The 54829-nt window shown below is 71.8% G+C and carries 56 protein-coding genes and 2 pseudogenes (1 of these 58 only partly in view); 38 read left to right on the top strand and 20 right to left on the bottom strand.

The features are described from left to right. The 6 genes from ACIRNI_RS09285 to ACIRNI_RS09310 form a co-directional block, all read left to right on the top strand. Nucleotides 1-970, top strand: the 3' portion of a protein-coding gene (locus tag ACIRNI_RS09285; protein WP_403549891.1) for a glycoside hydrolase family 20 protein. It extends 617 nt beyond the left edge of the window; only the last 970 of its 1587 coding nucleotides appear in the window; the start codon falls outside the window, past its left edge; the stop codon is at nt 968-970. A 127-nt stretch (nt 971-1097) separates the two neighbouring features. Further along, nucleotides 1098-1664, top strand: a complete 567-nt coding sequence (locus ACIRNI_RS09290) for a hypothetical protein (RefSeq protein WP_403549750.1) — start codon at nt 1098-1100, stop codon at nt 1662-1664. 133 nt (nt 1665-1797) lie between these two features. After that, on the top strand, nt 1798-2862 hold the full coding sequence (locus tag ACIRNI_RS09295) for a hypothetical protein (protein ID WP_403549751.1): 1065 nt from the start codon (nt 1798-1800) through the stop codon (nt 2860-2862). A 65-nt stretch (nt 2863-2927) separates the two neighbouring features. After that, on the top strand, nt 2928-3236 hold the full coding sequence (locus ACIRNI_RS09300; RefSeq protein ID WP_403549753.1) for a hypothetical protein: 309 nt from the start codon (nt 2928-2930) through the stop codon (nt 3234-3236). A gap of 111 nt (nt 3237-3347) precedes the next feature. After that, nucleotides 3348-4175 (top strand): Scr1 family TA system antitoxin-like transcriptional regulator, encoded by an 828-nt coding sequence (locus ACIRNI_RS09305; RefSeq protein WP_403549754.1) that lies wholly within the window; start codon nt 3348-3350, stop codon nt 4173-4175. Next, a complete protein-coding gene (locus ACIRNI_RS09310) occupies nt 4172-4417 on the top strand; it encodes a DUF397 domain-containing protein (RefSeq protein WP_403549756.1) in 246 nt (81 codons plus the stop codon). Before ACIRNI_RS09305 ends, ACIRNI_RS09310 begins: the two co-directional genes overlap by 4 nt. Nucleotides 4418-4440: 23 nt before the next feature. Here ACIRNI_RS09310 and ACIRNI_RS09315 read toward each other — a convergent pair whose 3' ends face one another. Next, nucleotides 4441-5556 carry an SMI1/KNR4 family protein gene (locus ACIRNI_RS09315; RefSeq protein ID WP_403549758.1) on the bottom strand — a complete coding sequence of 372 codons (1116 nt, stop codon included), beginning with the start codon at nt 5554-5556 and terminating at the stop codon, nt 4441-4443. A 112-nt stretch (nt 5557-5668) separates the two neighbouring features. On the opposite strand from ACIRNI_RS09315, the gene ACIRNI_RS09320 reads away from it, so the two are divergent. The 4 genes from ACIRNI_RS09320 to ACIRNI_RS09335 all read left to right on the top strand — a co-directional run bounded on the left by ACIRNI_RS09320 (nt 5669) and on the right by ACIRNI_RS09335 (nt 9046). Beyond that, complete coding sequence (locus tag ACIRNI_RS09320) at nt 5669-6238, top strand: RNA polymerase sigma factor (protein WP_403549760.1); 570 nt, start codon at nt 5669-5671, stop codon at nt 6236-6238. After that, nucleotides 6235-6948: a hypothetical protein gene (locus tag ACIRNI_RS09325; protein ID WP_403549762.1), complete on the top strand. Its 714-nt coding sequence runs from the start codon at nt 6235-6237 to the stop codon at nt 6946-6948. Before ACIRNI_RS09320 ends, ACIRNI_RS09325 begins: the two co-directional genes overlap by 4 nt. Before the next feature lie 284 nt (nt 6949-7232). Continuing rightward, nucleotides 7233-7889 carry an RNA polymerase sigma factor gene (locus ACIRNI_RS09330; RefSeq protein ID WP_403549893.1) on the top strand — a complete coding sequence of 219 codons (657 nt, stop codon included), beginning with the start codon at nt 7233-7235 and terminating at the stop codon, nt 7887-7889. Continuing rightward, nucleotides 7889-9046: a hypothetical protein gene (locus ACIRNI_RS09335; protein ID WP_403549764.1), complete on the top strand. Its 1158-nt coding sequence runs from the start codon at nt 7889-7891 to the stop codon at nt 9044-9046. The genes ACIRNI_RS09330 and ACIRNI_RS09335 overlap by 1 nt, the downstream gene beginning before the upstream one ends. A 211-nt stretch (nt 9047-9257) precedes the next feature. On the opposite strand, the gene ACIRNI_RS09340 is transcribed toward ACIRNI_RS09335, so the two are convergent. Continuing rightward, nucleotides 9258-10121, bottom strand: a complete 864-nt coding sequence (locus tag ACIRNI_RS09340) for a L,D-transpeptidase family protein (RefSeq protein ID WP_403549765.1) — start codon at nt 10119-10121, stop codon at nt 9258-9260. Nucleotides 10122-10305: 184 nt separating this feature from the next. On the opposite strand from ACIRNI_RS09340, the gene ACIRNI_RS09345 reads away from it, so the two are divergent. The 3 genes and pseudogenes from ACIRNI_RS09345 to ACIRNI_RS09355 all read left to right on the top strand — a co-directional run. Beyond that, entirely contained in the window at nt 10306-11886 is a 1581-nt protein-coding gene (locus ACIRNI_RS09345) for a methylmalonyl-CoA mutase (protein WP_403549767.1), read from the top strand. A 592-nt stretch (nt 11887-12478) separates the two neighbouring features. Further along, the gene (locus ACIRNI_RS09350; protein ID WP_403549769.1) at nt 12479-13219 is read left to right on the top strand and encodes a DUF2637 domain-containing protein; all 741 of its coding nucleotides are present in this window, start codon (nt 12479-12481) and stop codon (nt 13217-13219) included. Between the two features lie 69 nt (nt 13220-13288). Further along, a pseudogene (locus tag ACIRNI_RS09355) lies at nt 13289-13426 on the top strand (MerR family DNA-binding transcriptional regulator); the annotation flags it as partial. A gap of 100 nt (nt 13427-13526) precedes the next feature. On the opposite strand, the gene ACIRNI_RS09360 reads toward ACIRNI_RS09355, so the two are convergent. Then, complete coding sequence (locus ACIRNI_RS09360; protein WP_403549771.1) at nt 13527-14876, bottom strand: polysialyltransferase family glycosyltransferase; 1350 nt, start codon at nt 14874-14876, stop codon at nt 13527-13529. Then, entirely contained in the window at nt 14873-15853 is a 981-nt protein-coding gene (locus ACIRNI_RS09365; RefSeq protein WP_403549773.1) for a glycosyltransferase family 2 protein, read from the bottom strand. Before ACIRNI_RS09365 ends, ACIRNI_RS09360 begins: the two co-directional genes overlap by 4 nt. Before the next feature lie 177 nt (nt 15854-16030). On the opposite strand from ACIRNI_RS09365, the gene ACIRNI_RS09370 reads away from it, so the two are divergent. From ACIRNI_RS09370 to ACIRNI_RS09425, 12 genes and pseudogenes are all read left to right on the top strand, one after another. Then, complete coding sequence (locus tag ACIRNI_RS09370; RefSeq protein WP_403549774.1) at nt 16031-17326, top strand: DUF6716 putative glycosyltransferase; 1296 nt, start codon at nt 16031-16033, stop codon at nt 17324-17326. After that, nucleotides 17323-18540, top strand: coding sequence for a cytidylyltransferase domain-containing protein (locus ACIRNI_RS09375; RefSeq protein ID WP_403549776.1), 1218 nt, complete (start codon nt 17323-17325; stop codon nt 18538-18540). The genes ACIRNI_RS09370 and ACIRNI_RS09375 overlap by 4 nt, the downstream gene beginning before the upstream one ends. Nucleotides 18541-18542: 2 nt before the next feature. After that, nucleotides 18543-19445 (top strand): N-acetylneuraminate synthase family protein, encoded by a 903-nt coding sequence (locus tag ACIRNI_RS09380; protein WP_356646707.1) that lies wholly within the window; start codon nt 18543-18545, stop codon nt 19443-19445. After that, nucleotides 19442-20476: a hypothetical protein gene (locus tag ACIRNI_RS09385; RefSeq protein WP_403549779.1), complete on the top strand. Its 1035-nt coding sequence runs from the start codon at nt 19442-19444 to the stop codon at nt 20474-20476. The genes ACIRNI_RS09380 and ACIRNI_RS09385 overlap by 4 nt, the downstream gene beginning before the upstream one ends. Nucleotides 20477-20668: 192 nt before the next feature. Further along, nucleotides 20669-21892 carry an amidohydrolase gene (locus tag ACIRNI_RS09390; RefSeq protein WP_403549895.1) on the top strand — a complete coding sequence of 408 codons (1224 nt, stop codon included), beginning with the start codon at nt 20669-20671 and terminating at the stop codon, nt 21890-21892. A 321-nt stretch (nt 21893-22213) separates the two neighbouring features. After that, nucleotides 22214-23257, top strand: a complete 1044-nt coding sequence (locus ACIRNI_RS09395; protein ID WP_403549781.1) for a BMP family protein — start codon at nt 22214-22216, stop codon at nt 23255-23257. Between the two features lie 258 nt (nt 23258-23515). Then, entirely contained in the window at nt 23516-25066 is a 1551-nt protein-coding gene (locus ACIRNI_RS09400) for an ABC transporter ATP-binding protein (protein WP_403549897.1), read from the top strand. After that, complete coding sequence (locus ACIRNI_RS09405; protein WP_403549783.1) at nt 25063-26172, top strand: ABC transporter permease; 1110 nt, start codon at nt 25063-25065, stop codon at nt 26170-26172. The genes ACIRNI_RS09400 and ACIRNI_RS09405 overlap by 4 nt, the downstream gene beginning before the upstream one ends. Then, nucleotides 26169-27440 (top strand): ABC transporter permease, encoded by a 1272-nt coding sequence (locus ACIRNI_RS09410; protein ID WP_403549785.1) that lies wholly within the window; start codon nt 26169-26171, stop codon nt 27438-27440. Before ACIRNI_RS09405 ends, ACIRNI_RS09410 begins: the two co-directional genes overlap by 4 nt. Then, the gene (locus ACIRNI_RS09415) at nt 27437-27826 is read left to right on the top strand and encodes a cytidine deaminase (protein WP_403549788.1); all 390 of its coding nucleotides are present in this window, start codon (nt 27437-27439) and stop codon (nt 27824-27826) included. The genes ACIRNI_RS09410 and ACIRNI_RS09415 overlap by 4 nt, the downstream gene beginning before the upstream one ends. Nucleotides 27827-27855: 29 nt before the next feature. Beyond that, nucleotides 27856-29133, top strand: coding sequence for a thymidine phosphorylase (locus tag ACIRNI_RS09420; RefSeq protein WP_403549790.1), 1278 nt, complete (start codon nt 27856-27858; stop codon nt 29131-29133). 97 nt (nt 29134-29230) lie between these two features. After that, a pseudogene (locus tag ACIRNI_RS09425) lies at nt 29231-29470 on the top strand (Uma2 family endonuclease); the annotation flags it as partial. Nucleotides 29471-29572: 102 nt separating this feature from the next. Here the strand turns inward: ACIRNI_RS09425 and ACIRNI_RS09430 are convergent. Then, the gene (locus tag ACIRNI_RS09430) at nt 29573-30193 is read right to left on the bottom strand and encodes a 2'-5' RNA ligase family protein (protein WP_403549792.1); all 621 of its coding nucleotides are present in this window, start codon (nt 30191-30193) and stop codon (nt 29573-29575) included. 14 nt (nt 30194-30207) lie between these two features. Continuing rightward, nucleotides 30208-31668 (bottom strand): helix-turn-helix transcriptional regulator, encoded by a 1461-nt coding sequence (locus ACIRNI_RS09435; RefSeq protein ID WP_403549795.1) that lies wholly within the window; start codon nt 31666-31668, stop codon nt 30208-30210. Between the two features lie 294 nt (nt 31669-31962). On the opposite strand from ACIRNI_RS09435, the gene ACIRNI_RS09440 reads away from it, so the two are divergent. From ACIRNI_RS09440 to murF, 6 genes are all read left to right on the top strand, one after another. Further along, nucleotides 31963-32277, top strand: coding sequence for a hypothetical protein (locus ACIRNI_RS09440; RefSeq protein WP_403549796.1), 315 nt, complete (start codon nt 31963-31965; stop codon nt 32275-32277). After that, nucleotides 32274-32696 (top strand): hypothetical protein, encoded by a 423-nt coding sequence (locus ACIRNI_RS09445; protein WP_403549798.1) that lies wholly within the window; start codon nt 32274-32276, stop codon nt 32694-32696. Before ACIRNI_RS09440 ends, ACIRNI_RS09445 begins: the two co-directional genes overlap by 4 nt. A 348-nt stretch (nt 32697-33044) precedes the next feature. Further along, entirely contained in the window at nt 33045-33653 is a 609-nt protein-coding gene (locus tag ACIRNI_RS09450; RefSeq protein ID WP_403549800.1) for a hypothetical protein, read from the top strand. Further along, nucleotides 33587-34009 (top strand): hypothetical protein, encoded by a 423-nt coding sequence (locus ACIRNI_RS09455; RefSeq protein WP_403549802.1) that lies wholly within the window; start codon nt 33587-33589, stop codon nt 34007-34009. Before ACIRNI_RS09450 ends, ACIRNI_RS09455 begins: the two co-directional genes overlap by 67 nt. 14 nt (nt 34010-34023) lie before the next feature. Beyond that, on the top strand, nt 34024-34665 hold the full coding sequence (locus ACIRNI_RS09460) for a C39 family peptidase (RefSeq protein WP_403549804.1): 642 nt from the start codon (nt 34024-34026) through the stop codon (nt 34663-34665). Beyond that, a complete protein-coding gene (gene murF / locus ACIRNI_RS09465) occupies nt 34662-36059 on the top strand; it encodes a UDP-N-acetylmuramoyl-tripeptide--D-alanyl-D-alanine ligase (protein WP_403549806.1) in 1398 nt (465 codons plus the stop codon). Before ACIRNI_RS09460 ends, murF begins: the two co-directional genes overlap by 4 nt. Before the next feature lie 80 nt (nt 36060-36139). Here murF and ACIRNI_RS09470 read toward each other — a convergent pair whose 3' ends face one another. After that, nucleotides 36140-36799 (bottom strand): HAD family hydrolase, encoded by a 660-nt coding sequence (locus ACIRNI_RS09470; protein ID WP_403549808.1) that lies wholly within the window; start codon nt 36797-36799, stop codon nt 36140-36142. Nucleotides 36800-36890: 91 nt separating this feature from the next. Here ACIRNI_RS09470 and ACIRNI_RS09475 point away from each other — a divergent pair, with 91 nt between their 5' ends. Further along, the gene (locus ACIRNI_RS09475; RefSeq protein ID WP_403549810.1) at nt 36891-37247 is read left to right on the top strand and encodes an STAS domain-containing protein; all 357 of its coding nucleotides are present in this window, start codon (nt 36891-36893) and stop codon (nt 37245-37247) included. Here the strand turns inward: ACIRNI_RS09475 and ACIRNI_RS09480 are convergent. The 3 genes from ACIRNI_RS09480 to ACIRNI_RS09490 form a co-directional block, all read right to left on the bottom strand. Next, entirely contained in the window at nt 37180-38145 is a 966-nt protein-coding gene (locus tag ACIRNI_RS09480; protein ID WP_356647860.1) for a sigma-70 family RNA polymerase sigma factor, read from the bottom strand. The two genes, ACIRNI_RS09475 and ACIRNI_RS09480, sit on opposite strands and share 68 nt — an antisense overlap. Nucleotides 38146-38215: 70 nt before the next feature. Then, nucleotides 38216-38866: a L,D-transpeptidase family protein gene (locus ACIRNI_RS09485; RefSeq protein WP_355366835.1), complete on the bottom strand. Its 651-nt coding sequence runs from the start codon at nt 38864-38866 to the stop codon at nt 38216-38218. A gap of 86 nt (nt 38867-38952) precedes the next feature. Further along, the gene (locus ACIRNI_RS09490; protein ID WP_403549813.1) at nt 38953-40242 is read right to left on the bottom strand and encodes an MFS transporter; all 1290 of its coding nucleotides are present in this window, start codon (nt 40240-40242) and stop codon (nt 38953-38955) included. 62 nt (nt 40243-40304) lie between these two features. Between ACIRNI_RS09490 and ACIRNI_RS09495 the strand changes: the two genes are divergently transcribed. Beyond that, on the top strand, nt 40305-41264 hold the full coding sequence (locus tag ACIRNI_RS09495; protein WP_403549815.1) for a LysR family transcriptional regulator: 960 nt from the start codon (nt 40305-40307) through the stop codon (nt 41262-41264). A gap of 3 nt (nt 41265-41267) precedes the next feature. Here ACIRNI_RS09495 and ACIRNI_RS09500 read toward each other — a convergent pair whose 3' ends face one another. After that, complete coding sequence (locus ACIRNI_RS09500; RefSeq protein WP_403549817.1) at nt 41268-42050, bottom strand: alpha/beta hydrolase; 783 nt, start codon at nt 42048-42050, stop codon at nt 41268-41270. A gap of 110 nt (nt 42051-42160) precedes the next feature. Between ACIRNI_RS09500 and ACIRNI_RS09505 the strand changes: the two genes are divergently transcribed. Both ACIRNI_RS09505 and ACIRNI_RS09510 read left to right on the top strand, forming a co-directional pair. Then, nucleotides 42161-43306: an adenosine deaminase gene (locus tag ACIRNI_RS09505; protein ID WP_403549819.1), complete on the top strand. Its 1146-nt coding sequence runs from the start codon at nt 42161-42163 to the stop codon at nt 43304-43306. 146 nt (nt 43307-43452) lie between these two features. Continuing rightward, nucleotides 43453-43767 (top strand): hypothetical protein, encoded by a 315-nt coding sequence (locus tag ACIRNI_RS09510; RefSeq protein ID WP_403549821.1) that lies wholly within the window; start codon nt 43453-43455, stop codon nt 43765-43767. An 81-nt stretch (nt 43768-43848) separates the two neighbouring features. Here the strand turns inward: ACIRNI_RS09510 and ACIRNI_RS09515 are convergent, their stop codons facing one another. From ACIRNI_RS09515 to afsQ1, 5 genes are all read right to left on the bottom strand, one after another. Next, entirely contained in the window at nt 43849-44049 is a 201-nt protein-coding gene (locus tag ACIRNI_RS09515; protein WP_355366765.1) for a PspC domain-containing protein, read from the bottom strand. A gap of 77 nt (nt 44050-44126) precedes the next feature. Continuing rightward, nucleotides 44127-44684 carry a VanZ family protein gene (locus ACIRNI_RS09520; RefSeq protein ID WP_355366762.1) on the bottom strand — a complete coding sequence of 186 codons (558 nt, stop codon included), beginning with the start codon at nt 44682-44684 and terminating at the stop codon, nt 44127-44129. Nucleotides 44685-44755: 71 nt separating this feature from the next. Beyond that, the gene (locus ACIRNI_RS09525; RefSeq protein ID WP_403549824.1) at nt 44756-45409 is read right to left on the bottom strand and encodes a hypothetical protein; all 654 of its coding nucleotides are present in this window, start codon (nt 45407-45409) and stop codon (nt 44756-44758) included. Continuing rightward, entirely contained in the window at nt 45396-46874 is a 1479-nt protein-coding gene (locus ACIRNI_RS09530) for an ATP-binding protein (protein ID WP_403549900.1), read from the bottom strand. The genes ACIRNI_RS09525 and ACIRNI_RS09530 overlap by 14 nt, the downstream gene beginning before the upstream one ends. Nucleotides 46875-46906: 32 nt before the next feature. Then, nucleotides 46907-47584, bottom strand: a complete 678-nt coding sequence (gene afsQ1, locus ACIRNI_RS09535) for a two-component system response regulator AfsQ1 (protein ID WP_199819673.1) — start codon at nt 47582-47584, stop codon at nt 46907-46909. A 170-nt stretch (nt 47585-47754) separates the two neighbouring features. Here afsQ1 and ACIRNI_RS09540 point away from each other — a divergent pair, with 170 nt between their 5' ends. Beyond that, on the top strand, nt 47755-48483 hold the full coding sequence (locus tag ACIRNI_RS09540) for a SigE family RNA polymerase sigma factor (RefSeq protein WP_403549826.1): 729 nt from the start codon (nt 47755-47757) through the stop codon (nt 48481-48483). Between the two features lie 162 nt (nt 48484-48645). On the opposite strand, the gene ACIRNI_RS09545 is transcribed toward ACIRNI_RS09540, so the two are convergent. After that, nucleotides 48646-49344, bottom strand: coding sequence for a uridine kinase (locus tag ACIRNI_RS09545; RefSeq protein ID WP_403549828.1), 699 nt, complete (start codon nt 49342-49344; stop codon nt 48646-48648). A gap of 66 nt (nt 49345-49410) precedes the next feature. Between ACIRNI_RS09545 and ACIRNI_RS09550 the strand changes: the two genes are divergently transcribed. Then, a complete protein-coding gene (locus ACIRNI_RS09550) occupies nt 49411-49758 on the top strand; it encodes a hypothetical protein (RefSeq protein WP_403549830.1) in 348 nt (115 codons plus the stop codon). A 93-nt stretch (nt 49759-49851) separates the two neighbouring features. On the opposite strand, the gene ACIRNI_RS09555 is transcribed toward ACIRNI_RS09550, so the two are convergent. The 3 genes from ACIRNI_RS09555 to deoC are packed head-to-tail and all read right to left on the bottom strand — an operon-like array spanning nt 49852 to nt 53148. Next, complete coding sequence (locus tag ACIRNI_RS09555; RefSeq protein ID WP_403549832.1) at nt 49852-50766, bottom strand: aldehyde dehydrogenase family protein; 915 nt, start codon at nt 50764-50766, stop codon at nt 49852-49854. Continuing rightward, nucleotides 50759-52192, bottom strand: coding sequence for an aldehyde dehydrogenase family protein (locus ACIRNI_RS09560; RefSeq protein WP_403549834.1), 1434 nt, complete (start codon nt 52190-52192; stop codon nt 50759-50761). Before ACIRNI_RS09560 ends, ACIRNI_RS09555 begins: the two co-directional genes overlap by 8 nt. Nucleotides 52193-52197: 5 nt before the next feature. Next, nucleotides 52198-53148 carry a deoxyribose-phosphate aldolase gene (gene deoC, locus ACIRNI_RS09565; protein ID WP_403549902.1) on the bottom strand — a complete coding sequence of 317 codons (951 nt, stop codon included), beginning with the start codon at nt 53146-53148 and terminating at the stop codon, nt 52198-52200. Between the two features lie 260 nt (nt 53149-53408). Between deoC and ACIRNI_RS09570 the strand changes: the two genes are divergently transcribed. Then, on the top strand, nt 53409-54788 hold the full coding sequence (locus ACIRNI_RS09570; RefSeq protein ID WP_403549836.1) for a hypothetical protein: 1380 nt from the start codon (nt 53409-53411) through the stop codon (nt 54786-54788). Nucleotides 54789-54829 lie beyond the last annotated feature (41 nt).

Consider the following 54829-nt stretch of genomic DNA (forward strand, 5'->3'; position numbering starts at 1 on the left):
GATGGCCGACCTGAAGCTGAACCAGCTGGGCCTGCACTTCTCCGACGACCAGGCCTTCCGCATCGAGTCGTCCTCGCACCCCGAGGTGGTCGCCCGCGAGCACCTCACCAAGGCCGAGGTGCGGCGGATCGTTTCCCTCGCCCGGAGCCTGCACATCGAGGTCGTGCCCGAGATCGACTCGCCCGGCCACCTCGGCGCGGTCATCGCCGCGCACCCCTCGCTCCAGCTGCGCAGCGCGGCGGGCTCCGCGCCGCGCGGCGCGGTAGACATCGCCAACCCGGCCGCCGCCCGCATCGTCGACGAACTGCTGCGCGAGTACGCGGAGCTGTTCCCGGGCGCGTACTGGCACCTCGGCGCCGACGAGTACGTGGCGCTCATGGCCCGCGACCCCGAGGCGTCGTACCCGGGCCTCGCCGCCGAGGCCCGCCGCAAGTACGGCGCGAACGCCCGCGTGCAGGACCTCGCCACCGGCTGGCTCAACGACCGGGCGGCGGTGGTGCGGCCCACGGGCAAGCGGATGCGCGCGTGGAACGACGGGTTCTTCCGGGGCGGCGTGGTGACGCCCGCCAAAGACGTCGACGTCGCCTACTGGACGGGCAAGGAGATCGGCGCGCGGCCGCCGGTCGAGTACCTCCAGGAGGGCCGCCGGCTGATCAACTACAACGACGAGTACCTGTACTACGTCCTCGGCGAGCCGAACCAGTTCACGTACCCCACCGGCAGCCGCATCTACCAGGAGTGGACCCCGCTCGTCGTCCGCGGCACCAGCCCCGTCCCGGCGCGCTACTCGGGCCAGATCCTCGGCGGCAGCTTCGCCATCTGGTGCGACCTCGCGAACGCCCAGACCGCCGACCAGGTGGCGGCCGGCATCCGCATGCCGCTGCGCGCGACCGCCCAGAAGCTCTGGGACCCGGACAAGCCCCCGCTGACCTGGGAGGCGTTCAGGAACCTGGCGGGGAGGCTGGGCTGACGGAGCCTTGAGGGGCCGCGGTGCCGAGTGGTTGCGGAAACGATCTTGCCCGTGCACCGCGAGTGACGAATTCCGGACGGGCGGCGCAGATAGGGGAGTACCGCGAACGCGACGGGAGACGACCCCCATGACCCTGAGCCCGAGCCTGAGCCTGGTGGACCTGATATCGCGCGCCGACGAGCGCGGGCTCGCCGCGTCCGCGCTGGCCTGCCTCGACCGCTGCGTGCCCCTCCTCGACCCGCCGCCCGCCGCCGAGGTCCTCCGCTCGCTGTGGGCCGCGGTCGCGCGCGGGGAGGACGGCTGGGAGCGCCGGCTCGCCGAGGCCCGGCAGGCCGTGGCGGAGGACGGCGACCCGACGGACGCGACCGGCGCGGTCGTACGGACGATGCTCGACGAAGCGCCCTCCGCGTGGGCCCGGACGCCGCTCCACGCCTGGGCCGACGCCTGCTCCCGCACGGCGCTCGCCCTCCACCAGGACCTGGAGCCCACCTCCACCGGCGCGCCGGACCGCTACCGCGCGGGCGAGACCGGCGGCGCCGGACCCCTGGTCAGCGGCGAACTGCGCCGCCAGGCAAGAGTCCTGGAGCTCCTCGCGACCGCCGGCCCGGGCGGCCTGCGCCTAGCCCGGGACATCTCCGCCGAAGGGCAGCGCGTACTGCGCGCGGTCGTCTCCCGGCGCGCACGGACCGCGTAGAAATCCCTTGAGCCGGGCAACTCTTTGGCCGCATGGTGAGTCTTCTGGGTGATCACACGGTGATCGCACTGACGAGGAGATCATCATTACAGGCATACGCAAGACCCTGACCGCCACCGCCGTCGTCACCGCCGTGCTGGCGGGCGCGGCCGCCTGCGGAACGGTGGAGCAGCTCTCCGCCGGACAGAAGCTCGACAAGGCCTTCGAGAAGCTCGGCAAGGAGAAGTCCCTCTCCTTCGAGCTCGACCTGGACGCCGACGCCGCCACCCTGAAGGAGATGGACAAGTCCTCCGACCCCGAGCCCGGTGAGGAACTGCCCGACGAGGCGGCGAAGCTGTTCAGCGGCGCGAAGATCTCGGTGACCATCGAGTCGAAGAAGCCGCTGGCCGAGTCCGAGGACGAGAAGGACCTCGTCGGCATGGCCATGAAGGTCACCAACCCGGACGGCGACCTCGTCGAGTACCGGCTCGTCGGCGACTACATCTACCTCCGCAGCGACACGAAGGCCCTCGCGAAGGCCTTCGACGCGCCCCTGCCGAACGCCGACGAGCTGCCCCCGGAGGCCGGGGCGCTCAAGCAGGCGCTCGAGGGCAAGTGGGTGAAGATCAACAAGGCGGAGATGGAGAAGGCGCAGTCCGAGATGAACCCGGACACGGCCGGCAAGCCCTCCCCGCAGCCCTCCCTCGACGCCAAGACGCAGGAGAAGCTCCTCGACGCCCTGCGCAAGGTCTTCGCCCGCGACGTCGACTTCAAGGCCTCCGGCGAGAAGGACGGCACCGAGCACATCACCGCCGTCGCGCCCTTCCGCACGCTGGTCACCGACCTCGTCAACCAGGTCCGCAAGTTCGAGAAGGACCTGCCGCCGGGCATGCAGGAGATGCCGACGGACAAGGAGCTCAAGGAGATCCCGAACCAGCAGGTGTCGGCCGACTTCACGCTCAAGAACGGCGACCTGACCGAGGTGTACGTCGACCTCGCCAAGCTCGCGGAGAACGCCAAGGTCAAGAAGTTCGGCCTGGTGCTCAAGATGAGCTCGGGCGAGAAGCCGACCGCTCCCGCCGGAGCCACCGAGCTGAAGCTCGACGAGATGATGGGCGGCCTCCTCGGCGGCATGCAGGAGGACGAGGAGTTCCCGGGGGCGGAGTTCCCGGAGGAGGACGGCTTCGCGTCCGAGGAGCTTCCCGCGGACGCCGCGTAGTCCCTTCGATGAGGGGGACCCGTCGTACAGGAGAGGGCAGGCCCTGTACGGCGGGAGGTGCGCGGATGGCGCGGCATCGGCGACTGGATCCCGTGGAGATCGTCGTCCGGGTCGGTGACACCGACCCGGACACGGGCGGGAACGAAGAGGCGTACCAGGAGTGGGTGTACCGCGCCCGCGAGGCCGGCTGGGAGGTGACGGAGTCCACCGGCTTCCGCGAGCCGCGCGACGGCGGCACGGAGTGCGGCCTCGTCGACGTCGAGGGCCTCGCGTACCGCGTCCACTACGGGCTCAGGGTGCGCGTGGACCTCGGCGAGGGCGCGCCGGTGCTCGGGTACGCGGCGTGGGCGGAGCCCGTACCGGGCGACGACTGACCCGTACAGCGCGTAACTGTACGAGCGCGAAGAGTGGACGCCGGGCGACGCGGGCTGTGAGCATGGGGGACTCACACGGGGTGGAACCGCGAACGACCCGGGGGTCACCGGATGACAGAGAGCACCACCGAACCCGCCGAACGGTCCGAGAGTCTCAAGACCTTCGGCGCCGTACTCCAGGCCTTCCGCGAGAACAAGGGCTACACGCAGGAGTCGCTGGCGCCCCTGCTGGGCTACTCGGTGCACTACTTGGCCTCCGTCGAGCAGGGCAGACGCTTCCCGACCCGGCAGTTCGTGGAGAAGGTCGAGGAGGTCCTGGACGCCTTCGGCGCGCTGCGCAAGGCGTACCGGCACCTCACCCGGAAGCCGGGGCTCGCGGTCTGGTTCCACAAGTGGGCGCTGCTGGAGGCGTCGGCGCTGAGCCTGGACACGTACGAACCGAGGGTCGTGCCGGGTCTGTTGCAGACGGAGGCGTACGCGCGGGTGCTGTTCCAGGGGCAGCTGCCGCCGCTGAGCGACGAGCAGATCGAGGCGCAGCTCGAAGCGCGACAGGACCGTCAACGGCTGCTGCGGGAGCGGCCGAACACGGCGTACAGCTTCATCATCGAGGAGCATCTGTTCCGGCACGAGGTGGGCGGGGCGGAGGTGACGCGGGAGCTCCTGGACCACGTGCTGGAGGTCATGGAGCTGCGGAACGTGGACGTGCAGGTGCTGCCGCTGAATCGGGGCCACCATGCGGCGCTGCATGGGCCCATCCAGCTGGCGGAGACGCCGGAGCACCAGTGGCTCGCCTACCTGGAGGGCCACGAGCACGGGCAGTTCGTCTCCGAGACCAAAACGATCAGCGTGCTTCAGATGCGCTATGGGAAACTGCGGTCGCAGGCCCTCACGCCCGAGGACTCCAAGGGTCTGTTGTCGCGACTGCGAGGAGCGCTATGAGCACCACCGAACTGGTCTGGTTCAAGAGCAGCTACAGCACCGGGTCGGGCGACAGCTGCGTCGAAGTCGCCCTCTCCTGGCACAAGTCGAGCTACAGCGGCGGTGACGGCGACAGCTGCGTCGAGGTCGCCGCCTGCCCCTCCACCATCCACGTCCGTGACTCCAAGGTCCCCGCCGGGCCCCAGCTCGCGCTGACGCCCGGCGCGTGGTCCTCGTTCGTCTCATACGCCACGACCTGTTGACGTAACAGCGCGCCGCGAGCGGCTCAGTTCGTGGCGCGCGTACGGGGCTCGAAGCCGATGTAGTCCAGCGGGTCCTCGTCCGGTCGCCCGAGGCCGGGCAGGCCCTCCGTACGGAAGCGGCCGCGCAGCCACTCCAGCAGGACCCCGGTGAGCGTGCCGGGCAACGGCGGGCCCTGCCGGGCGTGGCGCGGGACGACGATCAGCGGCCAGTCGTCCGGCGAGGCGCCCTCGGTGAGCCAGCACAGCTGGTCGCCGTCGATGGAGTTCGCGAACGACAGGAAGCCGCCCGGCTCCGGCCAGACCCTCAGCGGGTTGAACTCCGGGTACCGCTCCCGGTGGCCCCGGTAGGTGTCGTGGTACCACTCCGCCCACGGCGCCAGGTCGTACTGGTCCGTCCCGAGCGGGACGCTGAAGCGGAGCCACTCCGTCCAGCAGCCGGCCCCGTACGTCTCCATGAGCTGCACGTACTCCGTGGGCAGCCGCGTCCCGAGGCGTTCGTACAGCCACTCCCAGGTGTGGTCACCGAGGAACGGCGTGGCCGGAGGCGGTACGAGGGCGGTCAGGGTCTCCAGGCCCGCGCCCTGCGCGAGCGCCGCGCGTTGCTCCGGCGTCGGCGTCGGCGCCGGGCGCGGGGGCGGCGGGGTCCACGGGGCGGGGTCGAGCTCCGTGAGGTAGGCCGTGCGCGCGAGCGACGGCCGCAGCCCCTCGGCGACGAGACGCTCCAGGGCGGGCAGCAGCGGCGTGTCGAACCGGACCCAGGAGCCCGCGTCCCGGCGCAGCACCACGACCGGCCACGCGTCGGGGTCGTCGGACGAGGTCGTGTCCCAGTACAGGACGTCCGAGGTCCGCGTCTCGGCGAAGGGCAGCACGCCCGGCGCTTCCCGGCGCTCCTCCTCCAGCCAGCGCCCGTAGTCGTACCAGGCCTGATCGCCCGTGGGAGCGCACGGCACGTGCAGCCACAGGTGCTCGCCGATGTCCAGCGGACCGTAGGCGGAGGCGATGGCCTTGTAGTCGGCGGGCAGGCGCAGCCCGAGCCAGGATTCGACCGCCGCCCAGGCGATGGCGACGGGGGTGCCGTCCTGCGGCGGAGGGCCGAAGAGACGGGCGAAGCGCGAGACGTGGGAGTCCGGTGACGTCATGGCTGCGCAGACTCCTCCCGCGCGCGAACGGTTGTACGTGGGGCCGCTGTGACACTTCCGGGCGCGCGCACGCAGAGCTAGGAGGGGGAACGGTCGGCACGAAGAGGGAAGTGTGGGGGCGTACGACGCGGACGACGCGGAGCTCGGCGCCGCAGTCGAGCGCGCCCAGCGCGGCGACGAGGACGCGTTCGCCCGGGCGTACCGGCTGGTCCACCCGGGCCTGCTCGGCTACGTGCGCGGGCTCGTCGGCGACGACGCCGAGGACGTTTCCGCCGAGGCCTGGCTGGAGATCGCCCGCGACCTGGGACGGTTCCGTGGTGACGGCGCCGGGTTCCGGGGCTGGACCGCGACGATCGCCCGCCACCGGGCGCTCGACCACCTGCGCAAGCAGCGGCGCAGCCCTCGCACGACGCTGATCGAGCAGGACGTACTGGACATGCCGGGCGGCCAGGACACGGCCGCCTCGGCGCTGGAGTCCCTGTCGACCGAGCAGGCGCTCGCGCTGATCCGCGGCTTGCCGCGCGAGCAGGCGGAAGCGGTGCTGCTGCGGGTCGTCGTGGGACTGGACGGGCCCGCGACCGCGCGGGTCCTGGGTAAACGCCCCGGAGCGGTGCGCACCGCCGCGTACCGAGGGCTGCGGAGACTCGCCGGGCGACTGGCGCAGGGCGGAGCAAGGGGATGAGACGGCAACCGGACGAGTCGCCGGAGGCGGCGGCAGCGCTGTGGGCGGCTGCCATGAGAGGTGACGACACCGTCGATCCGGTCCGGGAGGAGCAGGCGCTCGCGGCCTTCCGCGCGGCGCGTGACGCGGGCGGCCACGCCCACGCTCACGGCGTACGCCGGGCCCGGCGGCGTGACGACTGGCGGCCGGGCGGCGCCGAGCTGCGGCGCCGTCGTTCGCTGCGGGCGGCGGCCATGGGACTGGCGGCGACGGTGCTGCTGGGCGGGGTCGCGGTGGCCGCGCAGACCGGCGCGATCCCGACCCCCTTCGGCGGCGGCGGTGACGGCGACGGCGGCCGGGGCGGCTCCGTGCCCCGGCCCTCGACGGCGCCGACGGCCCCGCCCGATGTGCCCGCCTCGCCGGTCACGGAGCAGGAGTCCGGGCGGTCGGCCGCGTCGCCCACGCCTTCGGCGCGTACGCCGGAGGCGCCGAGCCCCGGCAGGACGGTCACGGACGCGGAGGGCGAGGAGCGGCCCGCGACGGGCGGCGACGAGCGGAAGGCGGGGCCGCCGAAGTCGGGGACCGGTGCCGGAGCCGGTACCGGGTCCGAGGCGAATCCGGCCAAGGGTGCCGCGAGCGGCGGTGGCGGGACCGGCGGTGAGACCGGCGGTGACAGCGGCGGCGAGGGCCGCGGCGGCGGAAAGCCGGCGGGCGGAGGGAAGCGGCCGTGACCGCGGGCAGGGCGCCGGGGGCGGCGGTGACGTCGGCTTCAGGAAAGCGACCGGGGCCGCCACCCCCCACAGGAGAGGCCCCGGTCGCCGTCCACGGGTCCGCAGTACGGCCCCGTACTCCTATCAGCGCCACGCGTGCGTTTTCTGTCACACCTCGGTCTGTCAGTGTGATGTTGCAGGCTGTACAAGACATGGACGTGAAGCCGCAGGACCACGTAGCGTGCTGCTGCGCGCTGGGCGGAGCGGCGGTGGTGGCCGGCCGCGAAGACGAACGGGTTGTGGGAGTGCTGGGGGACGACGCGGAGCTGACCGCCGCGGTGCTCGCGGCGCAGGACGGGGACGAGGACGCCTTCCGGACTGTGTACCGCGCCGTGCACCCGCGGCTGCTCGGCTATATACGCACGCTGGTGGGCGAGGCGGAGGCGGAGGACGTCGCCTCCGAGTCCTGGCTCCAGATCGCGCGCGACCTCGACCGGTTCAGCGGCGACGCCGACCGCTTCCGCGGCTGGGCGGCGCGCATCGCCCGCAACCGCGCGCTCGACCACCTGCGGATGCGGGGCCGGCGCCCCGCCGTCGGCGGTGACGAAACGGAACTCACCGACAAGCCGGCCGAGTCCGACACCGCGGACGAGGCCATGGAATCCCTCGCCACCGGCCACACCATGCACCTCATTTCCCAGCTCCCCCAGGACCAGGCCGAGGCCGTCATCCTGCGGGTCGTCGTCGGGCTGGACGCCAAGAGCGCCGCCAAGACCCTCGGCAAGCGCCCCGGCGCCGTCCGCACCGCCGCCCACCGCGGACTCAAGCGGCTGGCGGAGCTGATGGGCGCGGACGCGGCGGCGCCGCTGGGTGCCGTGCCGCCCCAACCGGGGCCGCACCGCGGGTCGGTGGCGCGTACGGGTGTGACGCAATGGCGCTCGCGGACGCAGAAGGACATGTGATGGCCGACGAGCGGGATGAGTGGCTCGATCAGGATGCGGCGGAGCGGCTGCTGCGTGGCGAACCGGTCGACCCTGTCGACGATCACGCGCGCGAGCAGGCCCGACGGCTGACCGCGGCGCTGGAGGCGATGCGGGCCGAGATGGCCGCCCCGGCGCCCCCGGCGGCGCTCCCCGGTGAGGAAGCGGCGCTCGCCGCGTTCCGCGAGGCCCGGGCGGCGAAGTCCGCCGGCGCGTCCGCCGCGCTGTCGTCCCCCTCCGCCAAGGGCGTAGGCGGCGACCTCGGGGCCGTACGGCTCAGGGCGGCGCCGCCGCGCGACCAGGTGCGGGGCCGCTGGACGCGGCCGCTGCGCTGGGGGCTGGCCGCGTCGGTGGCCGGGCTGGCCGTCGGCGGTGTGGCCGTCGCCGCGAGCACCGGCGTACTGCCCGTCCTGGGTGACGACCACGAGCCGCTGCCCGCCTCCTCGTCCGCCTCGGCCGCGGCGACGCCCGGACCGCTGGTCTCCTCCGACGCGTCGGAGGACGGCGGCGGTACGAGCGCGGGGGCGGGCTCGGGCGCGGCGACGCCGGGCACACCCGCCGATCCGAGCGGCACGCCGCCGTCCCCGGGCGAGACGCCCCCGCCGTCGCTGCCGGGGTCACCGGCCCCGGAAGGGCCCGGCACGGGCCGCGACAACGTTTCCGCGGGCAGCGGCGACGGGTCCGGGCCCGGCGGCGCCGAGCCGGGCACCGGAATTCCGGACGTCGGTGGTACGACCGGTACGGGCGGCGGGAGCGGCAGCTGGTACGCGCGCACCGCGCAGGCGTGCCACGACTACCGCCAGGGCCGCCTCGACAACGACAAGCGCCGGTACCTGGAGCTCGCGGCCAAGGGCGACACCGTCAAGAAGTTCTGCGACAAGGTGCTGGGCACCGACACGCGCAGCCGCGAGGGCGGGACGACCGGCGGCGACGCCGAGGACGGCGGCGACAGCGACCGCGGCGGCGGGTCCGGTGGGTCCGGCGGCGGTCAGGGCGGGAAGAACGGCGGCGGTACGGGCGGTGGCGCCGGTACCGGCGCTGGAGGCGGTGGCGGCGGCAAGGGCCGCGCGGCCGCACCCGGCACACCCTTCCCGGCGATCCCGTTGTTCCCCGTGACGGTGCCCGCTCCCGCCCTCTGACCGCCTCTGACCTGCGTTTTTAAAAAAGTTCGGCGTGGGTGTGACGTTTTCGCGCCGCCTGGCGCAGTACTAAGTGAGCCGACTGGTCATCGGCAGCGCTAAACGAGCCGGGGTTCCCCCCGTACCTACGGCTCAGCGCACATGGCGCGGGCGGGACACGTTCCCCCGGTCCCGCCCGCGCCCTCTCTCCCTCAGACCCTCCCGCTCCCGCTCACCAGTGGACGACGACCTTGTCGCCGACCTTCACCTGGTCGAAGAGCGCCGCGATCTTCCCCTTGTCCCGGACGTTGACGCAGCCGTGCGAGGCCCCGTTGTAGCCGCGCGCCGCGAAGTCCGAGGAGTAGTGCACCGCCTGGCCGCCGCTGAAGAACATCGCGTACGGCATCGGCGTGTGGTAGATCGTCGACTCCCAGTCCTTCGCCTTCCAGCCGACGCTGAACGTGCCCTCGCGGGTCGGCGTGTTCTCCGAGCCGAAGCGGACGTCCATCGCCGAGACCACCTTGCCGTCGATCATCCAGGCGAGGGTCCGGCTCTCCTTGCTGATGCACAGCACCCGGCCGGTCATGCAGCGGGCGTCCGGCGCGTCCAGCTCGTTCGTGGTCGGCGGGCGCAGCTCGGCGGCCGTCGGCTTGCGCGTCTGGGCGACGAGCCTGCTCCAGGTGGTCTCGTCGACCGAGCCGGTGGCGGGCAGGCCGGCCTTCCGCTGGAAGGACGAGACCGCCTTGGCGGTCATCGAGCCGTAGAAGGACGTGGGGCTCCGGTCGAAGTGCCCGGCCTGGCGCAGACGCGCCTGCAACTCCCGGACCTGCTCGTTCTCCGTGCCCTCCGCCATGAGCGCCTTGGGCTTCGGTGCCGCCGTCACCGGTGAGGCGGAGGGCGAGGGCGAAGACGGCGCGGAGGGAGACGCCGACGAAGGCGCGGCTGACGAAGGAGCCACCGGCGTCGACGGTGTCGCCGACGACGACGGCGCGGCCGCGCCCACGGCCTGGGCCGTACACCCGCCGGCGGCGAGAGCGACGGCGGTGACGGCTGCCAAGGACGGCAGGACTCTGCGTATGACGGACGTGCGGTGCATGGAAGCCCCCCGGAGATACGACGTGTACCTACTTGATGCTTCCCAGGCGTGCTTGGTTGTGCTCCGCGGCGCATGCTGTGAGCAAGGTCCCAGCGTGCGGCCCTCCACCGGCCGCACGCCCGCCGCTACAGTCCGTCGCGAGGGTCGGTTTACCTGCGAGTAGGTCTATCGGAAGGCACAGCACATGGCGCGCGAGTCGGAGTCGGGACTGCCCATCGAGCCGGTGTACGGGCCGGATGCGCTGGAGGGCTGGGACCCGGCGGAGAAGCTGGGGGACCCTGGTTCGTACCCGTTCACGCGCGGTGTGTATCCGACCATGTACACGGGCCGGCCCTGGACGATGCGGCAGTACGCGGGTTTCGGTACGGCGGTCGAGTCGAACGCCCGGTACAAGCAGCTGATCGCCAACGGCACCATGGGGCTGTCGGTGGCGTTCGACCTGCCGACGCAGATGGGGCACGACTCGGACGCGTCGATCGCGCACGGCGAGGTCGGCAAGGTGGGCGTGGCGATCGACTCGATCGACGACATGCGGGTGCTGTTCGGCGGGATCCCGCTGGACAAGGTGTCGACGTCGATGACGATCAACGCCCCGGCCGCCCTGCTGCTGCTCCTCTACCAACTCGTCGGTGAGGAGCAGGGCGTCCCGGCCGACAAGCTGACGGGCACGATCCAGAACGACGTGCTCAAGGAGTACATCGCGCGGGGCACGTACATCTTCCCGCCGAAGCCGTCGCTGCGGCTGATCGCGGATATCTTCAAGTACTGCAAGGCCGAGATCCCGAAGTGGAACACGATCTCGATCTCCGGCTACCACATGGCGGAGGCGGGTGCCTCGCCCGCGCAGGAGATCGCCTTCACCCTCGCCGACGGCATCGAGTACGTCCGCACCGCCGTGGCCGCGGGGATGGACGTGGACGACTTCGCTCCGCGTCTGTCGTTCTTCTTCGTCGCCCGCACGACCATCCTCGAAGAGGTGGCGAAGTTCCGTGCGGCCCGCCGGATCTGGGCGCGGGTGATGCGCGAGGAGTTCGGCGCGAAGAACCCCAAGTCGATGATGCTGCGCTTCCACACGCAGACGGCCGGGGTGCAGCTGACCGCGCAGCAGCCGGAGGTGAACCTGGTCCGCGTCGCCGTCCAGGGCCTGGCGGCGGTCCTCGGCGGTACGCAGTCGCTGCACACCAACTCCTTCGACGAGGCGATCGCCCTGCCGACGGACAAGTCGGCCCGCCTCGCGCTGCGCACGCAGCAGGTCCTGGCGTACGAGACGGACGTGACCGCCACCGTCGACCCCTTCGCCGGCTCGTACGTCATCGAGAAGATGACCGACGAGGTCGAGGCGGCGACGCTGGAGCTGATGCGGAAGGTCGAGGACCTCGGCGGCGCGGTCAGCGCCATCGAACACGGTTTCCAGAAGAACGAGATCGAGCGCTCGGCGTACCGCATCGCCCAGGAGACCGACTCCGGCGAGCGGGTCGTGGTCGGCGTCAACCGCTTCCAGCTCGACGAGGAGGAGCCGTACGAGCCGCTGCGCGTCGACCCGGCGATCGAGGCCCAGCAGGCCGAGCGGCTCGCCAAGCTCCGCGCCGAACGCGACCAGGCGGCCGTCGACACGGCGCTCGCCGAGCTGAAGAAGGCGGCGGAGGGCACGGACAACGTCCTCTACCCGATGAAGGACGCGCTCAAGGCGCGGGCGACGGTCGGCGAGGTCTGCAACGCGCTGCGCGAGGTGTGGGGGACGTACGTCCCGTCCGACGCGTTCTGAGCCCGTCCACCCGTCCACCCGTCCGCCCGTCCGCCGGACGCGGTGCCGCGCGGAAAGGGAATCCCAGAGGCCAGGCACCCGTGAAAGAAATGCTTTTCCTTCCGGATTCTTGGCGGATTCTTTCCTGATTCCCTTTCCGTGCTTTCCGTGCCAAGGTGTGCACGAGCGGGGGCGCTTTGGGTCACCCGCCTGTCCAACACGCGCCACTGGGGCGATAAAAGGCCCGGGAAAACACCCGATTGCCCTAGGGGTGTCACCCGGCTGCCGCGCACCTGGATCAAGATCCATGGCGTTAGGGCGAATATGACGACAACACATGTGTCAGCCTCGTTCTCCGGGGGCCGAGCCGTTCGGCCCACCCGTGCGGGCAAGTGGACGTACACGCCTCGCTTCGCCCCCTCCACCGGTCGCGAAAGCGCCACCTTGCACGACGGGAGCCGGTGCATCGACCTGCGGTACTCCTCCGGGGTGCTGGAGGAATTCCTGCAGACGATGAGCGGAATCCAGGCCGAGTTCGACCGCCTGGCGCGGGGCCGTGAGGAATGCGCGGTCCCCGCCCGTGAACGGAGCGAACGGACGGGGCAGGCTCTTCATGTATGAGCACTACGGCCGGGACGCGCGTCAGCCCCTGGCGCCGCTCGGTTCGCTCGACATGGCCGACCTGATGTGGGACCCGGCGGAGGAACTCGCCTGTCTCCTCCAGGAATCCGCCGCCCCGGGCAGGACTCCGGGCCGGGCCACGGATCGGCCTTCGGACCGGCCTTCGGACTGGGCGGCCGATGCCGGTACCGTCGCCCCCGACCGGCCCATGGAGCGACTGGAGCAGATCACCGCCGAGCTGCCGCCGGTGCGGCCTCCCCAGGCGAGCCACCGCCGCGTCCCCGCGAAGCGGAGCCCGGTCACCCTGCTGCGGACCGGCAGCGTCCTCATCGCCGCGCTGGCGGCCGTCATCGTGTCGATGGTCAGCGTCTACGGCGGCATGGTCGCCTACGACCCCCTGCGCCACATCGCCGAGTCCCACACCTCCCACGACGCCGTGCGGTGGTGGCCGCTGCTGGTCTACGGGCCCTGGATGGTCGGCTCCCTGTGCATCCTGCGCACCGCCCTCCACCGGCGCCGGGCGGCCCACTCCTGGTGCGTGGTCCTGCTCTTCTCGACCATCGCCATGCTGCTGTGCATCGCCCAGGCCCCCCGGACCGTGCCGGACATCGCGACGGCCGCCCTGCCCTCGGTCGCCGCCCTCGCCTGCTTCCAGCAGCTCGTCCGCCAGATCACCCTGACGCGGCCGCCCCGCCAACGGGCACCCCGGCACCGCAGCGCCGACACCGGTTGACCCGGGCTGCGGTTGAGCCGGGCTCCGGTTGACCCTGACACCGTGTGAGGCTGTCCCGTGGGAGGCGTCATGTTCACCATCGGAGACTTCGCCCGACACGGCCGGGTGTCGGTCCGCATGCTGCGCCACTACGACGCGATCGGACTGCTGCGCCCCGCCCATGTCGACCCGTACAGCGGCTACCGCTTCTACGAAGCGGCCCAGCTGACCGGCATCGGCTACCGGTCCGCCGGCTACGCGCGCGAGCTGTACCTGGAGACCCCCGAGGACCGTACGCAGTGGGTGACGGAGATCCAGGAGCCGGTCGTCAGGACGCCCTGACCAGCGCGCGCCGGAGGCGGCGCGCCCGACGGACCAGGCGGCGGGCCAGCGCGCCGCGCGGCACCCGCAGGCCGCCCGGCACGCCGCCGGGAAGGCCCAGCACGGTCAGGCGGCGCCGCTTGAAGTAGCGGCGGGTCCGGGCGTCCAGGTGCGCGGACAGGTACCGCTCCGCCACCGGGCGGAGGTCCGGCCGGACCTGGGGCCGCATCGCGAAACCGACGGCACCGATCAGCCCGGCGAGGTCCCCGACCTCGCCGACCTCGCCGGGCTCACCGGACTCACCGCTCTCCAGGTCGGGCAGCAGCGCGTCCGCGAGCGTCACCGGCACCCGGTTGCTGTTCTGGTACGGGGTGAGCCGGTCCAGCAGCGGGCCGGTGCCCAGGCGGGCGACCGTGATGCCGTAGAAGCGGTCCGCCGTGAACAGCCCGGTCGAGAAGCAGGCCACCACCAGCGCGGGCCGCAGCCGCCCGAACAGGACCTCCGCGAGGACCGGCCGGTCGTACACGGTCAGTTCGGCGCCCAGCGCCGCGGCCTCCCGCTCCAGCGCCCGCGACCAGGAGGCGGGCGCCACCGGGTGCGGCTTGAAGACGAGCCTGCGGTGCCCGCGCGCCACCGCGCCGCGCACCATCCGCAGGTGCAGGGCCTCCTCCTCGGCGGGGGAGAGGATCCCGAGCGCCGACAGGTACTGGCCGAGCAGCAGCGCCCCGCCCTCCGCGGCGGTCTCGTCACCGGCCCCGGGGGGCTCGTCCGCCGCCAGCTCGTCGACCACCTTCCGGAACGCCTCCGCCGGTACGACCTCGGGCGCGGACCCGAACTCCCCCAGCAGCAGCGGCCGCAGGCCCTCCACCAGCTCCAGGTGCAGCAGCCGCCGCACCCGCTCGCCGACCAGCGGGTCCAGCTTGACGCGGGTCGGGCCGTAGCTCATCAGCCCGTCCGCGTACACGTCGACGGGCGCGTCCGGGAACAGCCGCGCGAGCGTGAGCGCGGGCGCGACCTGGATCGACTCGACGGCCAGCTCCACCCGCTCGCCCTCACCGAGCCCCCACAGCAGCCGCAGATACCGCTCCCACAGGGGTACGTCGTCGGCGCGCGGCGACCAGTCGCCCGGGTGGAACGGCGCGATGGCCTCGTTCCACGACAGGACGGAGTCGAAGCGGGGGCGCAGCCGCTCGAAGCCGGGCATCCGGTCGAGCGGGACGGTCGTCTCGGGCGTGGCCGCGTTGTTGGCGACCACCAGCAGCCGCCGGTCCGTCGGCGCGAAGCAGCCGCTGTCGAGCGCGGCGGCGAGCGTGACGGCCCCGTACAGCGTCGACGCGAGGAAGATCCGCGTGGTCACGCGGCCACCTCCGTCCGCAGGGCCGGGCGCCGGCGGAGCCTGCGCAGCAGCGTCGCCCGCTCGTCGTCCATCGTGTCGAGGGCGGCGCTCAGCACGTCCTGCGGCAGGCGGCGCAGCGCCGCCGCGCTCCGGCTGCGCAGGGCGCGCGCGACCGGCGGTTCGAAGCGGTCGATCGATCCGACATGGTGCGCGATGATCGCGCAGTACGTGCGCACCGCTTTCGGCAAAAGGCGACCGGAATCCGGATCGGCGCTCGTTTCCTCGATGACACGGTCGAAAGCCCGGAGGAAATCCAGCTGGCGGGCGTCGCCGATCTGAGTGAGGGAAGTGGAGACCCCTCGCCGGTAGAAAATGCCGAGTGTGCTCACCGCCGCGAAGGATTCCGCCTCCCGGTGCAGCCGCCATATCCACGGCCGGTCCTCGGCGGTGCGCAGACCGTCCTCGAAATGCAGCAGCCCGCGGTCGACGAGCCGCCGGTGGTACATGCCGGCCCAGGCGTACGGATAGTCCACCGAGGTGGACCGCTCGGCGGGCAGGATCGCGTCACGCGGCCGCAGCACCTCCCCGCGCCGCCCCACCGGCACGCGGTGCACCGTCCGCGCCTTGCCGGTGCACCGCACATGGTCCGTACGGACGAAGTCGCACCCCAACTCCTCGATGGTGGCGAGGAGTCGGGCGAGATGCCCGGGTGCCAGCCAGTCGTCGCCGTCGAGGAAGGCGAGGTACTCGCCGCGCGCCGCGTCGATGCCGGTGTTGCGGGCGGTGGCGAGCCCGGCGTTGCGCTCGTGTCTCAGCAGCAGCGCTCCCGGGAGCTCGCGGGCCGCCCGCCGCAGGATGTCGTGCGTCGCGTCCGTCGAACAGTCGTCGACCAGCACGAATTCGAAGTCGCCACGGGCATTGGCCCGCAGACTTTCCAGGGTTTCCGGGGCATATGTCTGCACGTTGTAGAACGGCACGACGACGGAGAGCTTGACCACGTGCCCGACGCTAGGCGCGGCCCCCGGCATTCGCCCTGACGGGGAAAGGGATGCGCGGTGAACACTGAGCGGCGCGCTCCTTAACCGGATTGCCCATCGGTGGCCGCCAAGTGCTGTTCACCCTTTGTTGCGGCCCTGTTGGGCCGCGAAGCGGAATGCCTTCCTAACGTCCTCGGCGTGCCTTCCACACGTACCGGCAGCAGCAGCCCAGCGGTGCGGATCGCGGTCCTCGCGGATTCCGACACCCGATGGAAGTGGGGCGCGCTCACCGCGCGCCGCCTCACGCCGCCCGGCCCCGGAGCCGGTCCCGAGATCACCGGCTACGTGCTGCGCGGCCGGGCCACACCCACCGCCCGCCAGCTCGCCGAGGTCGGCGCCGGCGTCGGCGTACCCCGCGAGGTGACGGGCGCCGAGTTCCTCCGCGCGGTCCGGGAGGAGGCGTACGACGTCGTCGTCCTCGCGCTCGTCGGCGGCACGGTCCAGGCGATGCTGCACGGCCTCGCCGGGATGGCGCTGCCCCGCCGCCCGGTGCTCGTCACCGGCTACGTCGGCGTCGTGTACGAGAAGCTCGCCGACGGGCTGCTGCTGCGGCACGGCGCCGACGTCGTCCTCGCCAACTCGCGCCACGACGCGGAGCGCTTCCGGGCCGTGTACGAGGGCGTCGGCGCGGACGCGTCGGCGGTGGTGGAGGCCGCGCTGCCGTTCCTCGGCGGGGCGCCGTACGCGCCGGAGCCCGGCCGCGACACGGTCGTCTTCGCCGCGCAGCCGTCCGTGCCCGCGACCCGCGAGGAACGCGCCTACCTGCTGCGCCGGCTGGTCGAGCACGCCCGGCTGCACCCGGGCCGCGAGGTGCTGCTGAAGCTGCGCTCCAAGCCGGGCGAGCACACCACGCACCTCGAGGAGCACCCGTACCAGAGGCTGGCGCGCGGCCCGCTGCCGCCCAACCTCCGCCTGGTCCACGGCCACATGGGCGAGGTGCTCGACCGTACGGACCTGCTGGTCACGGTGTCGTCCACGGCCGCGCTGGAGGCCCTGCACCGGCGCATCCCGACCGCCGTCCTGACCGACCTGGGCGTGCGCGAGGTGCTCGGCAACCACCACTTCCTCGGCTCCGGCCTGCTCACCTCGTGGGACGCCCTCGACGCCGGGCACCGCCCCACGCCCGGCCCGGCATGGCTGGGGGCGCAAGGAGTCGCGCCGGACGGCTCGTACGCCACGGCCTTCGACGCCGTCCGCGCCCGCGTGCGGGAGCTGCTGGACCAACCGGTGCTGCCGCCCCTCGCGCCGTACTACACGCCCGCGACCGCCCCCGGGTACCTGCCCGGCGTCCTCGGCCGCCACCGCCTCGACACCGAGGCGGCGGCCCCCTCGGCGTCCGCCGCGCGGCGCGTGCTGCGGGAGGCGGCGCGCGGGCTGTACCGCCACGGGGTGCAGCGCGTGGCCCCGGTGATCCGCCGCCTGGGGGAGCTGTGACCGCGCGCCCGGCCACGGTGCTGGCCGTCATCCCCGCCCGCGGCGGCTCCAAGGGCGTCCCCGGCAAGAACCTGGCCCCGGTGGGCGGCCTCCCGCTGGTCGCCCGTGCGGTACGCGCCTGCCTCGGCGCCCGCCGCGTGACCGACGTCGTCGTCTCGACCGACGACCCCGCCATCGCCGCCGCGGCCCGCGCGGCCGGCGCCCAGGCCGTCGAGCGGCCACCCGCCCTCGCCACGGACACCGCCACCAGCGAGGAGGCCGTCCTCCACGCGCTGGACGCCTTCGAGGAGCGCCACGGCCGCCCCGTCGACGTGGTGCTCCTGGTCCAGTGCACGAGCCCCTTCCTCACGGCGGACGACGTCGACGGCGTGGCCGCCGAGCTCCAGGAGCGGGGCGCCGACACCGCCCTGACCGTCGCCCCGACGCACGGCTTCCTGTGGTGGGGGACCCCGGTGGGCGCGGTCGGCGTCAACCACGACAAGGCCCACCGCCCCCGGCGCCAGGACCGCGAGCCCGAGTACCTGGAGACGGGCGCCGCGTACGGCATGGACGCGCGCGGCTTCCGCACGCACCGGCACCGGTTCTTCGGGCGGACCGCGCTCGTCGTCACCGACCCCGCGCGGGTGCTGGAGATCGACGACCCGCACGACCTGGCCCGCGCCCGCGCCCTCGCACCGCTCCTCGACGAGACGGCGAGGCCCACCGCCGACGACGTCGACGCCGTCGTCCTCGACTTCGACGGCACGCAGACCGACGACCGCGTCCTCATCGACTCCGAGGGCCGCGAGTTCGTCGCCGTCCACCGGGGCGACGGGCTCGGCGTCGCCGCCCTGCGCCGCGCGGGCATCCGGCTGCTCGTCCTGTCCACCGAGCGCAACCCCGTCGTCGCCGCCCGCGCCCGCAAGCTCGGCGTCCCCGTCCTGCACGGCGTCGACCGCAAGGACCTCGCGCTGAAGCAGTGGTGCGACGACCACGCCCTCGACCCCCAGCGGGTGCTCTACGCCGGAAACGACGTCAACGACCTGCCCTGCTTCGGGCTCGTCGGCTGGCCCGTCGCCGTCGGCAGCGCCCACGACTCCGTACGGGCCGCCGCCCGGGCCGTCACCGAGACGCCCGGCGGCGCGGGCGCCGTCCGCGAGATCGCCGCCTGGCTCCTCGGCCCCACCCTGAACACCCTCCCCCGAACGCCCTCCCCGCCACGTAAGGACCCGTGAACGTGAACCCCCTGAGCACCAACCCCCGCCTGCGCACCATCGGCCGCACGACGGTCGGCCCCGACCAGCCCGTCTACGTCACCGGCGAGATCGGCATCAACCACAACGGCGACCTCGACAAGGCCCTCGCCCTCATCGACGCCGCCGCCGACGCGGGCTGCGACGCCGTGAAGTTCCAGAAGCGCACCCCCGAGATCTGCACCCCGCGCGACCAGTGGGACATCGAGCGCGACACGCCGTGGGGCCGCATGACGTACATCGACTACCGCCACCGCGTCGAGTTCGGCGAGGACGAGTACCGCGCCATCGACGAGCACTGCCGGGCGCGCGGCATCGACTGGTTCGCCTCCCCGTGGGACACCGAGGCCGTCGCGTTCCTGGAGAAGTTCGACCCGCCTGCCCACAAGGTCGCCTCCGCGTCCCTCACCGACGACGAGCTGCTGCGCGCCCTGCGCGCCACCGGCCGTACCGTCGTCCTCTCCACCGGCATGTCGACACCGCGCCAGATCCGCCACGCGGTGGAGGTGCTCGGCAGCGACACCACCCTGCTCTGCCACGCCACCTCCACCTACCCGGCGAAGGCCGAGGAGCTGAACCTCCGCGTGATCCGGTCCCTCATGCGGGACTACCCCAACATCCCCATCGGCTACAGCGGCCACGAGACCGGCCTCCAGACCACCCTCGCCGCCGTCGCCCTCGGCGCCTGCTTCGTCGAGCGCCACATCACCCTGGACCGCGCGATGTGGGGCTCCGACCAGGCCGCCTCCGTCGAGCCGGGCGGCCTCGCCCGCCTCGTCCGCGACATCCGCACCATCGAGGCCGCCCTCGGCGACGGGATCAAGAAGGTGTACGAGTCCGAGCTCGCCCCCATGAAGAAGCTCCGCCGCGTCCCGGCCACGGTATGACCGCGCCCCACCTGGCCTTCGTCGAGAGCCCCGTCCAGCTGCTGAACGTCCTGGAGTGGGCCCACCACTCGGGGCGGCCCGAGCTGACGGTGGTGGTGCTGCCGCCCACCGACCCCATGTCGCGGGGACAGCTGCGCCGCATGGCCGCCCTCGCCCGGGACGAGGGCGTCACCGTCCGCTGGCAGGAGGCCCGCCTCGGGCGGGGCGCCCTGCCGCGCACCCTGCGGGAGCTGGCGCCGCTGCTGCGCGGCGCGGAGCGGGTGCTCATAGGCGACCCGTTCTCGCGGTACGTGCAGCTGCTGCTGACGCTCTTCGGGCCGCGTGCCGTCACCGTCGTGGACGACGGCACGGCGACGATGGAGTTCGCGGAGCGGCTGGCGCGCGGCGAGCGGCTCGTGCGCTGGCACCGGCGGGGCCACGGCCTCGCCCCCCGCGAGCTGGCCCTCGCGCCGGTGACCGCCCTCGCCCGCCGCAGGCTCGCCCCCTCGCGCAGGCGCGCCGTGGAGGTCTTCACCGCCCTGCCGGTGGAGGCGCCGCCGGGCACCACCGTCGTCCCGAACCGCTTCGCCTGGGCCCGCGCGCGCTTCGGGCCGCCCCGCGTGAGCGACGGAGCGGACCTGGTCGGCACCTCGCTCGTCGAGACGGGCGTGGTGGAGCCGGAGCCGTACGTGGCGGCGGTCGCCGCGCTCGCGGCGGCGCACGGCGCGACCCGCTACTTCGCGCACCGCCGCGAGAGCGTGGAGAAGCTGCACCGCATCGCCACCGGGACCGGCCTGGAGATCGTGCGCCCGGAGCTGCCGCTGGAGCTGATCGCCCGGCGCGGCCCGATCGGCCGCACCGTGCTGAGCTTCCCCTCCACGGTCGTCCACACCCTCCCCCTGGCGCTGGCCGGCACCGGGGTCAGGATCGCGGTGTGCGAGGTGGCGCCGGAGTGGCTGCGCGCGAGCGCGTCGCCGCGGGCGCGGGGGTTCCTGGCGGCGGTGACGGAGTCGGCGCGCACGGCGCACGGACCGGGGCTCACGGTCGCGTGAGCGACCCCTCACGGCGATCGCACAGCGATCGAAAAAAGCCCGAAAAAAGGCCGAAAACGCGTGAGCTTACCCACTTCGCTCGCCGCTCAAGCCCGCCCAACCAGGTTTCTTTCCCCTAACGGGCTGAAGTTTTGTAGATCACACGTTAGTTGAGGGGGGAACGCGCCTACCCTTTCATGGGTGAACAAGTTGATGTCCCGCGACCTCGAAACCGACGTTCCCGGCGAAACGCCTCTGCTCGGTGTGCTGCCCGACGCGCTGCGCGCCGAGCTGATCGCCTTCCGCCGTGACGTGCACATGCACCCCGAGCTCGGTTTCCAGGAGTTCCGTACGACGGCCGCGCTCAAGACCCGCCTGGAGGCGGCCGGGCTGCGCCCGCGGGTGCTTCCCGGCGGTACGGGGCTGACGTGTGACATCGGCAGACAGGACGGCGCACGGCCCATGCTGGCCATCCGCGCGGACATCGACGCCCTGCCCATCCCCGACACCAAGACCGACGTGCCCTACCGGTCCACCGTGCCGGACCGCGCGCACGCCTGCGGCCACGACGTCCACACGACGGTGGTCCTGGGCACCGGGCTCGTCCTCGCGGACCTCGACCGGCAGGGGCTGCTGCCGCACCCCGTACGGCTGATCTTCCAGCCCGCCGAGGAGGTGCTGCCCGGCGGCGCCGTCGAGGCGATCGACGCCGGCGCGCTGGACGGCGTGGGCCGCATCATCGCGGTGCACTGCGACCCGCGCGTCGACGCCGGGCGCATCGGGCTGCGCACCGGGGCGATCACCTCGGCGTGCGACCGCCTGGAGGTCACCCTCGCGGGGCCCGGCGGCCACACCGCACGCCCCCACCTGACGACGGACCTCGTGACCGCGGCCGCCCGCGTGGCCACCGACGCGCCCGCCGTGCTGGCCCGCCGCATCGACGCCCGCGCCGGGCTCGCCCTCACCTGGGGCCGCATCGAGTGCGGCCACGCGCCGAACGTCATCCCGCAACACGCCGAGCTCGGCGGCACCGTGCGCTGCCTGGACCTGGCGGCGTGGCGCGACGCCCCGGACCAGGTGTACGCGGCGATCGACGAGGTGGCGACGCTGCACGGCGCGAAGTGCCAGATCGAGTACGTGCGCGGCGTCCCGCCGGTCGTCAACGACCCGGCCGTGGCGGGGCTGCTGCAGGACGCGATGACCCGGCGCTACGGCGCGTACGCCATCGAGGACACCGAGCAGAGCCTCGGCGGCGAGGACTTCTCCTGGTACCTCGAGCATGTCCCGGGCGCCATGGCCCGCCTGGGCGTCCGCCGCCCCGGCGACCCGGCCAAGCACGACCTGCACCGCGGGGACTTCGACGTGGACGAGTCCGCGATCAAGGTGGGTGTCGAGCTCTTCACGGCGGCGGCCCTGCTCGACGCCGGCAGGGCGTAACCCCCGGCACAGCCCCCGGCCTCAAGGGCGGGCCGAGTGGCTCGAACTCGCCCTTGTGCGCCTTGCGGCCGCGCCCGCCGGACCCGTCGGGCGCGGCTCCACGGCACATCCACGCACCGTGGCCCGGCGGTGACGTGCGGCTGTCGCGCCGGGGGCGGCCGCCGCCCCGCGCGCCCCGCCGTGCGGAGGCCGCACAGGCGGCTGTTCGCGACGAATCGATAACGGCTTCCGTACAGGGCTTTATCTGGCATCTACGCGCGTTACGATCGCCGCGAAACCAGCGCCGGAAGTGGCGCTTCGGTCAGGTCGAAGGAGCCCCCCTTGCGCCGGATCACTCGGATCGCAACAGTGAGCGTTGCCTCCGCGGCACTCGCGCTCAGCGCCACCGCGTGTGGCGGAAAGTCATCGGACACCGCTTCCGGTGGCGAGCCGAAGGCGGCCATCGCGTACGACATCGGCGGCCGCGGTGACCAGTCCTTCAACGACGCCGCCTTCGCCGGCCTGGAGAAGGCCGAGAAGGACCTGGGCGTCAAGGGCACCGAGGCGGAGCCCAGCGAGGGCGAGGGCGACCCGGACAAGGTCCAGCGCCTCACCGAGCTGGCCCGTGCCGGCAACAACCCGGTCATCGGCGTCGGCTTCGCGTACGCGCCGGCCATCGCCGAGGTGGCGCCGAAGTTCCCGAAGACCACCTTCGGCCTCATCGACGACACGTCCAAGAAGGGCGAGAACATCGCCAACCTGGTCTTCAACGAGGAGCAGGGTTCCTACCTGGCCGGTGTCGCCGCCGCCAAGGTGACCAAGTCCAAGACGGTGGGCTTCATCGGCGGTGTCGAGACCCCGCTGATCAAGAAGTTCGAGGCGGGCTTCGTCCAGGGCGTCAAGGACACCAACAAGGACGTCAACGTCAAGGTCCAGTACCTGACGCAGCCGCCGGACTTCGGTGGCTTCTCGAAGCCGGACCTCGGCAAGGCCGCCGCGCAGGGCCAGATCGACGCCGGCGCCGACGTGGTCTACGCCGCGGCCGGTCTCGCCGGTTCCGGCTCCATCGAGGCCGCCGCGAAGGCCAAGAAGTGGGCCATCGGTGTCGACTCCGACCAGTACAACCAGAAGGGCCTGGCTCCGTACAAGGAGTACATCCTCACCTCGGTGACCAAGGACGTCTCCGACTCGGTCTTCAACCTGATCAAGTCGGTCAAGGACGGCAAGCCGCAGTCCGGTGAGGTCCGCTACGGCCTCGACAAGGACGGCGTCGGCCTGTCGACCTCGAACCCGGCGTACACCAAGATGACCGACGTGACCGCCGCGGTCGAGAAGGCCAAGGCCGACATCACCGCCGGCAAGATCACGGTCAAGACCGCCCCGTAACCGCGCGGCCGGGACACCCAGGTTCCGCGGGTCCGGAGAGTGCGGCGTGAGCCGCCTCTCCGGACCCGGGCCATGTCCCGCCCCCGGGTTTTTTCCATTCGGGATTGCTACGCGCGTAGAGCCCCGCGTGTCGCGATAGCTTCAGGCCATCCCCCTGCCCTCCGCCCCTGCCCTCCGCTCCTTTCCCGCCAAGGAGAGTGCGTCATCAACGCGTCCAGTCCGTCATCGCCGCCGGCTGCGTCGGCCGCCGCCGTAGAGCTGCGCGGCATCACCAAGCGCTTCCCCGGCGTCGTGGCCAACCACGACATCGACATCACCATCCGCAAGGGCACCGTCCACGCCCTGATCGGTGAGAACGGGGCCGGCAAGTCGACCCTGATGAAGATCCTCTACGGCATGCAGAAGCCGGACGAGGGCACCATCACCATCGACGGCAAGCGGGTCTCCTTCTCCAGCCCCGCCGACGCCATCGCCATCGGCATCGGCATGGTCCACCAGCACTTCATGCTGGCCGACAACCTCACCGTGCTGGAGAACGTCGTCCTCGGCAGCGAGAAGCTGTACGGCATCGGGGGCAAGGCCCGTAAGAAGATCATGGAGATCTCGGACGCGTACGGGCTGAACATCCGTCCCGACGCGCTCGTCGAGCAGCTGGGCGTCGCCGACCGCCAACGCGTGGAGATCCTCAAGGTCCTCTACCGCGGCGCCCGCACCCTCATCCTCGACGAGCCGACCGCCGTGCTCGTCCCGCAGGAGGTCGACGCGCTCTTCGCGAACCTGCGGGAGCTCAAGGCGGAGGGCCTCACCGTCATCTTCATCTCGCACAAGCTGGGCGAGGTGCTCTCCGTCGCCGACGACATCACCGTCATCCGGCGCGGTACGACGGTCGGCACCGCCGACCCGCGCACGGCCACCACCAAGCAGCTCGCCGAGCTGATGGTCGGCGCCGAGCTGCCGTCGCCCGAGACGCGCGAGTCGACGGTGACGGACGTACCGATGCTGCGGGTGCAGGACCTGCGGCTGGCCGAGACCGACCCCGACGGCATTGTTCGCGAGGTCCTGGCGGGCATCGACTTCACCATCCACAAGGGCGAGGTCATGGGCATCGCCGGCGTCGAGGGCAACGGCCAGACCGAGCTCATCGAGGCCCTGATCGGCCTGCGCGACCCCGACGGCGGCGTCATCACGCTCGACGGCACCGACATCTCCCACGCGCCGACCCGCAAGCGCCGTGAGGGCGGCATCGGGTACATCCCCGAGGACCGCCACCGCCACGGCCTGCTGCTGGAGTCCCCGCTCTGGGAGAACCGCATCCTCGGCCACGTCACCGAGAAGCCCAACAGCAAGGGCGGCATCCTCGACCTCAAGGCCGCCCGCAAGGACACCGAGCGGATCGTGCGCGAGTACGACGTCCGCACCCCCGGCATCGAGGTCACCGCGGCCTCCCTCTCCGGCGGCAACCAGCAGAAGCTGATCGTCGGCCGCGAGATGAGCCACAACCCCAAGTTCCTCATCGCCGCCCACCCCACCCGGGGCGTGGACGTCGGCGCGCAGGCGCAGATCTGGGACCAGATCCGCGAGGCGCGCCGGGAGGGCCTGGCGGTGCTGCTGATCTCCGCCGACCTGGACGAGCTCATCGGGCTCTCCGACACCCTGCGGGTGATGTACCGCGGCCGGCTGGTCGCGGACGCCGACCCCGCCACGATCACCCCGGAGGAGCTGGGCTCGGCCATGACCGGCGCCGCGACCGGCCATCTGGAGCACCACGAGCGCCACGACGACAACGACAGCAGCGGTGAGGGCCGATGAAGAAGTTCGACAAGGACCGGCTGATCCTGGGCCTGGCCGGCCCGGCGCTCGCGCTGGTCGTGGCCTTCCTGCTCACCTCCGTGGTGCTGCTGGTCTCCGACCGCGACCCGATCGAGCCGTACCGGATCATGTTCCGGAGCCTGGAGTTCACCGACATCCAGGTCCTGATCCTCAACCAGACCGGCACGTACTACCTCGCCGCGCTGGCGGTCGCCATCGGCTTCCGCATGAACCTGTTCAACATCGGTGTCGACGGCCAGTACCGCCTCGCGGTGATGCTCGCCGCGGTCTTCGGTGCCGCCGTGGAGCTGCCCGGGCCGCTGCACGTGCTGATGATCGTGATCGTCGCCATGCTCGTCGGCGCGCTGTGGGCCGGCATCGCGGGCGTCCTGAAGACCACCCGCGGAGTCAGCGAGGTCGTCTCCACGATCATGCTGAACGCCATCGCCACCAGCCTCATCGCCTGGCTGATCCTGCCCTCCAACCTCGGTGTGCAGCCGCCCGGCTCCAACGACCTCACCACCGGTGAGATCGCCGAGTCCGGCTGGATGCCCGGCCTCGACGTGGACGGCGGCACGATCTACGGCTTCACCTTCGTCGCCTTCGCGCTGGGCGTCGTCTACTGGTTCGTCCTCAACCGCACCCGCTTCGGCTTCGACCTGCGCGCCACCGGAGCCAGCGGCTCCGCCGCCCAGGCGAGCGGCGTCGACGCCAAGCGGATGGTCCTCACCGCCATGCTGATCTCCGGCGCGGTCGCCGGCCTGGCCGGCATGCCGATGCTGCTCGGCCAGACCCACACGTACAGCCTGAGCTTCCCGGTCGGTGTCGGCTTCACGGGCATCACCATCGCGCTGCTGGGCCGCAACAGCCCCGTCGGCATCTTCTTCGCCGCCCTGCTCATCGCCTTCCTCGACAAGGCGTCGGCCTCCCTCGACCAGTACGGCTTCGAGAAGGAGATCGCCATGATCATGCAGGGCCTGATCGTGATCTCGGTCGTCGTCGCGTACGAACTGGTCCGCCAGTACGGCCTGCGCCGGCAGCAGCAGAAGGTGGGCGAGCAGCTCGCTGCCCAGGCCCGAAAGAAGAAGGAGGACGTGGCAGCATGAGCGAGTCCACGAGCACTGTTTCGGTCGCGGCGGTCGCGCCGAAGAAGGGCGGCGGGCGCAGCAAGCTGTCCCTTCCCGTCATCCTGCTGATCATCGCGGGCGGCCTCGCGCTGTTCTCGCTGGTCCGCGTCATCAGCGGCGCCGACGACCTCACCTCCGTGGGCCAGATCTCCGGCGCCCTCCAGCTGGCCATCCCGATCGGCCTCGCGGGCCTCGGCGGCCTGTGGTCCGAGCGGGCCGGCGTGGTCAACATCGGCCTCGAAGGCATGATGATCATGGGCACCTGGTTCGGTGCCTGGGCCGGCTACCAGTGGGGCCCGTGGACGGGTGTCGCCCTCGGCATCCTGGGCGGCGCCCTCGGCGGCGTCCTGCACGCGGTCATGACGGTCACCTTCAACGTCAACCACATCGTCTCCGGTGTGGCCATCACCATCCTGGCCACCGGCGCCACCCGCTACCTGTCGAACTTCACCTTCGCCGAGGCCCCGGGCGGCTCCTCCAAGCAGTCCCCGCGCATCGAACGCGTCACCGACATCACCATCCCGGGGTTGTCGGACGGGCTGGCCGAGCTCCAGGCCAAGCACTGGTTCTTCGTCTCCGACCTCGCGGGCCTGCTCGGCGGCCTGGTCACCAACCTGTCGCTGCTGACCGTCGTCGCGCTGCTGCTCGTCCCCGCCACCTGGTGGATCCTGTGGCGCACCGGCTTCGGCCTGCGGCTGCGCTCCTGCGGTGAGAACCCGGTGGCCGCCGAGTCCCTCGGCGTCAACGTCTACAAGTACAAGTACATCGCCGTGATCGTCTCCGGCGCCCTCGCGGGCCTCGGCGGCGCCTTCCTCGCCATCGTCTCCACCGGCATCTACCAGGAGGGCCAGACCGGCGGCCGCGGCTACATCGGCCTCGCCGCGATGATCTTCGGCAACTGGATGCCCGGCGGCCTCGCGCTCGGCGCCGGACTCTTCGGCTTCACCGACAGCCTCAAGCTGCGCGGCGGCGCCGAGAACGTCCACGCGATGCTCCTGCTGCTGGCGATCCTGCTCGTGGGCCTCGTCATCTGGCAGCTGTACAAGAAGAAGTACATCCCCGCCGCCATCTCGGCCGTCATCTGCGCGCTGCTCTTCGTCTGGTACGCGGGCACCGACAAGCTGCCCAGCCAGTTCGTGGACGCCGCGCCGTACGTCACCACCCTGCTGGTGCTGGCCCTGTCCGCGCAGCGGCTGCGCATGCCGAAGGCGGACGGCCTGCCGTACAAGAGGGGCCAGGGCAAGTGACGCCCGACCTGTGGGAGTCCCTGCGGGAAGCCGCGAGGGAGGCCATGGCGCACGCGTACGCCCCGTACTCGGGGTACGCGGTCGGCGCGGCCGCCCTCGCGGACGACGGCCGCACGGTCACCGGCTGCAACGTGGAGAACGCCTCGTACGGCATCGGCCTGTGCGCCGAGTGCGGGCTGGTCTCCCAGCTCCAGGCCACGGGCGGCGGCCGGCTCACGCACTTCGTGTGCGTGGACGGGCACGGTCAGGTGCTGGTGCCGTGCGGCCGGTGCCGTCAGCTGCTGTACGAGTTCGGCGGCGACCAGCTGCTGCTGGACACCCCCGCCGGGATCCTCACCCTCGCCGAGATGCTCCCGCAGGCCTTCGGCCCCCAGCACCTCGCCTAGACAAGCCACTGGAAGGAAACACCCACCCCATGGACGCGATTTCCGTCATCCGCACCAAGCGGGACGGGGGCGAGCTGAGCCCCGAGCAGATCGACTGGGTCATCGACGCGTACACGCGCGGCGTGGTCGCGGACGAGCAGATGTCGGCGCTGGCGATGGCCATCCTGCTCAACGGCATGAACCGCACGGAGATCGCCCGCTGGACCGCCGCGATGATCGCGAGCGGCGAGCGCATGGACTTCTCGTCCCTCTCCCGCCCGACCGCCGACAAGCACTCCACGGGCGGCGTCGGCGACAAGATCACGCTGCCGCTCGCCCCGCTGGTCGCCGCGTGCGGCGCGGCCGTGCCGCAGCTCTCCGGCCGGGGCCTCGGCCACACGGGCGGCACGCTCGACAAGCTGGAGTCCATCCCCGGCTGGCGGGCGCTGCTCTCCAACGAGGAGATGCTGCACGTCCTCGACACCACGGGCGCGGTCATCTGCGCGGCCGGCGACGGGCTCGCCCCCGCCGACAAGAAGCTGTACGCGCTGCGCGATGTGACCGGCACGGTCGAGGCCATCCCGCTGATCGCGTCGTCCATCATGTCCAAGAAGATCGCCGAGGGCACCGGCTCGCTGGTCCTGGACGTCAAGGTCGGCTCGGGCGCGTTCATGAAGAACATCGACGACGCCCGCGAACTGGCCTCCACCATGGTGGGCCTGGGCACCGACCACGGCGTGAAGACCGTCGCCCTCCTCACCGACATGTCGACCCCGCTCGGCCTGACCGCGGGCAATGCCCTGGAGGTCCGCGAGTCCGTCGAGGTCCTCGCCGGCGGCGGCCCCGCCGACGTCGTCGAGCTCACCATCGCGCTCGCCCGCGAGATGCTCGACGCGGCCGGCATCAAGGACGCCGACCCGGCGAAGGCCCTCGCGGACGGCTCCGCGATGGACGTCTGGCGCCGCATGATCGCCGCCCAGGGCGGCGACCCGGACGCCGCGCTGCCGGTCGCCCGCGAACAGCACGTCGTCACGGCCCCCGCCTCGGGCGTCCTCACCCGCCTCGACGCGTACGGCGTCGGCGTCGCCGCCTGGCGCCTCGGCGCGGGCCGCGCCCGCAAGGAGGACCCGGTCCAGGCGGGCGCGGGCGTCGAACTCCACGCCAAGCCGGGCGACACCGTCACGGCGGGCCAGCCCCTGCTGACCCTCCACACGGACACCCCGGAGAAGTTCGACTACGCCCTGCGGTCCCTGGAGGGCACGTACGACATCGCCCCGGCCGGCACGGCGTACGAGCCGAGCCCGGTGGTGCTGGAACGTATCGCCTGACCAGCCGTGCCCTCGTACGGGTGAACGGGGCCGGTGGACCTCCACCGGCCCCGTTCGGCATGCCGGGATCCCCTCCATGAGCGAACGTCGGGCTGCTCTCACATCAAGGTTCGACGCCAACCACGACCGGGTCGAGAAGCTGCACGGCTATGCGGCGGGAGTGCCGCTGTACCTCCTGCTGGACAGCTGACACTCCGGCCGCCCTGCAGCCGCGCTCTACGGAGAGCCCCAAAGTGGGATGTACCGCGTGCTTGGCATCGTGGAGTACGGCGCCCCGATCCACCTTCCCGCCCCCTTCGACCTCACCATCGACACGGGAGAGTTCCCCGTCAGTTGACCGCCCCGGCGCCCTTCGCCAGCCACACCTCGTCCAGCCGGAACTCCACCCGGAAGCCGAGGGCCGCTGGCGTCGGCCGTCGGAGAAGGCGACCGCGAGGCGTTAGCCGAGGGGTACCTGCGCGAGCGACTCCCACTCGTACATACGGTTGTCTCGGTTGATGATGATCAACTCGGCGTGAGTGATGTGGGCGTGGGCGGGCGCGACCTCTGCTGCGGCGATGGCGGCCACAAACGGGGCGGCCGGGCCCGTCCCGTTGCTGTAGCCGACCGACACGTGTGGCCTGAAGCCCTCGGCTCGCTCTGGAACTTCCGGAAGAACGTCGCCGATCGAAGCCCGGATGGCGTCACGGACCGCTCGCACCGGAGCATCCGGCTGCACCGGAGCGAGGATCGCCTCGGGGTCCACCACAGGGGTTGTGAGAACAACGTCGAATGGCGGCACGTTCGCCAGTCGGCGTTTGGCCGCTTCAGCAATCGACAGCACCTCCTGCTCGGCTACTTCGCCCACGAATCCGATGCCCTGCATGGTCAGATGCAGCCACCGGTCAGGGATCAGGTCGAGCCCACCAACCGGAGCAAGCACTGCACGGTACTGTTCGGCGAACCTATGGACTTCAGGCTGCCTGTCGAACGTCAGGTGCCAGGTGTAGAAGCGTCGACCTTCGCTCCAGCCGGGTCGCCACCACCAGTGATCGCGCATGTACTCAGTTCCTGTCGTCATGCCCCGAGATCCAATCAGGCCGTACCTTCTCCTGGCGAGAGCGCAAGGCGCCGCGGCGCTGAGTCCGAGCACCATGCCTCCAGGGCCTGTCGTGCCGTGATGGTGACAGAACCAGAGGCGGCTCGGCTGCTGCCCATGAGCTGTCCGAGCTCCTGAACTCGCCGTGTGATGGGCTCAAGGCGTTGCTCCGGCGGCATGGCGAGGACTGGAGCGAGTGCCTCCATGACACCGTCGGGCTCGTCGGTGCCGACGAGAGCAGCGGCACGGCTGATGTGAATCTGTGCCTCGGTTCCGTAGGCACGAATAGGTTGCGCCCTGAGGTGGTCGAGCGCGCAGTCCGCCTCGGCCAGCGCATCACGGTACGCGCCGATTCGCAGGTGTGCCCCGGCCGCGTAGTTCTCCTGACGGGCTGGGGAACAGGCAAAGATGCCGCCGACGTCGTCTGTGCCGACAAGGTTGTCCCTCGCTGCGGCAGCACGGCGCAGCGCGGCCTGTGTCTCATCAGCCGCGCCCAGCCTGGACCATGCGTCGGCTTCCTGGCAGGCCAGCAGTGCGCCGACGCTTCCCTGCGGGTGGTAGTCGGCGCCGCGTCGGGCATGGTTGATGGCATCCCGCAGGCGACCGTCCCAGAACGCAATTTTGCTGCGGGTCGAGGCGACCCATGCGCGTAGCTCAGTGTGCCCGGCCATTTCGGCGCATAGCCAGGCCGTGCGCGCTTGAGTATCTGCTGCGCGAAGGTTTCCCAGGTCGCTGGAGATCCAGGCCAGGAGGCCGCACAGGTAGCCGGACGAGACGTACAGGTCCACGGAGTGCTGCGGTGGCTGGTGCCCCTCGATGAGGCCAAAGACACGATCACGCAGTTGGCGCGTGCGGCCGAACAGCTGGATGGCGTTGCCCGTCAGGTAGTCGCCTGCCAGTGTCTGCACGTCGGCCGTGATCTGCTGCAGGGCGACCTCCCCGACGTTGGTGGACTCCGCCCACTGTGCCCACGTGGCAGACTCGTTGGCGGCAGCGAGGACGTCGTCAGTGCCTGGCACCGCAACGGCTGGCGAGTGTATGGGTTCGACGGGCTGCGGAGCTTCGGGCTGACGGTGGCGGAGGAGGCGCAGGTCGCTTTCGGGTAGAGCCCGGTAGTCCTCCAGGTCGAGGAGATCCTCCACGCTGCATCCGAGCACAGCCGCGGTGGCAACGAAAACCGACAGGCTGGGACGGCGCGTGCTCGGACCCGGCCACTTCTCCCACTTGCTGACGAGGGATGCATCGGCGGCGATGGCCTGCCCTGGGCATGCGCTGATGCGTTCTGCGGTCTCTTGCAGCGTCCAGCCATGGGCGTGACGCCACGCTTCACGCGGGCGTATCCGGAAGCGGGTGCGCATCTCCACCGCGATGTCCGCGACGCTGCATCCCGCAGCGGTCATCTCGCGGCGCAAGGCATCGCGTTCGCCCTTGGTGCCTGAGCTGGACTGTGACGTCATCAACTCTCCTACGTGCAGGGTCGATGAGCTCAAGGTAGCCACCAGACCACCCATGAGGGAGTCGCTTCGCGGCCAGCACGGAGCAGACCCGTCCACCCCGCCGCTCACAGGCACACGTTTTGGCAGGTCAACGTCTCGTGGGCCCGCCAAAAAAGTTGGACAGCGGCGACCGTGACGATAGCGGCACAGGTTGCGACTGTTGAGGCACCCACCAACCGAGTGCTGGTGGCCCTGCACGAGACCCCGGCGACCGCATAACGGCCCCGGGGCATGGCCGACTGATCGGGAGTCGACATGCACTATGTATCAGAAGCCCTCGAATGGGTGAGAGCAGTCCTGTTCGGGCGTACGCCGAGCAGGCACAGCCGCCGCTACGTTCCGTCGGCGGCGAACCAGTTCCGACCGGTGCTCATGCCGTCGCCGGAGGGCTGGGCCGCCGTACTCGCGCGGGCCCGCAAGCGCCGCGCCTTCAACGCCGCACTCCCCGCCTTCCCTTCCGTACGCCTCTACGTGCTCTGCCCGGAGGAACGCGAACGTGCCCTTATTGCGAGGGCCAGGTTTTCGCCGGGCCTCCTCGCGAACCTGGACAGCGTGGAGGCGGGCCGATGATGCCGAGCCGTGTGGAGCCATGGACTCCGCCGCAAGGCCCCGACGTCACGCTGCTCCCGGCCGGACGCTGGTGGGACGCCGTGAGGGTGCCCTCCTCCCTTGGGTCCCGCGTCCTTGCGCGGCTGGGCGAGAACAGTGGTGCCGTCATCGAGGACGGGTTCGGAGCCATCCTCTACTGGCTCGTGTGGCCCGGCGCGGCGGATGAGTGGGTGCTGCTGCAGCCCTCCGTGAGTATCTGCGGCGCGACAACGTACGTCGCCGTGCCGCCCGTGACCTACACGGAAGGTCCCGGACTGCGCTGGGCCACGCCGCTCAGCCCGACCCGATACCTCACCGACCCGGAGTTGTTGCGCGCCGCTCTCGCAACGGAGATCGATGCCGTGATGGGCCGGCGAGCGGGTCAGGGGCGTGCGCAGTGACCGACCGGCCGAACGAGCCCCGTCTTTTCGTGCTGGGGACCCTTCTGCTGCCGTGCGAGCCGTGCTGCGGTGCCCGGATCTTCGGCGGACGCCATGACTGCACGGGCACGTCCTCCATGGGGCTTACTGGCCGGGAGATCATGCCGGTCCAGCCGGCGCCCTGCCCCTGCGACCACCAGCCGCTTCGCCTGGGCCACGAACAGCGGAAGTGACACACCCCAACGCCGAGCGGCGTGCACTGAGCGCCCCGAAGCAGAACGGCCCGCTGGCCTGGACAGCGAACGCGGGCACGTCTCTCGCCTCGGGACGCCTTCGACTGGAGTAACTCCAACCTCCTTGGGAGCGTATATGCCCGAAAACCGTGACCACTCCGACCTGCGCATCGGCGTTCTGTTCGGCGGCGAATCGCCTGAGCGGCCCGGCTCGATCGCCTCCGCCGAGGCTGCCTGCAAGGCCCTGACCATGCAAGGGCTCACCGCGGAACTGATCGACCTTGCCGGGTTGGACCTGACCGGCCTCAAGGGCCGCATCGACGTGGCGCTGCTCGCCTCTCACGGCCTGGGCGGCGAGGACGGCAAGATCCAGGGCACTCTCGACACGCTCGGCATTCCCTACAGCGGCTCGGGCGTGAAAGCGTCCGCGGTCGGCATGCACAAGCCGACCTTCAAGGCCGCTATCGCTGCTGCGGTGATCGACACGCCCCGCTGGCTGGAGGTCCATTCCACGCACTCCACCGCCACCACGGTGTCGTCCGTCAGCTACAGCCTTGGGTTCCCGGCCTTCCTCAAGCCCGCCTCCGGCGGCGGAAGTCTCGAAGCCGGCATTGCCCGCAACGGGCGGAACTGGCCGCCCTGCTGGAGAAGAACCGGAAGCAGCCTTACACCGAGTACATGGTGGAGGAGTTCGTCCCCGGAATCCCCGCCACCGTCGGCGTCCTGGAGGTCAATGGTGAGCTGACGACGCTGCCAGTCCACACCGTGGAGACCGACCGCGAGTTCTACGACTACGAGGCCAAGCACGACCTGTCCCTGCGGCGGGAGACCTGCCCGGCCGACCTGCCGGACCTGGTCGTGACGCGGATGAGCCAGGTCGCGCTGCGGGTGCACCGGCTCGTCGGCGCACACGGCGTCTCCCGTGTCGACTTCCTCATCGCGCCCAGCGGCCGGACTCCGGTGTTGGAGATCAACACCGTGCCGGGACTGTCCGAGCTGGGCAACCTTGCCACCATGGCCAAGGCGGCTGACATGCCCTACGAGGAGCTGATCGTGCACGTGTTGGACACCGCGTTCACCAAGCCCGCGTACGTGCCGTAGCAGACTCTGGGGTCATGACTGGCTCCACGATCGTCCACCGTGTCCCGTACTACTCGCAGTGGGAGTCCGCCGACCTGGTGCCGGAATTCATCACCGGCGCCCGGTCGGCGGCCGACGATCCGCTCTGGCAGAAATCCGGTGCCGACAGCCGTGAGGAGTACGCCTTCTGGGCACCGCGTATGTGCGGCATGGCGTGCCTGCGGATGGCCCTGGATTTCTGGGGGCACTCCGTTCCCCCCTCCATGCCGCTGCTGCACGATGCCCTCGATGCCGGCGCCTATGCGCGAACCGGGGAGACGACGGTCAAGGGACTGATTTACGCCCCGTTCGCCGACTGGGTCCGTCGCCGCTGGGGCCTTTACGCCCAGGCCAGGCCCGAGCTTCCGCTTGAGGAAGTCGACGGTGAGGTATCCCGGGGCCGTCTGGTGCTGCTGTCGGTGCACAAGACGATCCGAACCCTCGCCCCGCGCCCGTCTGGGCGCGGCGGGCACCTGGTGCTCGCCGTCGGCTCCGGCCCCGGCGGAGTCGTGCTGCACAACCCGTCCGGACTGCCCGGGCGGTCCCAGCAGTTCCACACCGTGCCCTGGGCCGACCTCGACCGCTTCTACGCAGGCCGCGGAGTCGTCCTGGGCCGCGCCCACCAAGGAGCCTCATGATCCATCTGTCCCTCGACGACATCGCCCAGGTCACCCGCGGCACCCTGCACAACACCCCCGACCCTGCCAAGCAGGTCACCGGCCCGCTGTCGTTCGACTCCCGCACCGTGCACGCGGGCAGCCTTTTCGCGTGCCTGAAGGGCCGCACCCTCGACGGCCACGACTTTGCCGCGCAGGCCGTCGCCGACGGAGCCATCGCCGTCCTCGCCGACCGACCCGTCAACGCCCCGGCGATCGTCGTCCCCGACGTTCTGGAGGCGATGCGCCAGATCGCGCACGCCATCGCGGCCGAGTACACCGGCACCGTCATCGCCATCACGGGCTCGGCCGGCAAGACCTCCACCAAGGACATCCTGCAGACGGTGCTCGCCCTCGATGGACCTACCGTCGCCAACACCCGCTCGTTCAACAACGAGATCGGTTTCCCCGTCACCGTGTCCCGCGTCGAGCAGACCAGCCGCTATCTGCTGCTGGAGATGGGCGCCCGCGGCAAGGGGCACATCTCGGCCCTGTGCGACACCGTCCGCCCCCGCATCGCCACGGTCCTCGGCGTCGGCTCCGCGCACATCGGCGAGTTCGGCAGCCGGCAGGCCATCGCCGCCGCGAAGGCAGAGATCGTCTGCAACCTGCCCGAGTACGGTGTCGCCGTCCTCAATGCCGACGACCCGCTCGTGGCGCCGATGGCCCGTGAGACCACCGCCCGCGTGCTCACCTTCGGCACCGGCGACGCCTGCGACGTACGAGCCGTAGACATCAGCACGACCGCCCATGGGCACCCCACCTTTGTCCTCCAGCACGCCGGCCGGACGGCCTCCGTGGAGCTCGCACACATCTACGGCCGCCACAACGTCACCAACGCCGTCGCCGCTGCAGCCACCGCCATCGCCGCAGGCATCCCCCTCGATCGCATCGTCCGCGGCCTGGAACACGCCACCCTTGCATCCGGCGGTCGCATGGAAGTCACCACACGCCCCCACGACGGAGTTACCGTCATCAACGACGCCTTCAACGCCAGCCCGGAATCCGTCCTCGCGGCGCTCGACGCGCTCGCCGACATCGCCGGTCCCACCCGGCGCCGCATTGCCGTCCTCGGCGAGATGGCCGAGCTGGGCGACGAGGCTGCTCTGTGGCATGACAAGGTTGCGCGCGCTGTGATCAGTCACCGTGTCCACCACACCATTGGCATTGGCGGCCCCCACACACAGCAGCTGATCATCACTATCCGCGACAGTGGTCTCGACGCCACGGGCGTCGATCCCGCCAACGACCTCGCACGCCAGATCGACACCCATCTCCGGCCGGGCGACGTCGTCCTCGTCAAGGGGGCCAACGCCCTCGGGCTCGAAACCGTCGCCCGTGAACTCGCTGCCATGAGGGTCCAGCGCGACGCCTGACGGAAACTGGAGGGAGGGCGGCCATCACCGCCTCCCCGTCCTCTTCACCTCACCATCGACATGAGTGCGTTTCCCACCGCCTAGCGCCCCAGCAATCCCACCAGCTCCCGCATGTCGTCGAAAACCACCACCCCGTCGCCCGCCAGCCGGTCCGCCCGCGTCAGGCCGCCGCAGTAGCCGAAGGCGCGCATGCCCGCCGCGCGGGCGGCGGCGACGCCGTACGGGCTGTCCTCGACGACCGCGCAGCGGGAGGGTGGGACGCCCATCGTGGCCGCCGCGTGGAGGAAGAGGTCCGGGGCGGGCTTGCCGCGCGGGACGTCGGCCGCGCTGAAGATGCGGCCCTCGAAGCGGGGCAGCAGGCCCGTGGTGGTGAGGTTGCGGCGGATGGAGGCGTGGCCGCCGTTGGAGGCCAGGCAGTACGGCACCGACAAGGCGTCCAGGGCGTCCGTTATCCCGTCGACCACGGTCAGCTCCGCGTCCAGCGCCTCCTCGTAGAGGTGCTTGTACGCGTCGAACCAGCCCCGCTCCAGCGGCCTGCCCAGCCGCTCCTCCACGATCGCCCGGTACGTCTCCGACGACGAGCCCACGAAGTGCTCGACGATCTCCTCCTCCGTGAAGGAGACGCCCAGGCCGGCGAAGATCTCCGCGTCGACGCGCACGCAGATCCGCTCGCTGTCCACCAGGACGCCGTCGCAGTCGAAGATCACCAGTTCGACGGGGTGTACGTGATCATGAGTCATGGGCCGCAGCGTACGGGCAGGACGGGCACCCGTGAGCGGCACCGGTGAGGGGCACCGATGAGTTCACCGCGCGGAACGGGTCTCCCTCCGTGTGGACACCACCGACCCCCTCGTCTTCCGCCTCGCCGGCCCCCTCGGCCCCGACGACGTGCCCCGGCTCTGCGCCGAGCTCGCCGAGCTGCTCGACGGCGCGGCGGCCGGGACGCCCGTCGACTGCGACGTCGGCGGCGTGACCGGCCCCGGCCTCGTCACCGTCGAGGCCCTCGCACGGCTGCGGCTCACCGCGCAGCGGCTCGGGCACCCCCTGGCCGTACGCGGGGCAGCGCCCGGGCTGCGGGCGCTGCTCCGGCTCGTCGGGCTGGAGGGGCTCCTCGGCGAGGTCACGCCTCCAGGCGGTCCGGAAGGTCGAACAACGGGAACCAGCGCTTCACGTCCAGGAACGACGTGATGCCCGAGACCTTGCCGTCCACGATCTCGATGACCATGAGCGCCCACGGGCTGAAGCCGCCCTCCGGGTCGGGGTGGTAGTGCGCGAACGCGGGCGTGCCGTTCGCCACGACCGGGACCAGGCGGGAGCCGCGGCAGACCTCGCCGACGCCGAGCATCCAGCCCACGATGTCGTCGTGGCCCTGCAGCCACAGGTCGTAGGGCGGCATGGAGAGCGTCGCGTCCTCGTGGAGGAGGGCGGTCAGGGCCTCCATGTCGTACCCCTCGAAGGCCGCGACGTAGCGCTCGAGGAGCTGCTTCTGCTCCTCGTCGAGCGGATCGGCCACGGCCGTGTCGGCCGGAGCCGACTCCGCGAGCGTCGCCCGCGCACGCTGGAGCGCGCTGTTGACCGACGCGACCGACGTACCGAGGAGCTCCGCCACCTCGCTCGCCTTCCACGCCAGCACCTCGCGCAGGATCAGCACCGCCCGCTGCTTGGGCGGCAGGTGCTGGAGCGCGGCCATGAACGCCAGCCGCACGGTCTCGCGCGACACCGCCGTCTCCGCCGGGTCCGCGACCGACGGCAGCACCCGCCCGTCCGGCACCGGCTCCAGCCAGGTGAGCTCCGGACGGGCGTTGAGCCGCGCCTGCGCCACCGGCGTCGGGGCCGTCAGGTCCATGGGGCGGGCCCGGCGGTTCCCGGCGTTCAGCGCGTCCAGGCACACGTTCGTCGCGATGCGGTAGAGCCACGACCGCAGGGAGGACCGGCCCTCGAAGGAGTCGATGCTCCGCCACGCCCGGACCATCGTGTCCTGCACCGCGTCCTCGGCCTCGAAGGCCGATCCCAGCATGCGGTAGCAGTACCCGGTCAGCTCGGTCCGGTACTCCTCCAGCCGGTCCTGCACGGCCACATCGCTCATGATGTCCACCCCTGTCGCGCTTCCCCTTGCCTCACCAACGGAAGCTACAGCAGGGCACTGACACCCGGGGTCAGGTTCCCGGCTTGCGCCCGTAGACGTACACGTCGTCCCCGTTGCGCAGCAGGTTCCAGTACGCCTTCGCGTCCGCCGGCCGCAGGTTGACGCAGCCGCCCGAACCCGGCGGGTTGTACATGGACTTGGTGACCGAGTGGAACGCCTGCCCGCCGTCGAAGAACTGCGCGTACGGCATCCACACCTTGTAGATGGTCGACCAGTGCTTGACGTTGCGGTGGTAGACCCGCTTCGCGCCGGTCCGCGTCTCCGCGCCGTCCCGCCCCGTGCGCACCGGCACCGGACCGTACGTCAGCTTCGCGCCGTCCTGGATCCAGCTCAGCTGCCGCGTGAGGTCCACGCACGCGATCCGGCCCTTGTTGGTCGGGCACAGGCCCGCCTTGTTGGGCGTCTTGCCGGCCGCCCGCTGCGCCAGCATCGTGTTCATCGTCTGCCACGTCAGGGGCCCGGCGTACCCCATCGACGGCGTGATCCCGTGCGCCTTCTGGAACGACTGGATGGCCTTGCAGTCGGCCGGCGACTGCTTGCCGTCCACCGGCCTTCCGAGGAACCTCTCCACCCGCGTCTGGTACGGCCCCGTCTGCGTCGTACAGGACGCGGCCGCCTGGGCGGGAGCGGCGCCCAGTGCGACCGTCAACGGCACGACCAGTCCCGTGAGTCCGAGAGCGACCCCCGCCCCTCTGCGTATGCGTGTCCCACCCACGTACACCAACCCCCTCCGGTTCGGTGCGGTTGTTATGCCCGTAGGACGCTCCGGGAAGCCGCGTGGTTGTACGTACGCCGCGATTCGCGCTCCTGTACGCGTGCGCTGTGCGTGCCGTACAGGGTGATGGACACGACACCGAGGACGGCGACCAGTCCCAGCAGGACCGTGCCCGCCCAGCCGCCCGAGTGGAAGGCGACCGCGCCGAGCGTGCCGCCCGCGCTGCTGCCCAGGTAGTACGCCGACTGGTAGAGCGCCGACGCCTGCGCGCGGCCCGTCTTCGCCGTACGGCTCACGGAGGAGGAGGCGACCGCGTGGCCCGCGAAGAAGCCCGCCGTGATCAGGACCAGTCCGGCCAGGACGGCGGCCAGCGCGTCCGACAGGGACAGCAGCAGGCCCGCCGCGGTCGTGGTCACCGCCAGGTACAGCGCCCCGCGCCGCCCCAGCCGTCCCACGAGCTTGCCGGCCGCGGCCGACGAGACCGTACCGACCAGGTAGACGAGGAAGATCGAGCCGATCACGCCCTGCGGGAGCGAGAACGGCGCCTCGACCAGCCGGTAGCCGATCACCGTGTACACCGCGCCGAAGACCGTCATGAACAGGGCGCCGATCGCGTACAGGCGCATCAGCAGCGGGTCCGACAGATGGGTGCGCACGGCTGCGGCCAGCGCGCGCGGGCGCAGCGACCCCGGCGCGAAGTGGCGCGCCTTCGGCAGCATCAGCCGGAACACCACCGCGCACACCAGCGCCATCACGCCGACCGCGCCGAGCGCGGCACGCCAGCCCCACAGCTGGGCCGCCCAGCCGGTGACGATCCGGCCGCTCATGCCGCCGATGGAGTTGCCCGCCACGAACAGGCCGATCGCGGCGACCAGCGCCTTGGGCCGCACCTCCTCCGCCAGGTACGCCATCGCCGACGCGGGCAGCCCCGCGAGCGCGGCGCCCTGCACGGCGCGCAGCGCCACCAGCCAGGACAGGTCCGGCGCGAACGGTACGAGGAGGCCGACGGCGACCGCGACCGCGAGGGAGGCCGTCATCAGGCTGCGGCGCCCGAACCGCTCCGACAGGGCGCTCAGCGGCAGCACGCACAGCGCGAGCGCGCCGGTCGCGGCGGAGACGGTCCAGCTGGCCGCCGAGGCGCTCACGCCGAAGTCGGCGGAGACGGCCGGCAGCAGGGCCTGGGTCGAGTAGAGGAGGGCGAAGGCGGCGACTCCGGCGGCGAAGAGCGCGAAGCTCATCCGGCGGTAACCGGGGCGGCCGGGGGCAAGGCGAGTGTCGGCGACCGCGTCGGTGGCGGCCGCCTTGGTACTGGCGGAAGGCATACGTCGACGGTAGGCACACCTGTTTCATGCGTCCAATGCATGGAACGGCTTTAATCGTTCCCATGGCGCATCAATACAGCTCACGGGAGTGGCTGTCACCGAACAGTAACGAAGAAGACATGGGGCTGCTGCTCGCGCCGCGCCTCGCGTACTTCGCGGCGGTCGCCCGCCACGAGCACGTGACGCGCGCCGCGCACGAACTCGGCGTCCCGCAGTCGACGTTGTCCCGGGCCGTGGTCCGCCTCGAAGAGGACCTGGGCGTGGCCCTGTTCGCCCGCAAGGGCCGCACCGTCTCGCTGACCCCCGCCGGGCGGACCTTCCTCGCCTCCGCCGAGCGCGCGCTGGCCGAGGTGGAGCGCGCCGCCGACGCCGTACGCGCCGACGCGGACCCTTCCGCCGGGCGGGTCGCCTTCGGGTTCCTGCACACCATGGGCTCGGAGACCGTGCCCGAGCTGATCCGCGCCTTCCGCGTGGACCACCCCAAGGTGCGGTTCACGCTCGTCCAGAACTACGGCGAGGCGATGATCGAGCGCCTGCGCTCCGGGGAGTTGGACCTGTGCCTGACCTCCCCGGTCCCCGACGCCCCGGACCTGGTCGCCCGCCGCCTCGACGAGCAGCGCCTGCGGCTCGTCGTCCCCGACGACCACCGCCTGGCCGCCCGCAAGCGCGTCCGGCTCGCCGAGGCCGCCGACGAAACCTTCGTCACCCTGGAGCCCGGCTACGGCCTGCGCCGCATCACCGACGCGCTCTGCACCGAAGCGGGCTTCACCCCGCGCGTCGCGTTCGAGGGCGAGGAGGCCGAGACCCTGCGCGGCCTGGTCGCGGCCGGTCTCGGCGTCGCCCTCCTCCCGCCCCCGGCGGTCCCGCGCCCCGGCGTCGTCGAACTGACGGTGACGGCCCCGCGCGCGGCCCGCGAGATCGGCGTCGCCTGGCTCGACGGCCACCCGGACACCCCGCCGGTGGCGGCCTTCAAACGCTTCCTGCTCTCGCGGCGCGGCCGGCTCCTCAACGAACCTGGCTGACCCCTAGGGGGCGTCTCGCCGCAGCAGCGCCCGCCCGAAGCCGGACGCCAGCGGCATCCGCAGCCCCAGCGGCGGCGGGGCCGCCAGCGCGTCGGCGACCGGGCGGGAGTACGGACGCGAGAACAGTGCCCCCAGGACGAAGTCCGCCGCGAGCGCGAGGACTTCGCCGCGGTGCTCCCGCAGGGCGTGGCCGTCCGAGTGGACCTCGAAGCGGCACGTGTCGCGGTTGGCCTTCTTCGCGCGCTCCGCGAGGCGGTACGACAACTCGGGGTCGGTGCGCGCGTCGTTCGTGCCGTGCACGATCACCACGTGCCGGCCCGCGAGCTGCTTCACCGGCTCGGGGCTGGCCGCCACGTCCTCCTCCGGGAGCCACGGCGCCAGCGCCAGCACGGAGTTGACGGCCGCGTGCCCCGCCGCACGCAGCGCCGCCCGGCCGCCCATGCCGTGCCCGGCCAGACAGACCGGCACGTCGCCGTACCGCCGCACCACCTCCGACACCGCCCACGAGGCATCCGCCGCGAGCCGCGCGTCGGCACCGTTCCACCCGCGCCCCCGGTAGCGCACCACGTGCGCCACCAGCCCCTCCGCGCGCCCCTCGCGCACCAGCCGCCGTGCCAGCGGCAGACACGCCGCGTGCGCCAGCGCCGAGGGCCCGCGCCCGGACGCGGGCGCGCCGTCCGGCAGGAGCAGCACCACGCCCCCCACCGCCGGAGCCCCGACCCCGACGGCCCGGCCCAGCCGGGGAGCCCGCGCGCCGCCTGTTCCTACGAGTGCGTGGTTCACCATGGCGGAACAGTCTCAGAAGTCGAGATGTACTCCATCCGTCCGTGGGGTCACTGTTGGGTATCGACGCGAAACAACCCGCTCTCTACGCGCGTAGGGGCTAGAGTTCGAAAATGACGAGCTCCATCCCCAACCTCCCGACCACCGACCAGATCCGTCGCGCGCCCAAGGTGCTGCTCCACGACCACCTCGACGGTGGACTGAGGCCCGGCACCGTCGTCGAACTGGCCCGGGACGCCGGGTACGGCGCGCTTCCCGAGACCGACGCCGACAGGCTCGGCGTCTGGTTCCGCGAAGCCGCCGACTCCGGCTCCCTGGAGCGCTACCTGGAGACCTTCGCGCACACGTGCGCCGTCATGCAGACCCGCGAGGCACTCGTCCGCGTCGCCGCCGAGTGCGCCGAGGACCTCGCCGCGGACGGCGTCGTCTACGCCGAGGTGCGGTACGCGCCCGAGCAGCACCTGGAGAAGGGCCTGACCCTCGAACAGGTCGTCGAGGCCGTCAACGAGGGCTTCCGCCTCGGCGAGCAGCGCGCCCGCGCGGCCGGGCACCGCATCCGCGTCGGCGCCCTGCTGACCGCGATGCGGCACGCCGCCCGCGCCCTGGAGATCGCCGAGCTGGCCAACCGCTACCGCGACCGCGGCGTCGTCGGCTTCGACATCGCGGGCGCCGAGGCGGGCTACCCGCCCACCCGCCACCTCGACGCCTTCGAGTACCTCAAGCGCGAGAACAACCACTTCACCATCCACGCCGGCGAGGCGTTCGGCCTGCCGTCCATCTGGCAGGCGCTCCAGTGGTGCGGCGCCGACCGCCTCGGCCACGGTGTGCGGATCATCGACGACATCGAGGTCGCCGACGACGGCACCGTGGTGCTGGGCCGGCTCGCCGCGTACGTACGCGACAAGCGCATCCCGCTGGAGATGTGCCCGACGTCCAACCTCCAGACGGGCGCCGCCGCCTCGTACGCCGAGCACCCCATCGGGCTGCTGCGCCGGCTGCACTTCCGGGTGACCGTCAACACCGACAACCGCCTGATGTCGGGCACCAGCATGAGCCGGGAATTCGAGCGGCTGGTCGAGACGTTCGGCTACACGCTCGACGACATGCAGTGGTTCACAGTCAATGCGATGAAATCAGCATTCATTCCTTTCGACGAACGCCTGGCCATGATCAACGATGTGATCAAGCCCGGTTATGCCGAGCTCAAGTCCGAATGGCTGTTCACGCAGACCGCCGCGACCAGCGGTTCCATGCCCTGAGCGGCCTCTTGAGCGGTGCCGGAAGCGGTCGGGGTGCGGTCGGGAAACGGGCGACCCGGCCGTTTCCGGTGTTTGCGGAGATCGCCGTTGCCTGACTAGCTTGCAGAGCCGCTCATCCTCCCCCGAATTCCCGAGGACATTTTTCGATGAAGCACTCCGCCGCCAAGACCCTCGGTGTCGCCGCTCTCGGTGCCGCTTTCGCCGCTACCGCCGCCGGAAGCGCCTCCGCGGTCGTCAGCCCCGCCACCGCCGGCCTCGAAGCCACGAACAGGGTGCTGCCGGTCGCCATGCCTCTCGCGGGTGCCGCCATCGAGCAGCTCCCCGGCCAGACCACCGAGGCGCTCGGCACCGCGCAGGGCCTCACCCACGCCGTCCAGGGCCTGCCCGTCGACCCGGCCGTGGTCACCAGCCTCCTCCACAGCCTGCCCGTCGGCGGCAGCCTGCCGGCCGCCGGTCTCTGAGAGGCCGCGTACGGCAAAGGGGGCGCGCAACCGTGTGGTTGCGCGCCCCCTTTTCCACGCCTGCGGCATGCCGGGACCGGATCACCAGGCCGGCTTGGCGGCCTTCTCCGACGGCAGCAGTATCCACAGCGCCAGGTACAGCAGGAACTGCGGCCCGGGCAGCAGGCACGACACGACGAAGATCACGCGCATCGTCGTCGCGGACATGCCGAAGCGCCGGGCCAGCGCTGCGCACACTCCGCCGATCATGCGGCCGTGGCGGGGGCGGACAAGTGCGGCCATGGTGGGCTCCTTGGTGACGGGGTGAGTCATCGTCCTTGCCTCCATCCTCACCCGCCCAAGGGGGGCAAAACGTCGGACTACGGGGCGATCCCGACCCTGGGAATCGTCGGGGTCGCACCCTGAGAGGTCTCCTCCCGGCGGACCGGCCGCCGCCCCCGGCGCGCCCCCCGCCGCAGCCGCGCCCGCGCGGCCGGCACCACGGCCAGATGCGCGAGCGCCACCCCCGCGGTGTTCAGCAGCAGCGCGTCCACGTCCACCACGCGCCCCGGCACCACGGTCTGCAGCAGCTCGATGGCGAGCGACACCAGCGCGCCCGCCGCGACCGTACGGGCCAGCGAGGCCCACGGCGAGACGTCCAGCCGCCCGCCCGCCACCGGCAGCAGCACCCCCAGCGGCGCGAGGAGCAGCAGCCCCTCGGCGATCCGGCGCGCGGCCTCGGCGGGCCCCAGCGCCAGGTCCGCCTTGATGCCCGCGAGCGGTTCGAGGTTGTCGGCGTTCACCCACATCACGTCCAGCGGCCGGAGCGTCAGCCATCCCACCAGCACCAGATGCGCGAGAAGCAGGACGAACCCCGCCGCGCGGAAGCCGATGCGGAACCGGATGGCGGCACTGCCGCCCGAACCTTGACGCTGCACGCCCCCCAAGACGCGCTCACCGGCAGGATCGGTTCCGCACACCCCGGACCCGGACGAGGCCGGGAACGGGATCAGGAGGCCTCCGCCGTCGGCGCCACCGACTCCGGGCGCTCCTTGACCGCCTCCGTACAGGCGTACCGCCGCGCCGGACGGTCCCCGGGGCCGCCCAGTACGACACTCCCGCCCCCGGCGGTCGTCGCGGCGTTCCCCGCGTACGTGCACACCAGCTGCGACAGCGCCGCCGGCGGCAGGTCGTCGGGCTGCCGGCTCAGCCGCAGCGCTCGCGCCGGATCGCCCTCGCGGCCCGCCGAGACGCTCAGCGGCGGCTCCACGTACGTGACGAAGCCCGCCTGGCGCTCGCTCGCCGGCGGCTCCACCGACAACTGGCCCAGCAGGGCGCCGGCCACCGCCACGCGGCTGTCGCGGCCCTTCACGACGGGCGCCTCCTCGATCGTGCGCCGCACCGGCTCCAGGCCGGACGCGCACACCAGGTACACCGTCACGGGCAGGCCCTGCCGACCCTGGGCCGCGCCGCCGGCCCCCGCCTCGGTCCGGTCCTCGTCCGAAAGGGTGCACGGCATCCGCGACGGCGCGGCGCCCGCGTCGACCGGGACCGTCGGCCGGATCCCGCAGCCGGCGGCGAGGGCGGCGACCGCGGCGACACCCGCGAGCGCGCCCGCGCCCCGCCGCCACCGCCGCGTACGCGTCGTCCTACGCGTCCCCATGCCCGCCGCCATGCCCGTCGCCCTTCTGCTGTTCGTCCTCGCCGGTGAGGGTCCGCGACGCGCCGCGCGGCAGCCGCAGCACGAACACCGCGCCGTCGCCGTCGGGAGAGTTCGCCGCCGTGATGTCCCCGCCGTGGATCAGCGCGTTCTCCATCGCGATCGACAGGCCGAGGCCGCTGCCCTCGGAGCGCGGCCGGGAGGCGCTCGCCTTGTAGAACCGGTCGAAGACGTGCGGCAGGACGTCCTCGGGGATGCCGGGGCCGTGGTCGCGCACCTCGATGAGCAGGTCGTCGCCCTCCGTCCGCACCGCCACCCGCACCGGCGAGCCGCCGTGCTTGAGGGCGTTGCCGATGAGGTTCGCGAGGATCACGTCCAGGCGGCGCGGGTCGAGCCGCGCCATGAGGCCGCGCTCGGCGTCCAGCTCGACCGCGTCCAGCCACGCGCGCGTGTCGATGCAGGCGGTGACCTGGTCGGCCACGTCCACGTCGTCGAGCACGAGCCGGGCCGTACCGGCGTCGAAGCGGGTGACCTCCATCAGGTTCTCGACCAGCGTGTTGAGCCGCCGCGTCTCGCTGACCACCAGGGCCACGGCCGGCGCGATCATCGGGTCGAGGCTCTCCTGCTCCTCCTCCAGGACCTCGGTCACGGCGGTCAGCGCGGTCATCGGCGTCCGCAGCTCGTGCGACATGTCCGCGACGAAGCGGCGGCTCGACTCCTCCCGCGCGCTCATGTCCGCGACCTTCTTCTGGAGGCTTTCGGCGGCCGCGTTGAACGTCCGCGACAGCTCCGCCAGTTCGTCCGTGCCCGACACCCGCAGCCGCGTGTCCAGCTTGCCCTCGCCGAGCCGCCGAGCCGCCTCCCCGAGCCGGTGCACCGGCTTCAGCACGGTCGTGGCGGCGGCCTGCGCCAGCAGCGCCGAACCCAGCAGCGCCAGCAGCGTGGCGATGCCCAGCGACCAGGCCAGCGAGTTGAGGTCCTGCCGCTCCGGGTCGAGGGACTTGAACATGTACCCGGTCGGCCCGCCGCCCACGATCCGCGTACCGCCCACCAGGTAGGGCGTCTGGCCGCGCGTCGTGCGCTGCCAGAACAGGTGGTACGCGTACGGGTTGCCGTCGTTGACCTCGTGCTGCTCGTCCACCGCCGCCCGCAGCGCCTGAGGTACGTCGTCCAGCGTGAACCGGTCCGGGTCGGAGACCCCGACGATCGGCTTGCCCGCGTCCCGCTCGGCCAGCAGCACCACGCCGTACCCGACGCCGTTGGACGACATCTCCTCGGCGGTGCGCCGCAGCTCCTCCTCGGTCGGCCGCAGTGGCAGCGACGCGGCCCGGTTCTGCATCTCCTGGCGGAAGTCGTTCAGCGCCGAGTTCTGCGTACGCGTCAGCACGGCCTCGCGGTTCAGCCAGTACGCGATGCCGGACGCCGACACGGCGGCGGTCAGCGCGACGAGCGCGAAGACGACGACCATGCGCAGCCGCAGGCTCGTCCAGCGAAGCGGTCTCACGAAGGTACGTCCAGCCGGTAGCCCACACCACGCACCGTGCGGATCAGCGTCGGCGACGACGGCACGTCCTCGACCTTCGCCCGCAGCCGCTGCACACACGCGTCCACCAGCCGCGAGTCGCCCAGGTAGTCGTGCTCCCACACCAGCCGCAGCAGCTGCTGGCGCGACAGCGCCTGGCCCGGCCGGCGGCTCAGCTCCAGCAGCAGTCGCAGCTCGGTCGGCGTGAGCTGGAGGTCCTCGCCGTTCTTCGTCACGGTCATCGCCGACCGGTCGATCACCAGCGCCCCGAACGTCGCCGAGTCCGTCGACTCGCGCTCCCCGCGCCGCAGCACCGCCCGGATACGGGCGTCCAGCACGCGGCCCTGCACCGGCTTGACGACGTAGTCGTCCGCACCGGACTCCAGGCCCACGACGACGTCGATGTCGTCGCTGCGCGCGGTCAGCAGGATGATCGGCAGCTGGTCGGTGCGCCGGATCCGCCGGCACACCTCGAAACCGTCGATGCCCGGCAGCATCACATCCAGCACGATCAGATCCGGCCGCTGCTCGCGCAGCAGTTTCAGGCCGTCCTCGCCCGTCGCCGCGGTGGCCACTTTGTGGCCCTGGCGTGACAGCGAGAGTTCGAGGGCCGTGCGGATGGCGTCGTCGTCCTCGATCAGCAACAGGAAAGGCACGCCGTCATTCTGTCCCATGGTGGAGGGGCAGTTCGACCGTCCGCCGCCCCGCGGCCGGCCACCGGCCGCTGTGACAGGTCTGTGACAGTCGGCGGACACCGCCATGAAGTCGCCCGGGCAAGCTTCTTCGCACCGGACCGAAACAGACTCCAACCGACGGGGGGCGTGAGATGAACGCAGTGCTCAGCACCGGCACCACCTCGAACGCAGTTGTCACGCGTCTCCACGACGTCACGCGGAGCACGGAGAAGTCCGGCGCCGTGAACGGGCGGGGGTGCGTTCGCGGCACCGGACGTCAGCACAAGTCGCCGTACATGGCGGCCGTGCCTGACGGGGGAGGGGCGTACAGGGAGGCCACGGGGGAGCGGTCGAGCCGTACGGAAGCGGAGTTCACCGCCTACGTACGCGAACGCCGCGCCTCCCTGTACGCCACGGCCTACCACCTCACCGGTGACCGTTTCGAGGCCGAGGACCTGCTCCAGAGCGCGCTGTTCTCGACGTACCGCGCCTGGGACCGCATCAGTGACAAGGCGGCGATCGGCGGCTACCTGCGTCGCACCATGACGAACCTGCACATCAGCGCCTGGCGGCGGCGGAAGATCGACGAGTACCCGACGGAGGAGCTGCCCGAGTCCGCCGGCGACAGCGACGCGATGCGCGGCACGGAACTGCGCGCGGTGCTCTGGCAGGCGCTCGCCCGGCTGCCCGAACTGCAGCGCACCATGCTGGTCCTTCGGTACTACGAGGGCCGCACGGACCCGGAGATCGCGGAGATCCTCGACATCAGCGTCGGCACGGTCAAGTCGAGCATCTGGCGCTCCCTGCGCCGGCTGCGCGAGGACGACGTCCTCAGCTTCGGTCGTGACCAGGAGGAGTCCTTCGGCCAGCTCGTGGCCTGAGGGAACGGGGGGCCCGCCGCGCGGCCTCGGGGGAGGCCGCGGCGGGTTCATGGGTACGGGGGTGCCCGCAACAGGGGGGAAACGGGGGACACGGGGGAGCGTGGGGCCGGACGGGGCGGAAGCCCTTTCCGGCCCCACGCGCGTTCCCGTGCCGCGCGGGGCCTACGCCGTCGCCGAGGGCGTACGGTCCCGGTCCGCCGCCGCGGCGGTGAGGCGTACGAGGGCCTCGGGCTTGTCGCAGGGGTGGGCGCCCAGGGCGGTCTGGCGGGCCACGATGGAGCGCTCGGCGCGCATCAGGCGCCAGCCCCTGCGCAGCAGGAACGGCACCGACTTGCGGCCCTCGCGCAGGTCGCGCAGCAGCCGGCGGCGGAACGTCGTGGACGGGCGGCCGCGCAGGCACAGCGCGTCGGCCAGGACGCCGAGCTCCCGGCAGCGCGCCACGATGTCCGCCGCGAAGATCCCCTCGGCCACGAACAGCGGTGCGTGCCCGATGTCGAGCACCTCGCGGTCGACCCGCGCGCTGGTGGCGATGTCGTACACCGGGACGGCCGTACGGCCGGTGGCGCACAGCTCCACGATCCCCGCCACCGCGGCGTCCGCGTCCCAGGACAGCGGGGAGTCCCAGTCGATGTCGGGGCTGCCCGGAACGAGCGGGAGCGTCGGGTCGTCGCCCTCCTTGTAGAAGTCGTCGAGGCGCAGCACCGGAAGACCGGTCTGGGCCGCGAGGGAGGACTTGCCGGAGCCGGACGGTCCCGCGAGCAGCATGACGCGGGCCTGAAGGGGATGGGAACTCACGGGACACCAGTCTGAGGCATGCACCCGTGCGGGGGACCCCGCCGGGCACCCGTTGGTATCGAGCATCACATCTCGCATACGCTCCGTGGTCGACCGATCGCGCTCGACACGCACGCGGCAGGAGCCCTCCCCATGGCACGTCACACCCTTCTCAAGGCCGGACTGACCCTCTCCGCCCTCGGTGCCGCGCTCGGTGCCGCGGGGGGCACCGCGCACGCGGTCCCGACCCCGGTGGGCGAGCTCGACACGGCGGCGGCGATGCAGGGGGTGCAGGCGGCCGCCCCGCACGTGGTGGGCGCCGCCAAGCACCTGAAGATCAACCCGCTCGCCCAGACCGGTGTCGATCCGCTCAACAACGGTGTCGGTACGCAGGTGGGCGACTTCCAGCCGGTGAACACCACCAGCGTGACGGGCTCGTTGACCAGCGCTCCCAACCTGCCGGTGGTCGGCCCGGTGGTGGGCGGCGCGCTGCCCGGCTAGACCGGCCCCGGCCCCGTACGCGTACGTCGTACGAGAACGGCCCCGCGCTCCCCCGGACGGAGGGGAGGCGGGGCCGTTCGCCCAGGGGGACCGTCAGTACGAGGAGCCCGAGGCGCCCAGCGAACCCGTGGGGTGCCAGACCGTCTTGGTCTCCAGGAAGGCGGTCAGGCGGCGCGTGCCCGGGTCGGCCGTGAAGTCCTCGCCGTCCACGGCCTCGGGGCGCAGCACCCGCTTGAGGTTGTCCGCGGCGGCGATCTCCAGCTCGCGCGCCAGCTCCGCGTCCGCGCCCGTCAGGTCGAGGGCGTTGACGTCCTGGTGCGCGGCGAGCGGCCCGGCGATCTCGGCCGTACGGCCCGACAGGACGTTGACGACACCGCCCGGCAGGTCCGAGGTGGCCAGCACCTCGCCCAGCGACAGAGCGGGCAGCGGGGCCTTCTCGGAGGCGATGACGACCGCCGTGTTGCCGGTGGCGATGACCGGCGCGATCACCGACACCAGGCCCAGGAAGGACGACTCCTGGGGCGCGACGACCGCTACCACGCCCGTCGGCTCGGGCGTCGACAGGTTGAAGAACGGGCCCGCGACCGGGTTCGCCCCGCCCACGACCTGCGCGATCTTGTCCGTCCAGCCCGCGTACCAGACCCAGCGGTCCACGGCCGCCTCGACGACCTCCGCCGCCTGCGACTTGGACAGGCCCTCGGCCTGCGCGACCTCGCGGACGAACTGGCCCTTGCGGCCCTCCAGCATCTCGGCGACGCGGTAGAGGATCTGGCCGCGGTTGTACGCCGTGGCGCCGGACCAGCCGCCGAACGCCTTGCGCGCCGCCACGACCGCGTCCCGCGCGTCCTTGCGGGAGGAGAGCGGCGCGTTCGCCAGCCACTTGCCCTTGTGGTCCTGCACTTCGTACACCCGGCCGCTCTCGCTGCGGGGGAACTTGCCCCCGACGTACAGCTTGTAGGTCTTGAAGACGCTCAGACGGTTCTGGTTCTGGTCGGTCTTGTCAGACATCGAGGTACGCCTCCAGGCCGTGGCGGCCGCCCTCGCGGCCGAAGCCCGACTCCTTGTAGCCGCCGAAGGGCGAGGTCGGGTCGAACTTGTTGAACGTGTTGGCCCAGACGACGCCCGCGCGGAGCTTGTTCGCCACCGCGAGGATGCGGGAGCCCTTCTCCGTCCAGATGCCGGCGGACAGGCCGTACTGGCTGTTGTTGGCCTTCGAGACCGCCTCGTCGGGCGTGCGGAAGGTCAGCACCGACAGGACCGGGCCGAAGATCTCGTCGCGGGCGATGGTGTGCGCCTGCGTGACGTTGGTGAAGAGCGTCGGTGCGAACCAGTAGCCGTGCGACGGGAGCTCGCAGGCGGGGGACCAGCGCTCGGCGCCCTCCGCCTCGCCGGTCTCGGCGAGGGCCGTGATGCGGGCCAGCTGCTCGGCGGAGTTGATCGCGCCGATGTCGGTGTTCTTGTCCAGCGGGTCGCCGAGGCGCAGCGTGGACAGCCGGCGCTTGAGGGCGTCCAGCAGCTCGTCCTGGATGGACTCCTGGACGAGGAGGCGGGAGCCCGCGCAGCAGACCTGGCCCTGGTTGAAGAAGATGCCGGTGACGATGCCCTCGACGGCCTGGTCGATGGGCGCGTCGTCGAAGACGATGTTGGCGCCCTTGCCGCCCAGCTCCAGGGTGAGCTTCTTCTTCGTGCCGGCGACCTGGCGGGCGATGGCCTTGCCGACGGCGGTGGAGCCGGTGAAGGCGACCTTGTTGACGTCCGGGTGCTCGACGAGCGCGGCGCCGGCGTCCCCGTAACCCGGGAGGATGTTGACGACACCCTTGGGCAGGCCCGCCTGGCGGCAGATGTCCGCGAAGAAGAGCGCGGAGAGCGGGGTGGTCTCGGCGGGCTTGAGCACCACGGTGTTGCCCGTGGCGAGCGCCGGGGCGATCTTCCACGCGAGCATCAGCAGCGGGAAGTTCCACGGGATGACCTGGCCGGCCACGCCCAGCGGGCGCGGGTTGGCCCCGTAGCCGGCGTGGTCGAGCTTGTCGGCCCAGCCCGCGTAGTAGAAGAAGTGCGCGGCGACCAGCGGGAGGTCCGCGTCGCGGGTCTCCTTGATCGGCTTGCCGTTGTCCAGGGTCTCCAGGACGGCGAGCTCACGGCTGCGCTCCTGGATGATCCGGGCGATGCGGAAGAGGTACTTGGCGCGCTCGGCGCCCGGCAGCGCCGACCACTTCTCGAACGCCTTGCGGGCGGCCTTCACGGCCCGGTCGACGTCCTCGGCCCCGGCCTGGGCGACCTCGGAGAGGACCTCCTCGGAGGAGGGCGAGATCGTCTTGAAGACCTTGCCGTCCGCGGCCTCGGTGAACTCGCCGTCGATGAACAGGCCGTAGGACGGCGCGATGTCGACGACCGAGCGGGACTCGGGTGCGGGTGCGTACTCGAACTTGGTCATGGTGATCAGTCCACCGTCACGTAGTCGGGGCCGGAGTAACGTCCGGTGGCCAGCTTCTGACGCTGCATCAGCAGGTCATTGAGCAGGCTCGAGGCGCCGAACCGGAACCAGTGGTTGTCCAGCCAGTCCTCGCCCACGGTCTCGTTGACCAGGACCAGGAACTTGATGGCGTCCTTGGTGGTGCGGATGCCGCCCGCGGGCTTCACCCCGACCTGCACCCCGGTCTGCGCGCGGAAGTCGCGCACCGCCTCCAGCATGAGCAGCGTGTTGGCGGGGGTGGCGTTGACGCCCACCTTGCCCGTCGAGGTCTTGATGAAGTCGGCCCCGGCGATCATGCCGAGCCAGGAGGCGCGGCGGATGTTGTCGTACGTCGACAGCTCGCCGGTCTCGAAGATGACCTTCAGGCGCGCCCGCTCGCCGCAGGCCTCCTTCACGGCCCGGATCTCCTCGTACACCTTCAGGTAGTCGCCCGCGAGGAACGCGCCGCGGTCGATCACCATGTCGATCTCGTCCGCCCCGGCCTCGATGGCGTCACGGGTGTCCGCGAGCTTGACGTCGAGGGCGGCGCGGCCGGCCGGGAAGGCGGTGGCGACGGAGGCGACCTTGACGTCCGTGCCGGTCAGGGCGGCCTTGGCGGTGGCCACCATGTCGGGGTACACGCACACCGCGGCGGTGCGCGGGCTGGTGCGGTCGGTCGGGTCGGGATTGACGGCCTTGGCGGCGAGCGCCCGGACCTTGCCCGGGGTGTCCGCGCCTTCGAGCGTCGTCAGGTCGATCATCGAGATGGCCAGGTCGATGGCGTACGCCTTGGCCGTGGTCTTGATCGAACGGGTACCGAGTGACGCGGCGCGCGCTTCGAGGCCGACGGGGTCCACACCGGGCAGCCCGTGGAGGAAGCGGCGCAGTGTGCTGTCGGACGCGGTCACGTCAGCGAATGCGGAGAGGGTGGTGGGCATGGTCACCACTGGAGCATATCTACGCGCGTAGCGGCCTGTACAGCCCCCGCACGCGGGCCTGTGGAAAACCCCTGGTGGACGGGGTGGACGACGAGGGCGTGAGGGCTGTCACATGCCTGTGACATGGAGCGGACACCTCCCCCACACAAGATCCATAACTTTGTTCGTGCAGCCCCGCCCCACACTCAACGGCCACACCGACGAGGCAAGGCAGGCATGCGGCTCTTCCACCCGAAACCGACCTGTTCACAGGAGTCGTTATGCGTTCCGCCCTTCGCACCGCCCTTGCCACCACCGTCCTCGCCGGTGTCGCCCTCACTCCGGTCGTCACCGCCGGTGCCGCCTTCGCGGCGGACGGCACCGCGCCGGCCCCGGCCGCCGACACGAAGACCGGCGACACGAAGACCGGCGACACCAAGACCGGCGACACCAAGACCGGCGACCGCGAGCACGTGCGGACCGAGAAGCTCGTCGGCGGCCTGGTCGCCGAGGTCTACAAGAACGGCGCCGGCCGGTTCATCGTCGACTTCTTCGAGGGCGGCGAGCTCCGTGGCAGCCTCACCAGCGGCGACAAGGTCGTCCGGGGCCGGTTCGGCAGTGTCGGTGTCGAGCTGAGCCCGGACGGCCACCTGATGACCTACCTGACCACGCCGGGCGCGCAGGGCGAGCTGATCAAGACCCACGTCCTCCCCAAGGAGATGGTGGCCCACGTCTACCGGGTCGGCGCGGAGGTCTACGCCGCCGAGATCCTCAAGGGTGCCGACCTGACGGGCGCGCTGAAGGCAGGCACGGCGGACTCCCTCATGCCGCAGGACAAGAAGGTCTTCGACGGCGTCGAGGTGACCCTGAAGGCGGACGGCACCCTCACGTGGCGCCGGCTCGACGAGGGCGGCAAGGGAGAGGACGGAAAGGACGACGAGGGCAAGGGCGACGCCGCCAAGGGCACCTTCGTCCGCGACGAGACCCTCTCCGACGGCACCCTGGTCAAGATCTACAAGGTCGCCGCCGCGCACCACCGCGCCGAGTCCTTCGTGAAGGGCCACTCCATCGGCGTCATCGACGCCAACGCCCGTTCGGCCGCCGGCAACAACAACGGCAGCTTCCTCGTCCTCAACCCGGACGGCACCACCCACCACTGGGTCGGCAACCTCACCACCGGCGGCAAGCTCGGCCAGTACAAGCTCGCCGACGGCACCGTCCTGGAGCTCGGCAAGAAGGACGGCGCGTACGGCCTCCAGCTCGTCGAGAACGGCAAGGGCCGTGGCTTCACCTACACCAACGGCGAGGCCCGCCGCGTGTTCTTCCACGGCGCCTCCGTCGTCGTCCTGGAGCAGGACGGCGGCATCGCGGCCTACCACCTCGAGGGCGACAAGCAGGGCGCGCCCGTCTTCGTCGGCAAGGGTTCCACCACGGGCGGCGCCACGCCGCAGGGCGGCACCACCGGCACGGCGTCCACGCGGCAGACCACCGCCACCACCCAGACCACCATCGTGCCCAAGGGCGGCGTCGCCGCCGGTGCCGAAGTGGAGGAGGGCGACCACCTCCTCGTCGTCGCCGGTGCGGGCGCCGCCGCCGTCACCGCCGCCGGGCTCGGTTTCGTCGCCATGCGCCGCCGCGTCGGCGCCGGCACCCGCGCCTGACCTCCCCACCCCCACCGGGCGGGCCGCCGCACCCCGCGGCG

It is taken from the genome of Streptomyces sp. NPDC093546, assembly GCF_044765045.1.
Taxonomy (GTDB): domain Bacteria; phylum Actinomycetota; class Actinomycetes; order Streptomycetales; family Streptomycetaceae; genus Streptomyces.

Excerpts from the sequence above, each read along its gene's own strand:
- ACIRNI_RS09420 (WP_403549790.1), top strand. The coding sequence starts at position 27,856 with ATGGACGCGATTTCCGTCATCCGCACCAAGCGGGACGGGGGCGAGCTG.
- ACIRNI_RS09350 (WP_403549769.1), top strand. The coding sequence starts at position 12,479 with ATGTATGAGCACTACGGCCGGGACGCGCGTCAGCCCCTGGCGCCGCTC.
- ACIRNI_RS09305 (WP_403549754.1), top strand. The coding sequence starts at position 3,348 with ATGACAGAGAGCACCACCGAACCCGCCGAACGGTCCGAGAGTCTCAAG.
- ACIRNI_RS09470 (WP_403549808.1), bottom strand. The coding sequence starts at position 36,799 with ATGACTCATGATCACGTACACCCCGTCGAACTGGTGATCTTCGACTGC.
- murF (WP_403549806.1), top strand. The coding sequence starts at position 34,662 with ATGATCCATCTGTCCCTCGACGACATCGCCCAGGTCACCCGCGGCACC.
- ACIRNI_RS09495 (WP_403549815.1), top strand. The coding sequence starts at position 40,305 with ATGGCGCATCAATACAGCTCACGGGAGTGGCTGTCACCGAACAGTAAC.
- ACIRNI_RS09570 (WP_403549836.1), top strand. The coding sequence starts at position 53,409 with ATGCGTTCCGCCCTTCGCACCGCCCTTGCCACCACCGTCCTCGCCGGT.
- ACIRNI_RS09300 (WP_403549753.1), top strand. The coding sequence starts at position 2,928 with ATGGCGCGGCATCGGCGACTGGATCCCGTGGAGATCGTCGTCCGGGTC.
- ACIRNI_RS09500 (WP_403549817.1), bottom strand. The coding sequence starts at position 42,050 with ATGGTGAACCACGCACTCGTAGGAACAGGCGGCGCGCGGGCTCCCCGG.
- ACIRNI_RS09385 (WP_403549779.1), top strand. The coding sequence starts at position 19,442 with ATGACCGCGCCCCACCTGGCCTTCGTCGAGAGCCCCGTCCAGCTGCTG.
- ACIRNI_RS09545 (WP_403549828.1), bottom strand. The coding sequence starts at position 49,344 with ATGCTCGATACCAACGGGTGCCCGGCGGGGTCCCCCGCACGGGTGCAT.
- ACIRNI_RS09450 (WP_403549800.1), top strand. The coding sequence starts at position 33,045 with ATGCCCGAAAACCGTGACCACTCCGACCTGCGCATCGGCGTTCTGTTC.
- ACIRNI_RS09550 (WP_403549830.1), top strand. The coding sequence starts at position 49,411 with ATGGCACGTCACACCCTTCTCAAGGCCGGACTGACCCTCTCCGCCCTC.
- ACIRNI_RS09530 (WP_403549900.1), bottom strand. The coding sequence starts at position 46,874 with ATGGTCGTCGTCTTCGCGCTCGTCGCGCTGACCGCCGCCGTGTCGGCG.
- deoC (WP_403549902.1), bottom strand. The coding sequence starts at position 53,148 with ATGCCCACCACCCTCTCCGCATTCGCTGACGTGACCGCGTCCGACAGC.
- ACIRNI_RS09290 (WP_403549750.1), top strand. The coding sequence starts at position 1,098 with ATGACCCTGAGCCCGAGCCTGAGCCTGGTGGACCTGATATCGCGCGCC.
- ACIRNI_RS09515 (WP_355366765.1), bottom strand. The coding sequence starts at position 44,049 with ATGGCCGCACTTGTCCGCCCCCGCCACGGCCGCATGATCGGCGGAGTG.
- ACIRNI_RS09310 (WP_403549756.1), top strand. The coding sequence starts at position 4,172 with ATGAGCACCACCGAACTGGTCTGGTTCAAGAGCAGCTACAGCACCGGG.
- ACIRNI_RS09390 (WP_403549895.1), top strand. The coding sequence starts at position 20,669 with ATGTCCCGCGACCTCGAAACCGACGTTCCCGGCGAAACGCCTCTGCTC.
- ACIRNI_RS09560 (WP_403549834.1), bottom strand. The coding sequence starts at position 52,192 with ATGACCAAGTTCGAGTACGCACCCGCACCCGAGTCCCGCTCGGTCGTC.
- ACIRNI_RS09340 (WP_403549765.1), bottom strand. The coding sequence starts at position 10,121 with ATGCACCGCACGTCCGTCATACGCAGAGTCCTGCCGTCCTTGGCAGCC.
- ACIRNI_RS09405 (WP_403549783.1), top strand. The coding sequence starts at position 25,063 with ATGAAGAAGTTCGACAAGGACCGGCTGATCCTGGGCCTGGCCGGCCCG.
- ACIRNI_RS09490 (WP_403549813.1), bottom strand. The coding sequence starts at position 40,242 with ATGCCTTCCGCCAGTACCAAGGCGGCCGCCACCGACGCGGTCGCCGAC.
- ACIRNI_RS09440 (WP_403549796.1), top strand. The coding sequence starts at position 31,963 with ATGCACTATGTATCAGAAGCCCTCGAATGGGTGAGAGCAGTCCTGTTC.
- ACIRNI_RS09345 (WP_403549767.1), top strand. The coding sequence starts at position 10,306 with ATGGCGCGCGAGTCGGAGTCGGGACTGCCCATCGAGCCGGTGTACGGG.
- ACIRNI_RS09430 (WP_403549792.1), bottom strand. The coding sequence starts at position 30,193 with ATGACGACAGGAACTGAGTACATGCGCGATCACTGGTGGTGGCGACCC.
- ACIRNI_RS09510 (WP_403549821.1), top strand. The coding sequence starts at position 43,453 with ATGAAGCACTCCGCCGCCAAGACCCTCGGTGTCGCCGCTCTCGGTGCC.
- ACIRNI_RS09335 (WP_403549764.1), top strand. The coding sequence starts at position 7,889 with ATGGCCGACGAGCGGGATGAGTGGCTCGATCAGGATGCGGCGGAGCGG.
- ACIRNI_RS09435 (WP_403549795.1), bottom strand. The coding sequence starts at position 31,668 with ATGACGTCACAGTCCAGCTCAGGCACCAAGGGCGAACGCGATGCCTTG.
- ACIRNI_RS09555 (WP_403549832.1), bottom strand. The coding sequence starts at position 50,766 with ATGTCTGACAAGACCGACCAGAACCAGAACCGTCTGAGCGTCTTCAAG.
- ACIRNI_RS09410 (WP_403549785.1), top strand. The coding sequence starts at position 26,169 with ATGAGCGAGTCCACGAGCACTGTTTCGGTCGCGGCGGTCGCGCCGAAG.
- ACIRNI_RS09455 (WP_403549802.1), top strand. The coding sequence starts at position 33,587 with ATGGTGGAGGAGTTCGTCCCCGGAATCCCCGCCACCGTCGGCGTCCTG.
- ACIRNI_RS09325 (WP_403549762.1), top strand. The coding sequence starts at position 6,235 with ATGAGACGGCAACCGGACGAGTCGCCGGAGGCGGCGGCAGCGCTGTGG.
- ACIRNI_RS09480 (WP_356647860.1), bottom strand. The coding sequence starts at position 38,145 with ATGAGCGATGTGGCCGTGCAGGACCGGCTGGAGGAGTACCGGACCGAG.
- ACIRNI_RS09315 (WP_403549758.1), bottom strand. The coding sequence starts at position 5,556 with ATGACGTCACCGGACTCCCACGTCTCGCGCTTCGCCCGTCTCTTCGGC.
- ACIRNI_RS09460 (WP_403549804.1), top strand. The coding sequence starts at position 34,024 with ATGACTGGCTCCACGATCGTCCACCGTGTCCCGTACTACTCGCAGTGG.
- ACIRNI_RS09445 (WP_403549798.1), top strand. The coding sequence starts at position 32,274 with ATGATGCCGAGCCGTGTGGAGCCATGGACTCCGCCGCAAGGCCCCGAC.
- ACIRNI_RS09540 (WP_403549826.1), top strand. The coding sequence starts at position 47,755 with ATGAACGCAGTGCTCAGCACCGGCACCACCTCGAACGCAGTTGTCACG.
- ACIRNI_RS09525 (WP_403549824.1), bottom strand. The coding sequence starts at position 45,409 with ATGGGGACGCGTAGGACGACGCGTACGCGGCGGTGGCGGCGGGGCGCG.
- ACIRNI_RS09505 (WP_403549819.1), top strand. The coding sequence starts at position 42,161 with ATGACGAGCTCCATCCCCAACCTCCCGACCACCGACCAGATCCGTCGC.